The sequence below is a fragment of the Megasphaera massiliensis genome, assembly GCF_036305205.1.
Taxonomy (GTDB): Bacteria; Bacillota; Negativicutes; order Veillonellales; family Megasphaeraceae; genus Megasphaera; species Megasphaera massiliensis.
On the sequence record NZ_JAXIXE010000002.1, the window covers coordinates 1 to 57,671 of the forward strand.

Here is a 57,671-nt window from a genome sequence, read left to right on the forward strand (position 1 = left end):
CCCTGACAGCTTATTCAGTATACTCCCGTGTAAAGGAATTGTCAAGGATATATATAGAAATATTCTATACAAAAAAGGCCGCCCTCAAAGGCGGCCTTTCAGTAATCCTGTTTCGACTATTCTTTAAACAGTTTTGTCTGTTCTTGTTCGTCGTCTTCATCCGTTCCCTCGATAGCAATCGTATCGAGAGCTGCAACCTTGTCGTCGCCTTCCAGTTTCTGGATTTTGACGCCCGACGTATTACGTCCCTTCTTAATACCAATGCTTTCGATATCGGTCCGGATAACGATGCCGTTGGACGTAATGAGCATCAGTTCTTGACCTTCGTGAACGACTTCGACGCCGACGATGTCGCCGGTTTTCGGGGTAATCTTGAAGTTCTTGATGCCCTTTCCGCCGCGAAGCTGAACTTTATAGGCATCGACGTTATTGCGCTTGCCGAAGCCTTCTTCACTAACCGTCAGAACTTGGCAGTCTTCCGCCAAGACATCGGCACCGATGACCATATCCCCTTCAGCCAAGGTAATACCGCGGACACCGCGGGTATTGCGGCCCATGGGACGGACATCGTTTTCATTAAAGCAGATGGCCATACCCAGTTTCGTTGCCAAAATAATGGTCTGGTCGCCATTGGTCAGGCGAACCTTCGCCAAATGATCCCCTTCCATGAGGGAGATGGCGATGAGGCCGTTGCGACGGACATTCTTAAATTCGTGAAGGACGGTTTTCTTGACCAAGCCTTTTTCCGTTACCATAAAGAGGTTCATCGACGGATCAACCTGATCGAGGTCGATGAGGGCGTTGACCTTTTCTCCGTTGGACAGGGGCAGGATGTTGATGGCAGCCATCCCCTTAGAATTACGGCTGTTGGCTTCCGGAATTTCATAGGACTTCAAGCGATAGACACGGCCGAAGTTGGTAAAGAACAAGACCGTATTCCACGCCGACGTGTAGAGCAGGTGGTTAACTGCATCTTCATCTTTCGTCCCCATGCCCTTGATGCCGCGGCCGCCTTTATTCTGCGTATGGTATACATTGGCGTTGATACGCTTCATGTATCCCCGACGCGTCAGGGTCAGAACCATGCGTTCATTAGGAATCATGTCTTCGATGGAAAAATCAGAGGCATCGGCAACGATTTCCGTACGCCGTTTATCCCCAAATTTCTTCTTGGCATCGAGGAGTTCCGTTTTTACGATTTCCATGACTTTATGTTCATCGGCTAAAACGCTGCGGAGGTAAGCAATGCGTTCTTCCAGTTCCTTATATTCTTCTTCGATTTTTTCGCGTTCGAGACCGGTCAGGCGGCGCAGACGCATATCGAGGATAGCAACTGCCTGTTTTTCACTAAGGCCGAACTTGGACATGAGGGACGTCTTGGCCACTTCATCCGTTGCCGATTCACGAATGGTCTTAATGACTTCATCGATATGGTCGAGGGCGATGAGCAGACCTTCTAAGATGTGAGCGCGGGCCAAAGCCTTATCGAGTTCAAACCGGCAGCGGCGCGTGATGACATTCTTCTGATGATCCAAATAGTAGGTCAAGATCTGTTTCAGCGTCAAGACCCGCGGATGACCGTCGACGAGAGCCAGCATGATGACGCCGAACGTTTCCTGGAGTTGAGTGTGTTTATACAGCTTGTTCAGGACAATATCCGGGTTAACATCGGCGCGGAGCTCGATGACGATGCGCATCCCTTTGCGGTCCGATTCATCGCGAAGAGCCGTAATTCCGTCGATTTCCTTATTGCGGGACAAGTCGGCAATGGATTCAATGACCCGGGCCTTATTGACCTGGTACGGAATTTCTGTAACGACGATACGATTCTTCCCCTTATTCATCGGTTCGATGGAAGCGCAGGAACGCATCTTGATACTGCCGCGGCCCGTCGAATAAGCTTTGACGATGCCGTCACGACCCATGATTTTAGCCCCGGTCGGAAAATCAGGGCCTTTGACCTTGGTCATGATTTCTTCCAGACTGGAATCCGGGTTGTCGATAAGCTGAACACAACCATCGACGACTTCACTTAAATTATGGGGCGGAATGTTGGTCGCCATGCCGACGGCAATCCCAGCCGAGCCGTTTACTAAGAGGTTCGGGATTTTTGACGGCAAGACCGTCGGTTCCTGCATAGAGCCGTCGTAGTTGGGCATGAAATCGACCGTTTCCTTGTCGATATCTTCCAGCATTTCTCCCGTAATCTTTGCCATACGGACTTCAGTATAACGCATGGCTGCCGCCGAGTCACCGTCGACAGAACCGAAGTTGCCGTGACCATCGACGAGGGGGTACCGTGTCGAAAAATCCTGGGCCAAGCGGACGGTCGCATCATAGACGGAGATGTCCCCGTGGGGGTGATACTTACCTAAAACTTCACCGACAATACGGGCCGATTTCTTATACGGTTTGTTCGGCGTCATGCCCGCTTCATGCATGGCGTAGAGAATTCGCCGGTGAACCGGCTTCAACCCATCGCGTACATCCGGCAAGGCACGAGTGATGATGACACTCATGGCATAGTCGATGTACGACGTCTGCATTTCACTTTCCAGACAAACCGGCACAATCTTATCTACTTGTTGTTCGTCCACAAATTTCACCTCATATACAAACTGAAAATAACTGCCGGCCAAAAGAGGTCCTGCAGTCCGAATCTGTTTTGCTATACTGCCCTTCAAAATGGGCGCATACCATTATATTATAGCAAAGTTTTATTGTTTTTAATAGTCCGGCGCTAAGATTCAGCATTACAAAAGGCCGCCCAAATGGACGGCCTGTAAATTTAAAGGTTTTATTTTTTATTGCTGTAGCGCCAAATTTTCATTTTTTCGGCTTCTTTGATGAGGTCTTCCCGGAAGTCAGGATGAGCAATGCTGATCAGGCGTTCTGCCCGTTCCCACGTCGAAGCCCCCATGAGGTTGACCATGCCGTATTCGGTAACGACAAAGTTGATCTGGGACCGCGGGTCGGTAACGGTCGTTCCCGGAGCGAGGGTCGGCAGGATACGCGATTCATCGCGGCCGGTCTTCTTATTGTGGAAGGTCGAGCGAAGGGCGATGATGCTCTTGCCGCCCGGCGAACGATAAGCGCCGTCCGTAAAGTCAAGCTGTCCGCCGCTGCCGCTGATCTGCTGCGTTCCCGACGATTCGGAAGAAACCTGGCCGAAGAGGTCGACTTCGATACAGTTATTGATAGAGATGAAGTTATCCATCTGGGCGATAACGAAAGGATCGTTGATGACGTCTACCGGGTAAGCTGCCAAGTACGGGTTATCATCCATCCAGTCATAGAGGTCCTGCGTGCCGAGGGCAAAGGACCAGCTTACCTTATTGGGGCAAAAAGCCTTGCGGCGGTTAGTCAGCTGACCGTTCTTATACATCAGATAGAAGGCGTCGACAAGCATTTCCGTGTGAACACCCAAATCCTTCAAGTCCGATTCAGACAAGAGGGCGCCGATCGTATTCGGCAGGCTGCCGATGCCCAGCTGCAGGGTCGCACCGTTAGGAACCTGTTCAACGATCATTTTGGCAATGGTAGCATCGATATCGTCCCCCGTGGCAAAGGGAATCGTTGCCAACGGATGATTGCCGTATTCGACGATGCCGTCGATGTCGCTGATGTGGATGCATTCACCGCGGCCGCCGAGGACGCGAGGCATAGCTTCATTGACTTCGACGATGACTTTCTTAGCCTTCTGGGTAATCGCTTCCGTTGCCGATACAGCCAGGCCGAAGTTGAAGAACCCGTGTTTATCCATAGGGCCGACCGTGATGAGGGCCACGTCGACGTCAAGGAGGTCACGGTACATGGACGGTTTATTGCGATAGCACATGGGGATGAAGTTCATCTGGCCGAGTGCGCATTTTTTCCGGTCATAGCCGCCCATATGCCAGTTCATGGCCGTAAAGGCTTTGCGGTCCGGATCCTGTTCAATGATTTGACGGGGAGCGACGGAAAGACACATGCGGACTTTTACGTCCTGCAGTTCGTCCCGCCGGGCTGCCAAGGCCTGGTCGAGGAGAACCGGCTGGGTCGTACCCATACCGTAATCTACCCAGTCGCCCGATTTTACGACTTTAACCGCCTCTTCAGGGGTCATCAATTTTTGTTTGTACATGTCTGTCCATTGAGACATAGAAATCACCCTTTCCATAGTATCTATACGAATTGCATAGTACGACGTTTTACGTTTACTTATAGTCATATTATACGCCGCACAGCCAGTCGTTACAAGCGTTACAGTAAAGTATCACATGCTAATTACGCATAGTTGTCCCGGATACTGCCATGGAGACAGAATTTGTACACACAAAAAAATAGGTTCACAATATGCGAGCCTATTTTTAGCAGTAAAAAGTGATTTCTTCAAAATGTTCTATCCACCTTTTTACGATTAACTTGTGATTTGCTTCAATACTTCTTAATAAAAAGTTCAAAGCCGATTTCGGAATCCTAGAATTATTATTACACAATAGTGCCCCACCTTTACTCGTAATCCAAATTTTTGTCGCATTTTTGGCAGGAGTTCCCTCTGCAATATGAACATGTATAGGTTCCATAGGGTAGTTTTCATTCGACCAAAAATAAATCACATAGGGACCGATTCTAAATAAAGGTTATGAATACCGCCTTCAGCGGCTAATTGCATAAGTGAACGTACTTCCGCCTAAAAGGCGGGAGCTTCCTGATTCTACGAGAACAGCGCTGCAGCTCCGAAGAACTACGCGTCTTACACACTCTCCACAGGCGTAGATTCCCGTGCGACCCACGGTATATATCTGAAGCTCAAGCTAGCACTATACATTTTGCTTCTTCGCGAATGTTTATGGCAGCATTCTTATCACGATGATGATGTATCCCACATTCCGAACACGTCCACTCGCGAACCGATAAGTCTTTTGTATCCGTATTTTGATACCCACAGCGATGACAAATCTGGCTGCTGGGATACCATTTATCGATTTTAACCAGATGTTTTCCCTGCCAGGCAAGCTTATAGGAAAGCATCTGCACAAAAAGACTCCATCCATTATCGGCTACGGATTTGCCGAAGCTGAATTTACGGCCTTTCTTATGTTTGGCCATCGCCTTGAGGGAGATATCTTCGATCCCAATAGCATCATAGCGGCCGACAAGAAAGCGGGATTTCTTGTGCAGAAAATCGCGGCGCTGATTCGCTACTTTCTCATGCAGTACAGCGATTCGTTTTCTTTGTTTCTCGCGATTTTTACTGTCCTTAGCCCTTCGACTCAGGATTCTTTGCGCTTTAGCCAATTTTTTCTCGGCTTTGCGCAGAAAATCAGGATAAGCAGCATCCGGTTCGTCCGAAGCCACGTAAAGACCCTTCATAGCAAAATCCAGTCCCAGAAAACGCTTTGGTATTATGGGGAGCACTTGATTTTCGTACTCGACCAATATACTGATATAGTATTTTCCAGCGGGTGTTTTGCGAATAGTAACGGTCTTTATGATACTGTTTGGTATGAGTGGACGATGCTGGCGAAGTTTCACCCAGCCGACTTTTGGCAGTTTGATCTTGCCATCTTCGATACGTACGGACCCCTTCTGGTTATTCGTAGAATATGCGAAGCAGCCGCTCTTTCGGGACTTGAAACGCGGCTTGCCAAAATGCTTCGGATTGTTCCAGAAATTATTGTAGGCCCGATTGAGGTTCAACTGAGCATTGGCTAATGCCAGACTGTCCACTTCCTTGAGCCAGGGATATTCTGCCTTATACTGTGCCGGCGTATTGTTCAGCTTTTTGCCGGTCTTCTGGTAACAGTCTAGGCAGTCATCGAGCATCTTATTGTAGATGAACCGGACACAGCCGAACGTCTTGGCAAACAGGCTTTTTTGTTCGATTGTCGGATACAGACGATAGCGGTAGGCCAGATTCATACGATTCACCGTCCTTGATGTTCGATGTACTTTCGGATGATTTCTATGGGAGCACCGCCAGGGGGCAAAAGGAAAAAACTACGCGACCAGAACATCTCTTTCCAGAGCTTTTGACGGACCTCCGAAAAATCCTTTTTGATGAGTCTGGAGCTGGCACGCTTATAGGCGTTGATGAACTTTGACAGTTCCGTATTCGGATGGCCACGAAATAGGATATGTACATGATCTTGGTCATGATTCCATTCTTCCAAGGTGATATGATAAGAAGCACCGATTCTCACAAAAATATCCTTTGAAAACTGACTCAGGGATTCGGAAAACACCTTGCGTCGATATTTCACGAATAAGACCAAATGGTAATGAAGCAAGAATACTGAATGATTATTATTGTCTAATTCCATGATATATCACCACCTTATGCCTTATACGACTGATGACATCATAGAATGACACTGCAGCCAATCTGTCTGGCTCCATTACTTGCGTAAATTCGCCAGACCCGCGTTAATCCCCTACCTTAAGAGGTAGGGGATTAACGCGGAGAGATTAAATGCGAATTATCGTGAACGAAAGCATCCCATTCCTTGATATCAGACTCTGAATATCCTTGAATATCCTGCCATTTATAGTTGGGCAGGATGCAAGTTGCATGATTAAAACCTCCATTACACGGTGTTTCAATATACACTTTTACGGTTCCGTCTCCCTGGATTGACGAATGCGTAATCTCCGTATCGTCCGCCAAAGTCATGTAAGGGTACATCATAAGCGTTCCTCCCTGATATTAATGTTTATTTTTATTATATCACACCCGGCCTCATTAGAATCAACTTACGAACATACCATCTCCTACATGATGATATGTTCAAGTGCAGGGACAGTCACAAGTCACTGCGCCTATAGCGATTGAGTAGAAAAAAGGCACTGCCCGAAAGAAATTCTCCCGGCAGTGCCCCCTTTTACCATATAGCAAGATAGGCTTCCGTTCTATTCGGCCTGTCTCTTTTCAATGATTTCATCCATGATTTTTTTCGGTACTTCTTCATAGGCATAGAATTCCATATTGAAGGTACCCTTGCCCTGGGTCATGGAGCGAAGAACCGTTACGTAATCCCGCATTTCAGCCAAGGGAACCTGTGCCTTTACGACGATGATGCCCTTGCGGTTACGATGGTGTTCCATACCGAGGATTCGGCCGCGGCGGCTGCTGAAGTCGCCCATGACATCGCCCATATAGTCTTCAGGGATGACGACGTCGACGTTGTAAATCGGTTCCAAGAGAATCGGTTTAGCTTCCGGTACGGCCTTCTTTAACGCCTGGCCGGCAGCGACCTTAAAGGCCATTTCTGAAGAGTCGACCGGGTGATAGGAACCATCCGTCAGAGTGACTTTGACATTGATCATCGGGAAGCCGGCAATAAGTCCCTTTTCCAAGGTTTCACGAACACCTTTTTCAACGGCCGGAATGTACTGTCTCGGGACGGCGCCGCCAAAAATCTTATCGACGAATTCAAAGGGTTCACCCGTCGTGAGCGGTTCGATATCGAGGAATACGTGACCGAACTGACCGTGACCGCCACTCTGTTTCTTATGTTTGCCTTCGGCCGTCGCCTTTTCCTTAATCGTTTCCCGATAAGGAATGTACAGTTCTTCCTGTTTCGCTTTCACACCGTATTTCCGTTCAATCTTGATGAGGATGTGATCGAGGTGGACGTCGCCCATGCAGCGAACGATGAGCTGTTTTCCTTCTACGCTCTTGTCGATGGTGCATGTCGGATCTTCTTCACTGATCCGCAAGAGGGCGTTCATCAATTTTTCTTCTTCGCCTTTCTTTTCCGGAACCAGGGCTACCGTATGGAGCGGGTTGGGGAAACGAATGGGATCATAGGTCACTTGGAAATCAGGAGATGCAAAGGTATCGCCGGTACGGGCATGAGCCAGTTTCGGCAGGACAACGATATCGCCGGCAACAGCAACGGGAACGGGAATCGGTTCCTTACCGACCAAGGTCAGTACCTTGCCCATCTTTTCGTCTTCGCCCTGGGTTACGTTATAGAGCCGGTCGCCTTCTTTGAGTTCGCCCGAGAAAATGCGGACATAGCTGAGCTTTCCAGCAAAGGGATCGACGACGGTTTTAAATACGAAAGCCGTAAAGGGTTTATTGGGATATACCATGACCGGTTCTTCCGTCTTCTTATCGGTCCCCATCATGACCTTCTGCGAAGCATCGGGCATGTAGGTAATGATACGGCGCAGGAGTTCAGCCGTACCGATATGGTGGATAGCACTGCCGCACATCAGCGGGCAGACGCGGCCCGTAAGCATCCCTTGATAGAGTCCCTTGCGGAGTTCCTCGATGGTCAGTTCATCGCCGTTGAGGTATTTTTCCAACAGTTCATCGTCGCCTTCCGCAGCGGCTTCCATGCACATTTCACGCACTTCACGAGCCTTGGCCATGTATTCCGGCGGAACTTTAATTTCCGTGCATTGTCCGTTATTCCATTCCCAGGCGACCATTTTGCAAACGTCGATAATTCCGCGGAAATCTTTACCTTCACCGATCGGAATCTGAAGAGGCATGATGGATTTACCGAATACGGAGCGCAGTTTTTCCAAGCAGCCAAAAAAGTCAGCGTGTTCTACATCCATCTTATTGACATAGACCATGCGCGGCAGTTTCAATTCGAGACCGTAGTCCCAAGCCCGTTCGGTATCCATTTCGACGCCCGATTCTGCCGATACGACCAACAGAATGCCGTCACTGGCTCTAAGGGCAGCGCGAACTTCACCGCAAAATTCAGAGTACCCCGGCGTATCGAGGAAATTCAGTTTATAGCCTTCCCATTCGCAAGGTGCAATACTGAGCTGAATCGTTACGTTACGCTTAATTTCTTCCGGTTCATAATCCATAATATGCTTGTTGTCTTTACCGACGCCGACGGCATCGACGGCGCCGCAGGCCAGCAGTAACGATTCAACAACCGCCGTTTTGCCGGCGCCATCGTGCGAAAGTACAGCAACGTTGCGAATTTTATCACTTGTGTATTCTTTCATAAAACAATCGCCTCCTATGGAATCAGTTACTATTATATATTCGCTGTCAGGCAGGCAGATTCCTTTTTTCTCTTGCATTTTTTTAAAAATTATTATGCAATTTTTAAAAACATAAAAAAATTGGACCCGGAATAGAATCCGAGCCCAATCTTAGGGAAGAGAAAGAGTATGATTATTTTACGTCAGTGTTGTTAATGCTTTCGACCAAAGCGTCAGCTAAGTGTTCCAGTTCTACCGCTTTGTCGTCATGCATGGCCGAAGCGAGGGACAGGCGTTCATTGAGGATGGTCATGTTGGAAAGGTTATTGTCAATGAATTCCTGCATCAAATCGCCGGATTTTACAGCCCAAGAGCCGTTTTCGATCAAGGCAATCGTCCGATTCTGTACGTGAAGAGCCTTCATGTGTTCGAGGAAGTCCAGCATGACCGGATAGATGCCCAGGTTATACGTTACCGAAGCCAGTACCAAGTGAGAGAGCTTAAAGGACTGGGAAATCAATTCCGAAACGTGAGTTGAAGAAACGTCGCAGATCCGGATATTGGTAACGCCCTTTTCGCAAAGTCTCGAAGCCAAGTTCTGAGCAGCAGCTTCCGTGTTGCCGTACATCGAAGAGTAGGCAATGAGGACGCCTTTTTCTTCCGGTGTATACGTGCTCCAGCGCTGATATTTGTCGAGCAGATAGCCGAAGTCTTTTCTCCAGACCGGACCATGGAGCGGGCAAATGACTTTGATTTTATCCAAGACCGTCGCAGCTTTGCCCAAGAGGTGCTGTACGTGAGGGCCGTATTTGCCGACGATGTTGGTGTAATAACGGCGGGCTTCATCGAGCCAATCGCGGTCGAAGTTGACTTCATCGGCGAACAGTTTGCCGTCAAGAGCGATGAAGGAACCGAAGGCGTCTGCCGAGAAGAGGATGCCGTCGGTGAGGTCGAGGGTGACCATAGCTTCCGGCCAGTGAACCATCGGAGCTTCTACATAGGTTACGGTATGTTTACCGAAGGTCGTCGTGTCGCCTTCCTTGACTTCGATCAATTCCTGGTTATCGATTTTAAAGCCGAACTGACGCATGAGCATGAAGGATTTTTCCGTGCTGATGATTTTAACATTCGGATAACGGAGGACGATTTCTTCCATGCTGGCGCAGTGGTCCGGTTCCATATGGTTAATGACCATGTAATCGAGGTCGCGGCCGTTGAGAACGTGTTCTACGTTTTCTAAGAACTGACGGCAGACAGCCCAGTCAACCGTGTCAAACAATACCGTCTTTTCGTCGAGCAAGAGGTAAGCATTATAAGAAACGCCCAAGGGAATGGGGTGAATATTTTCAAACAAATGTAATCTATGGTCATTAGCACCGACCCAAGAAACATCTTTTGTTACTTTGCGTACGCAATACATAATTTATCGACTCCTTTCGCCGCACTATTCTTGAATAAAATGACTCTTTTCTTCAGCGCATTCCGGGCAAACCCAATCATCAGGCAGGTCCTTGAACAAGGTTCCCGGTGCAATATCAGCTTCTTCATCACCTAATTCAGGAATATAGACATAGCCGCAGCCGTTGCAGACATATTTCGGGCCAATCGGTTCCGGTTTAGGAACGACCGGGCGTTTCATCTTAACCATCGGCGGAGCCGGCTTTTTATCTTCCAGGCCGAGTTCCTGTGCTAAGAGCGGCAGGATTTCCTGAACGTCGCCGACGATACCGTAGTCGCAGTTTTTAAAGATCGGAGCGTTGCCGTTTTTATTGATAGCTACAATTGTAGATGCATCTTTGATGCCTTTCAAATGCTGTTTCGCACCGGAAATACCGCAGGCAATGTATAAGTTGCCCGTGAACTTCTGGCCGGACATGCCGACATAGCGATTGAGCGGTACATAGCGGAGGGTTTCAGCAACCGGACGGGACGAGCCGATAGCAGCCCCGGCAGCCTTTGCCAAATCTTCGATAAGCTTCATGTTTTCTTTTTTCCCAATGCCCTTGCCAGCTGAGACAACACGTTCTGCCTCAACAATAGGCGTATCTGCTGCAATACCGACGGAGAAGTCATATCCGTCATGTCTGAGGGCGTCTGCGAGGGCTTTGACTTTGTCTTTTGCGCTTCCGTCGCGAAACAACTGGTTTTTACGGATCCCCGTAACCGGAGCTGCTTTCTTCGGAGCCGAGCTGCGGCCGGCACCACCATCTGCTTTGCCGATTTTGCCCAACAAGTGAGCAGCAATGACGACGCGCTGAATTTCATTGGTACCTTCATAGATCGTCGTGATCTTAGCATCGCGGTAAGCACGTTCGACGTCCATGCCTTTCAAGAAGCCGGAGCCGCCGAAGATCTGAAGGGCTTCGTTGGTGATTTCGATGGCCGAATCCGAAGCGTACATCTTAGCCATAGCCGCTTCCATGCTGTACGGTTCGTGTTTTTCTTTTAATTCAGCTGCCGAATAAATCAGGTAACGGGAAGCGCGCAGCTTCGTTGCCATATCTGCCAATTTAAAGGAAATGCCCTGGTGAATGCCGATAGGCTGACCGAACTGGATACGTTCTTTGGCATAGTCAAGTGCACTTTCATAAGCGCCCTGAGCGATACCCAGTGCCTGAGCACCGATACCGATACGGCCGCCGTCGAGAGTTGCCATAGCGATCTTGAAGCCCTGGCCTTCTTTGCCGAGCAGGTTTTCTTTCGGAACTTTGACGTCATTGAAAATCAATTCTGCCGTCGAAGACGAGCGAATACCTAATTTATCGTAATGGTCGCCGAAGCTGAAGCCTTCCCAGCCTTTTTCTACGATGAAGGCCGAAATGCCTTTGGTGCCGATATCCGGAGTCGTAACAGCGAAGACGACATAAATATCAGCTTTCGGAGCATTGGTGATGAAGATCTTACCGCCGTTGAGCAGGTAGTAGTCCCCTTTATCGACAGCCGTCGTTTCCGTACCGCCGGCATCGGAACCTGCATTTTCTTCAGTCAAACCGAAGGCGCCCAGTTTTTCCCCTTTTGCTAAAGGAACCAAGTATTTTTTCTTCTGTTCTTCATTCCCGAAGGCTGCGATCGGATACGTGCCCAACGAGGTGTGAGCCGACAGGATAACGCCGACACCGCCGTCAACGCGGGAGAATTCTTCAACAGCAATGGCATAGCTGGTGACATCGAGGCCTGCACCGCCGTATTCCTTCGGATACGGGAGACCCATCCAGCCATGTTTGCCCATAGCCTTTACGATTTCATCCGGAAATTCATTGTTCTGGTCCAGCGAAAAGGCGATCGGTTTTACTTCCGCTTCCGCAAATTTGCGGATCTCTTTTCGTAAGGCTTCATGTTCGGCAGTTGTTTGAAACAGCATATCATACTCCTCCTTTATGGATACAACTTGATTAACTATTCTTTCCTATGATTTCCCACAGGCTTTTTGCACGCAGCTTTTGATTGATTTCTTCTTGAACGACGCACAAGTTCAAGTGGATTTTGCAAATCCCGTGAGTCCTGCGCCATTCACAATCATACGAACCCTGCATGCATGCCGTTACATGGGCATCACCCTCCATAATCGTAATCAGGTCATAGAGGCTGACGTTCTTTAAATCTTCGACTAAGTGGCAACCACCTCCCGGTCCTCTGGAAAGCTTAACAAGCCCAGCTTGCGATAGTTTTTTTAGGATCTTGTAAGTAAATGCCTGCGGAACCTGTTCATCTTCGGCCAGCGAACGCACACTATGCTGTTTTTCGTCCGTCAAGGCACGCAACATCCGCAACGCATAATCCGTTTGCCGATTCATAAACATAAAAAGCACTCCGTATTCGTAATTAGTATTTGTAATTCTTGCCTCTATCATATTTTTTTGGACAAAAAAAGTCAAGAGTTATGGGTATGCTAAAAAATTAAGATGTAGCCTACATCTATGAGTATTCTTAAAAGATTGAAACTTTATCACTGATAACCATTATTATTATTTCTTAGTGACACTATAGCCATCCCCTTTCCCCTAAAAGGTAAAAAAATAATTCTTTCTAAAAAAGAAAAGAATTATGCAAAAAAAGAGATCTCCTGTGACTGCTAGTCATAGGAGACCTTTACGTTATATTTTATGCCGTTTTTGCAAGTACTAAGGATACCATGATTTCGACACCGATGGGCAGGCATTTTTCATCGACGGCAAAATGTGTATTGTGCAGGGGATAGACCGTCTGCCCCTGGGGCGTCGCACCGAGCCAGAAAAAGCCCCCGTCAAAGTGCTGCAGGTATCCTGAAAAATCTTCAGCCGTCATAGCCGGTTCCTGAACATCCGCCAATCCTTCGTCTCCCAGACACTGACGGACGACGCCGGCAATAAAATCGGCCTGAGCCGGCGTATTGCGGACAGCTGCATAGCCCCGTTCGTAATAAAGGGTGCTTTCCGTCCCGTACATGGCGTCCATGCCCTTCAGTGTATCCTGAAGATACGTTTCGACAGCATCTTGTGCTTCTTCATGATAGGTCCGGCAAGTCCCTTCAATTTCCACGGTGTCGGCAACGACGTTGTACCGCGTACCGCCGGTGATCTTACCGAAGGTCAAGACCGCCGGATACAATGGATTTACCCGACGGCTGACGATGGTCTGGGCCGCGGTCAGGAACTGAGCTGCCGCAACGATGGTATCTACCCCTTTATGAGGCATGGCGGCGTGACTGGTCTTGCCTTTCATGACGATGCGAATGTGATCCGATGCAGCCATCATCGGCCCCGGCAAGACGCCAATAGCACCGCTGGGCAAGGTCGGCCAGACGTGGAGGCCGTAGACGGCGTCGATGCCGTCGAGAGCCCCGGACGCAATCAACCCCTTAGCACCGCCGACAGGTGATTTTTCTTCAGACGGCTGGCAAATGAAGACGACCGTCCCCGAAAGGTCGTCCTTTATCCGGCTCAGCACTTCCGCTGCCCCGAGGAGAATGCTCATGTGGCCGTCGTGGCCGCAGGCATGCATCTTGCCGGGAGACTTCGACGCAAAGGGAAGTCCCGTTTCTTCCGTCATCGGCAAGGCGTCCATATCGGCCCGCAAAGCGATGACCGGGCCCGGCTTTCCCCCTTTTAAATAGCCCAAAACAGCCGTCGTACCGGCGACGTGTTCCTCGACCTCCACGCCGAAAGAGCGGAGTTTTTCCGCCATAAAGGCCGCCGTATTCACTTCTTCACCGGATAGCTCTGGATTTTCATGAATATGACGCCGCATGGCAATAATATCCGGCGTAACTTCGTTTATTATCTTCTTTATACCCCTCTTATCCATCATCATAAATCCCCCTATTTATGAATTATTATTTATAAAATATGGTTAATAATACCACCTTTTTTATAATAATACAATAGTTTCTTTTATTTTATTCAGTAAAGAATAGTATGCATCCGGGGATAAGCTTTCAATACCCGCGACAAAGTGGACTGATTTGGAGTATAATAGACCATAATATGTTTAAAGGAGGATCAATCATGAAAGCATTTGATACTGAAAACAGTGCCTGGTCCCGCTTTTCAGCCGAACAGCGCTACCAGATGGAAACGTACAGCAACCAATACCGTCAATTTCTCGACACAGCCCGGACGGAACGCCTGGCCAACAAGGAAATACTCCGCCAAGCCAGGGAAGCCGGCTTTAAGCCCCTCAGCGACTATACCAGCCTCAAGGCCGGCGATAAAGTCTATTGGGACCAAAAGGGAAAATCGGTCATCTTAGCCGTCATCGGCTCCTCGCCCATTGCAGAAGGCCTCAAGATTGTCGGCTCCCACATTGACTGCCCCCGCCTCGACGTCAAGGCGATTCCGGTCATTGAACAGGATAAAATCGTCTACTTAAAAACCCATTATTACGGCGGCGTCCTGAAGTACCAGTGGGTCTGCATGCCTCTCTCCCTCATCGGCGTCGTCTATAAGGCAGATGGAACGCGAATCGACGTCTCCATCGGTGAAGATCCTAACGATCCCGTCCTCTTCATCAATGACCTCCTGCCCCATCTCGGCAAGGATCAGGCCGCAAAAAAACTGAGCGAAGCCATCAGCGGTGAAATGCTCATGCCCCTCGTCGGCATTCACACGGAAGAAGAAAAGACGAAACCGGCCATCTTGACCCTCTTAAAAGAAAAATACGACATCGAAGAAGAAGACTTCACCAGTGCTGAACTGGAAATCATCCCGGCCGTCAAGAGCCGCGACGTCGGTCTCGACCGCTCGATGATCATGTCCCACGGTCACGACGACCGCGTCTGCTCCTATGCCAACCTGGCCGCTATCCTCGATGCCAAGGCCGGCGAAAAGACACAGGTCGCCCTCTTCGCCGATAAAGAAGAAATCGGCTCCGTCGGCAACACCGGCGTCCAGTCCTCGTACTTCCCGGACTTCATTGCCGAACTCCTGGCCCTTCAAAATCATCCGGAAGAAATCTGGCTGCGCCGGACGATGCGCAACAGTGAAGTCTTGTCGGCCGACGTCTCGGCCGCCTTCGATCCCGTCTTTGCCGACGCCTACGAAAAGCAAAACTCGGCCCAATTAGGCTACGGCATCTGCCTGTGCAAATACACCGGCGCCCGCGGCAAGGGCGGCAGCAACGATGCCAACGCCGAATTCATGGCTAAGATCCGCAGCATCTTCAACGAAAACGAAGTGCCCTGGCAGGTCGGCGAACTCGGCAAAGTCGACCAGGGCGGCGGCGGAACCATCGCCTACATCATGGCCGACTGGGGCTGCGACGTCGTCGACTGCGGCGTTGCCATGCACAGCATGCACGCTCCTTTAGAAATCGTGGCCAAGGCCGATGCCTACAGCGGCTACCTCGCCTATAAAGCCTTCTTTGAAAGTAAATAGGCGGCTAACGTAAGAAAAAAACGATATAAAACGAACGCTCCCTACCGTCAGCGATAAAAAATTTGACGGTAGGGAGCGTTTTTTTGGCCCTTCAGGCCCCTCTTTCGTTACGAACCTTATTGATTTTTACCCGGCAGCCGTTTATAAGCCTCATGGAGCCAGGCTAACAGATCTTGTTCGCGGCGAATGGCCCGCTCTAAAATCAAGGCATGGCCGAAGTGAGTCTCTTCCTTTCCTTTTTCGGCAAATAATGCCTTCCAGCGCGACTGCAAATAATCGAGTTTTTCTTCATGGCGCAAAATTTCTTCCTGAAACAACGCCACCAGCAGCGGATTCTCTGACGAATCCATAAAATAGACCTTCATGGCAAATTCGTCTCGCGTCGGCGGCAGCGAACTCAACGATTCCGCCAGCCATTCATTAAATAAGGCTTTCCCGGCCGCCGTAATGGTGTACTTTTTCTTAGTCAGCTTACTGCCGACAACCTCTTCATGACCGATGATGAAGCCGTCCTGTTCCATGCGACTGAGCTCCGGATAGATTTGGCTGTGATTGGAGTACCAAAAATCACCGATTTCGCCTTCAAAGGCTTTCTTTATATCATAGCCCGCCAGGGGCTCCTTTGACAGTAACCCTAAAATGACATATCTCAATGTATTCTTTTGAGCCACGACAGTTCACCTCTTTCAAATTTCGGATGAGTAAAAATAGTTAAACCAAACCTTGACTTTTCCTATTACTAAGTATATCATATGCAGTGTAAACAAACATGTAATTATTTACATGTTATAATTTAAGCATTTATCATACATTGCCCTATCCTTCACAGGGGTTCAAGATACAGGAGGTTATGACCATGGAATTCAAAGAATTAGACGATTTTTTAGGCACCCATTTTATTTACACCTACGATAACGGCTGGGAGTACGAATGGTATGCCAAAAACGACCACACCGTTGATTACCGCATTCACGGCGGCATGGTCGCCGGCCGTTGGGTAACGGACCAGCCGGCCGATATCGTGAAATTGACCGACGGCGTTTTTAAAGTTACCTGGACGGAACCGACCGGCACCGACGTCGCCCTCGATTTCATGCCCAATGAAAAGAAGATGCACGGCACCATTTTCTTCCCGAAATGGGTCGAAGAACATCCGGAAATTACGGTCTGCTACCAAAATGAACATCTCGATCTCATGCATGAATCCCGAGAAAAATACGCCACCTATCCGAAACTGTTAGTCCCGGAATTCGCCACCATTACCTACATTGGCAAGGCCGGCCAAAACAACGAAGACGTCATTGCCGAAGCGCCTTACAAAGGCATGACCGACGATATCCGTGCCGGCCGCTATTTCGACAGCGACTATAAGCGCATCAAAAAATAATATCCGGAATGCAACAGAGACTGTGCATAGAATGTGGATGAAAAGCCTCATTCCGGCACAGCCTCTTTTTTTATGTTGTTATGTTGTTATGTCGTTTGACGAAGACGATGGATGGTTTGATAAATTCCGTACATGTAAAGGGCCACCGCCACCCAGGCAAAGCAGAAGGTCAACAGGAGCGGTTCGGTAATGACTTCGCCGGACAAGACGCCGATAATCAAGGTAATGCTCGGTGAAAAATACATTAAGATGCCGCCCGTCGTCATGGGAATGCCTTTGACACCGGCCGAAAAGAGCATCATCGGAACGGCCGTAACGACGCCTGTCGCCGGCAGGAGCAGCCATTGCCAACCGCTGAATGTGCCTGCCGCACCGATACCATTGGCTTCACTAAAGAGAATAAATGCCAAGGCCAGGGGGACCATGGAAAAGGATTCGATAAAGACCGATACCTGGCTGTCGAGGACGACCTTTTTCTTAATCATACTGTACGTCGCCCAGGTCAGGCAAATGATAAAGGACAGCCAAGGCACGACGCCATAGATAAAAAAGGCCAGGGCCAATCCAAGACCGGCCACAAAGATGGACAGCTTCTGGATAGGCCGCAGTTTTTCCCGGAAAATCAGGCCTCCAAAAAAGACGACGACGATAGGATTGATAAAATAGGCCAGACTTGCTTGCAGAATAAAGCCCCGCGTCGTCGCGTAAATATAAGAACCCCAGTTAAGGGTGATAAAGATACAGGCCCCGGCAATATAAGGCCACTGCCAACGCTCCTTGGCAACGCCTTTCAGGCCCGGCAGGAGATGTTTTTGGAGAATCAAGAAAAAGCAGAATACCGAAGCCCAAATGATTCGCGATGCCAGCGTATACAGCGGCGGCAACTGACGCAAAAGCAGCCAAAAGGCCGGAAGCACGCCCCAAATGACCTGACTCAGAATAAAGTAAACATAATAGATTTTCGTTCCCTTCATGGCACACCTTCTTCCTGACAAAATGATTACACCATCATCTTGCGCTACGAGTCCCCGTTTGTCAACCGTTTTTCCGTCAATAAAATTTCCAGTCTGCGTCATTTGATGTAGAGCCACCTGACCGGAATGATCTATAATGCTAAAAAGACAGGGTCTCACCGGAACAAAGGGCCATGAGTCGTTCGGCATCGATGACAGCAATCTGCTTGCGGCTGGTCGTGATGATGCCGGCCCGGCGAAGTTTGGTCAGGTTCCGGGTGACGTTGATCAGGCTGACGCCGAGGATGTCGGCCAAGTCCTCTTGGGTCAGATTATACAGGTTCTGCCCCTGTTCATCCGCTTCTCGCAAGAGGAGCAGATAGAGGAGGTTGCACAGTTTTACAAGGGAGCTGTTAAACTCTTGGTGAGCGCCGTCGTAAATAAATAGGTTGACATAGGCACTGTACCATTCGATGATATGGTGCCGCAAGACCTCGCTCTCGCCAAACATAGTCTCAAACTGAGCCATCGTAAACTCCAGTGCCTCCACAGGCGTCAATGCTTGGCTTAAAAGAGATTCCTCAATCTTATAATTCCGGTAGTGAAAACCGGGAAATACCGTCCCGCCGGCATGGAAAGAAAGAATTTTCCGATAGCCCATTTCATGCTCCAAGTAGTTTTGGACAACACCCGTTTTTAAATAATGGATGCGCCCATAAGGCTCGCCGGGCTTCCAAAGATAGTCGCCCTTTTCGAAGGCGACCTCCTTATGAGGGCAAGACAGAAAATAGTCTTCTAAATCGCGGAAATCCTCGGCAAAAATATATTTCGGCGTAATAGCCATGTCCTCACCTCGTTTGTCAATCGATTACCCTTATTTTATCAGAAAAGGAGACCTATCATGAAGCACAAAGTAAAAGTTACTATCCTCGACAAAAAACTATATCCCGAACTCCAGCAGCAGTACTGTGCCGATCCCAATTCCGGTGCCTGTCCCTGCTACCACGTCGGCGACGAGTACATCTTCGAACGAAATGAAGAAAACGACTCCTTCTGGCGCATGGGCCTCGATACCTTAGTGACCTCTCACGGTAATCCGGACACGACGGCCGGCGGCCCGAAGATTCCCCATTGCTCCGAAGCCTGGGATGCCATCTCCCGCTATATCTACGCCGGCCTACAAGGCGGATCGATCATGAAGGGCTGGATGAAGGAAGAAAACACGATGATTGCCTGCTGCAGCGACGGCACCAGACCGGTCCTCTTCAAGATTGAACGGATTGACGAAGAATAAACGATCTACATGGCGTCGCAAAAAAAAGGCGCTTGAACCAATTTCATTATACTCAAAAAATAACGCCCTCTGACTCGAAAAATCGGGTCAGAGGGCGTTACTACTGTCTTAAAAGAAATTCTTTATGCCTCAAACTGTTCAATCAGTAGTTTTATCATTTTATCGGCATCTGAAACGGCACCCACATCGGAATAACGGAACATTTTTGCCTGAGGATCTTTATTTACAGAAACAATGAATTTCGCTTTATTGATTCCGCATACGTGATGGGTAGCACCGGAGACGCCAAAACCAATATATAAATCAGGCTTAACGCTGATACCGCTGGCGCCAATCATTCCACTTTCATCCTGCAGGAAACCATTATCCAAGAAGCTGCGCGTATATCCGATGGAAGCATTCAAGACTTTCGCTAAGCGTTGCAAATCTTGCCAAGCTTCTTCAGTCATGACGCCGCGGCCTGCGCAGACGACAATTTTAGCATCTTCCAGAGAATCGCCATTTTCTGCATTGGGTTCAAAGCTGACAAAAGTTTCCGTCGAGTTAATTTTACTCAGAATATCGGTATCAAGGGAAATAAGTTCAACATGTTCTTTGGCTGAAAGAGATTTATTGTCTAAAATCCCCGGGCGTACCGATGCCATTTGCGGTTTATGCGTAGGGGTAAGAATTTCACTTACGACTTTACCGCCAAAAGCAGGAACGCTCGTGCCCAACGTGCCATCGGCACCAATCGAAATATCGACGCCGTGAGCAGCAAGCCCTGTCTTCAGCTTGGCTGCAACGGTAGGGGCAATTTCGGCACCGCGTCCGGTCGCCCCAAAAAGGAAAATATCCGGTGCATATGTTTCTGCCGCCTTGACAATCACTTCACTGTAGTTCTGACAATTATAATCTTTCAGCCGTTCATCATCTGCCACATAAATTTTATCCGCACCGGACTGCTTCAAAAGATCGATAACCGGGTTCAGGGAGTCCCCTGCAACAAGAGCGCAAATCTCTGCATGTTCTACTCCACGGGTTTCTTCTGCCGCCTTTGACAACAGTTCATAATAGACAGATGCCGGCCGATTATCCTTTACTTCGGCATAAATCCAGATTTTTACTTTCTCCATTTTACTTCCTCCGTCTTAATCCATATGCTGTCGAATTTGTTTTGCCAGTTCCTGAGCCGCTTCAGCCGCACTTCCGCCCAAGATTTTACCCGCTCTGGATAATTCAATCGTTTTCAGTTCCCCAGACTGCGTCGGAGACCCTGCCAATCCGATAAACCACTGGTCAAGATCAATATCATCAGCAGAATAAACGGTAATTTCTTTTTTCACAGCTCGTGAAATCCCGGCTGCCGTCGTATACCGCACCTTATTTACCGAACTTGTCACGGCAACAACACAAGGCATGGTTAAGTCATAGGTACCGATACCATCTTCAAATTGACGTTTTACCCGGACTGTATGGTCATCTAAAACGTGGAGGCCAATGACATTCATGGCATGAGCAATCCCCAGCCAGGTTCCGATCTGTGTGGGGACATGGCCTGTGGCCCCGTCCGGAGTATCATTCCCGCACAAGACGAGATCGTATTGTCCGGAAGTTTTCAGAAGCTGGGCCAGCGTATAAGAAGTAGCCAGTGTATCGGCGCCGCCAACGCGTCGGTCGCTCAATAAATAGGCATGATCCGCTCCGAGAGCCAGGCATTCCCGCAGCTGTTCCGTCGCCGAAGGCGGGGCCATCGTAAAGACATCAACAGACCCACCGCGTTCGTTTTTCAACACCAACGCAGCTTCCAAGGCATGTAAATCAGCCTCATTCGTAACCGCTGGAATCCCTGCACGATTTAAGGTTTTCCGGACGGGATCCAAGGTAATCTGGTCATAATAAGCCGGATCCGGAACCGCTTTAATGCAAACTGCAATTTTCATCTTATTCTTAAATCCTCCTTATAACTGACTACTAATCAGGCCGGTCAATGTTTTCGTACTGCCGCAGACCATAGAGTACATTTTGGCATCACGGTAGAAACGTTCGATCCCCGTTTCTTTTACCAAGCCAAGGCCGCCGTAAAGACTCATGCATTCACTGCAAACATGTTCCATCAACTGTTCACCGTCATGCTTCAATGCAATCATGGAAAGATACATGTCTGTGCCGTTATTCATACCCACCAAAGCTCCATACAGAGAATTGCGATACGTATCAATAGCCTGCCATAATTTCCCGATATCAAATCGAATCGTTTCATGAGTATCCCAAAGAGCTTTTCCTCCCGACATACGCTGTTTCAGATAACCGACAGTCTGTTCAAAAACAGTTTCCATACCGCCCAGCATAGCAGCTGCATAACCACAATAACCTAAGAACATGTGGTAATTAAAAAGTTCCGTTCCTAATCCCAAATCATTTTCTTTCGGCACGCGAACGTCATTCAAATAAATCTGACCGGTGCGGGATCCGTTGAAGCCGACCTTGTTTTCAATATGACCGGGAACAAATCCCACAGCTTCTTTAGGCACCATAATATACCGGATATTTTCAGCAGATGGAGCTTCATCAACAGGACCGCAGGCAACGATGGCCAGATCCATGCTATCCGCGTTTGTAGCAAAGATTTTTCCACCATTAATAACCCATTCGTCACCATCCAGCTGAGCCTTCGTTTCAAAACTTGACAAATCATTGATACCGCCGGGTTCAGTTACCCAGCCACCCAGAAGGTATTCTCCCCGTAAGGCCGGCTTTAGAAATTTTTCAATCTGTTGTTCATTAGCTATTTCTGCCATAAAACCGGCAAAGACCTCGCCTTGGAGCAAAGAGATGAAGGCCATGTTGCCACTGACCTTGCCTAATTCTTCGATGACAATTCCATAATTGACCCAGTCAACGCCGCTTCCCCCTTTTTCTTCGGGAATCGTATAACCGAGGAAACCAAGTTTCGTCAAAGCCAAGACTAGTTCTTTAGGACTTTTGTCTTCATCTTCCATTGCGGAGATAAAAGGCCGTACTTCTTTTTCCGCAAAAGTTTTCACGGCTTTTTCAATCAATCTCCGTTCCTCATTCATGTACCATTTCGACCACATAACAGTCCTCCTAAAAACATCAAAATAATTAGTTCGGAATGTGTTCCGTTTATGTTCCAATTATATGGCCTTATGAGTTCATTGTCAATCTTTTTTTCCTGATAGTTATACGATCCATAACAAAAACGCCATCAGCGGGCCTTGTTTCTGCCCTTTGACGGCTAAAATTTCTTTTGCTATAATCGAACCGATACAAAAAGGATGTTTGAAGCATTCCCTGTTAGATTCCGGATAAAATAAAAGAAAGCGGGAAGTGTTGTAATGTCAGAAAAAAGAACAGAAAAATTAACCAAAACGAATAAAATCAAGAATACCAAGGAACTCGTTTTTGATATCGTCGTAAAAGATATTAAAGATTACGGCTACGATGAAGTAACGGTCCGTACGATCTGCGAGAAAGCAGAAATTTCTACGGGTATGTTTTATCGCCTCTTTGGTTCAAAAGAAGGTGTCTTAAATTACTATTATGAAAGAATGAAAATGCGATTTGATCAAGAGGTTCGGCCGAAATTAGAAGGACTTCCTGTAAAAGAGCAACTGCTTCGCTATCATGTATGGCTGTGCCAATTTACAGCTGACCTGGGGGCCGATTTCACAAAACATTTTATATCGCCCACAAATGATATTATGAATACTGAAATTTTTGCAAATCAGGTCCGTAAAATCACCGAATACTATTTAGAAAATGCAATTGCTGACGGATTTCAACTCTCCCCGGGACGAACTCCTTATATGGTGTCCAAAGATTTATGCGTCATTGCCAAGGGCTGTATGTTTGACTGGTCTGCTCAAGACGGTGATTACGACTTGCCTGATTTTATGTCAAAAATTTTAAATCGGACGTTAGAAACCCTTCTATAAAAAATCATTAAGATTCCACGAAAAAAAGGCTCACACCGAGGTGTGAGCCTTTTGGGCTTAGTTAAAATTCATTACATGGTAACTTTACTGGTCTGTGTCCAGATACCCATTTTTTCAGCCTGTTTAATCAGATCTTCACGGAAATCCGGATGAGCGACGTTAATCAGTGCTTCTGCACGTTCCCACGTCGATTTGCCTTTTAAGAGGGCCGTGCCGTATTCGGTAACGATGTAGTGGACAGCCGAGCGCGGCGTCGTGATGACCGTGCCCTGGGGCAGGGTCGGTTTAATCAGGGATTCGACGTGACCGTCTTTAAATTTACGCGTCGAATGGACGCAGATGAAGCTCTTGCCGCCTTCCGATGCGAAAGCGCCCTGTGCAAAGTCGAGCTGGCCGCCGGTACCGCTGATCTGCTGGTAGCCTGCCGTTTCAGCGTTGACCTGGCCATAGAGGTCAAGGTCGATGCAGCCGTTGATGGAGATAAATTTATCGATGCTGGCAACGACGCCGATGTTGTTGATGTAGCTTACCGGTGCGTTGAATACGATCTGGTTGTCATCGATGAAATCATAGAGGCGCTGTGTACCGCCGGCGAAAGCGTACATGATTTTACCCTTATCACGGTTCTTCTTGCCCGTAATCTTACCGGCTTCATAAAGGTCTACATAGGAGTCGACAAGCATTTCCGTATGACCGCTCAAATCTTTGACGTCCGATTCAGCCAGCTTCTTGCCGACAGCCGACGGAATGCCGCCGATGCCGAGCTGCAGCGTGCTGCCGTCTTCGATGAGGGGAATGATGTGGTCCGCGATCTTATCATCGAGTTCCGTTCCCGGACGATTCGGGATCTGCGGCATCTGGTGGTTCGAGCCTTCGACGACATAGTCGACGTCGCAGAGGTTCAGTTCCGTTTCATAGCCCAAAGCTTTCGGCATGTTCTGGTTGACTTCGAGGATAATCGTCTTAGCTGCGCGAATGAGGCCGCGAAGGTCAGCAGCCTGAGGCCCGATGTTGAAGTTCCCCCATTTATCCATGGGATGGACCTGGATGATCAATTTATCGATATGCTGCCAGTACTTCGGCAATTCGTTAAACAAGATCGGCAGGAACCAGCAGCGACCGTCTTTGCACATCTTACGTTCAAAGCCGTTCATATGGCCCGTAGCGAAGCGGATTTGATCGTTAGAGTCACTGTTTAAATATGCCGCATAAGGTTCATCTTTGACGATGGTCGAAGCGACGATTTCGACGCCGTGCAATTCTTTTGCCCGTTTACCGATTTCAATGTCGATATCATACGGAGCCGAGCAGCCGAGACCATAAGAAACGCGTTCGCCATCTCGTACGAGGGCCGCTGCCTGTTCAGCAGTAATCAGTTTCTTCTTATACTCTTCTGGAACTTGTGAAAGCTTGTACATTATAAAGTCTCCTCCTTCATGACTTTGCAATAGTAGTATGAGATAACCTTATATATAGTATAAAGCTTTCGGGCTTTAACTGCAATCATATTTTGTGAAAAATATTACAAGAGGCAGTCTTTTTATGCAATAGCCAAAAGAGTTCCTTGCGGAAAACGAAAAAGCATAGCTCATGAGGGGCTATGCTTTCCGGTCGGATTCTGTATCGTTCTTTTTTTCAGTCTTTTCTTCATCAACGGATTTGTCATCACTCGTTTCAGCCGAGTTGACGGCATCTTTAAATTCCCTCAGACTCTTTCCCAAAGCGCTGCCGATGGTCGGCAGTTTCCCCGGTCCGAAGACGATGAGGGCAATGACTAAAATGAGCAGTAATTCCGGAGCTCCTAAGCCAAACATATTCTTCCTCCTACGATAAATGCATGAATCCTAAAATAAATTTCCCTATTCATTCATGAGGTAACCGGCAAATTCACCGTCCGTCTGCAGCAAATAATTCATGCCGCCAATGACGCGCCCGACGGGAATCAAGGTAGACACGGTATCTTCCGGCTGGCAGAAGATGACCAACTCCTGCGTCGTCGTATCAAAGGCAATATCGCCGATTTTAGGCGTCATGTCCGTTTTATCCGCATCGGACAAGACGACAGGCGGCATATCAGGCAGGACGATTCGTCCGTCTTTTCGCTGCAGCGGTACGACCAGCGGCTGCCGTTCGGCCAATTCCAAGGCCGCCGGCGTATCGTATAACCCCAGGACGGCATGACCGCCTTCAAAAGAAAGCCGCGTCTTAGCCGCATAAGGCCCGGCATCACCAAAAATAAAAGAACTATTATGGGAAGCCCCTTGAAGACTTGCCTGCAGGCAGTTCATATACCCCGTTAAAAAGAATAAAAAAACACCGACCGCCAATCCGAGTACAGCCAAACTCATTCGTTTTCTCGTCAGTCTCATCACACTCACTACCCTTCTAAAAAACTGTATGGCCATACAAAGACCATGTAACACTGTATCTGTGCGGCTGCCAAATCTACTGTTTCAAAACAGTCTTGCCGTCGCTCCTTTAACGTATCTCGAGGATACACCTTGGAGTCAACACGAAGTCAAGTTTTTTTTATTTACTTTTTGCTAATATTATTATATTATAGTACTATTGTTTTTTCCATATTTTATGAAAGGATTTATCAAAATGTACCAAACAGAAGCCAAGGGCACGATTTTTCTCCTAATCACAGCCCTCATCTGGGGATCGGCCTTTGTCGCCCAAAGCATCGGCATGGACTATATCGGTCCCTTCACCTTCAGCGCCGCCCGTAACGTCATCGCCATCATCGTCCTCATGCCGGTCATCCTCTTATTTACCGATAAAAGAGATGACGGGACGTATCCGCCCATATGGCAGCAGCTCAAGCCCGATGCCATTACCCTCACCGGCGGCGCCTGGTGCGGCCTCACCTTAGGCATCGCCGATACCCTGCAGCAGGTCGGCATCACCATGACGACGGCCGGAAAAGCCGGATTCATTACCGCCATCTACATCGTCCTGGTCCCCCTCATGGGATTTTTCATCGGCCGCAAGGTTCCGCGAATCATCGTCTTCTGCGTCATCCTGGCCATGACCGGATTCTATTTTCTCTGCATCAACGGCGATTTTGAAATTGCCTTCGGTGACCTCCTGGTCTTCTTCTGCGCCATCTTCTTCGCCCTTCACATCTTGGTCATCGATCATTTTCTCTTAAAAAAAGCCCACAGCATCAAAATGTCCTGGGTCCAGTTCGCTATTGCCTTCCTCTTTTCAGCAACCTTGACCATCCTCTTTGAAAGTCCGACGGCCTCGATGCTCTGGGATGCCAAATGGCCGATTTTATACGCCGGCGGTCTTTCAAGCGGCGTCGCCTACACCCTTCAAATCGTCGGCCAAAAATACACCGAGCCGACGACGGCAACCCTTATCTTGAGTTTAGAAGCCGTCTTTGCCGTCCTGGCCGGCTGGCTCATCTTAGGCGAAGTCATGACCGGAAAAGAAATTGTCGGCTGCGTCCTCGTCTTTGTAGCCGTCATCTTGGCCCAAATTCCATTGCCCGCTCGTTTATTCGGCAAGTAACCACTATAAATCCTTCAAAATACGGCAAGACCGTCAGACTGTCCGCCATCCCTCGACAGCCCGGCGGTCTTATTTATGCGCCTATAAAAAACGTTTTTGAGGCATAAAAAAACTGCCCATGTCTCAGACACAGGCAGTACGTATTCTACGAACAGCTTACTCAGGGAACCTCATCGTGATGGACGTAACGACCAGAACGCCATTAGCATCACGACCATACGTGATTTTAATCAAGGCCCCATTCTGCGCCATATAGCTAGTATATCCGTTTCCGGACCGCCCTCCGCTATACAATGCATCCACCGTAGACTTAGGAACGCCAACCGTAATCCCCATGGGCGTTGCAATCCCATTATTAGCACTGGTCATCAGTTCTGCGACGGTATTGTCATAGAGCCTCTCGAGGATAAAAAATCCCTTGCCGTAGCGGTATGACTTAGCATCTTGGTTGAGGCGGTCCTTGCCCCAAGCAGTCTCTGTCGGGTCACCATAAACACTGCGGACATAACTGATGGGACTTCCTAAGGTAATGCCGCCCAAGGAGGCTTCACTGGCAGGAACCGGACCAAAGGTATAGGCTAAGCAGGTACTCACCACCATCATGGAAAGAGCAAAAACCATGACTGCAACTTTTTTAAACATAATACCAACTCCCTCCGTATTCTCGTTCGTTTTATCAATCTACGTTTATCTTATCATACCGATTCTCTTGGTATCAATATTTTCACAGAAACAACAGGCCGGTAATTCGGATCGACGTTCCATTTCCCGTCGCTTACATCCCATCCATTCCGCAAAAAACTGCCCGTATCGTCTGACACGAGCAGTTTCAAGAAAAAAAAGCTTACGCCGGATAACGTATGTACATGGACTTAACGACCATAACACCCTTGGCATCTGCTTCATATTTGATTTCAATGCGTTTCCCCTGGTCCGTCAGGTAAAGATAAGCGCCGTTCCAAAGACGCCCTTCACCATATAATGTATCGACAGTGGACTTGGGAACGCCGACGGTAACTCCCATGGGCGTCGAAATCCCGTTATTGGCATTGGTCAAAATCTCCTCGACCGTATAGTTATAGAGATTTTCAAGGATAAAAAATCCCTTGCCGTAGCGATACAAGATTGCATTTTCATTCAATACCGTCTTCGCCCGTCTCTGTTCCGTCGGTTCCCCATAAATACTGCGGACATAAGTCATCTTATTGCCCAAGGTAATTCCGCCCAGAGAAGCTTCACTGTCAGGAACGTTGCCGACCATAGCGGCGAAACAACTGCCGACGGCCAGCATAGAAAGGGTAAAGATCATAAGGGCTATTTTCTTAAACATAATACAAAATCCTCCTCTATCATCCTTTGTTTGATTTATTACGCCGAATAGCGAATATAGATGGATTTAACGACGGCGACATCATTGGCGTCGTCTACGTATTTGATTTGAATGACTTTGCCTTCCTGCGTCAGATAGCGATAGGATCCCTGGACAAAGCTGCCTTCACCATACAGCTTATCGACGGTCGACTTGGGAATGCCGACGGTAATCCCCAGGGGAGTGGCAATGCCGTTGTTGGCCGTCACATAGAGTTCTTCTACACTGCTGTTCTTGGGATATTCGATGACGTAAAAGCTGTTGCCGTAGATGTTGCTGAAAGCATCTTGCCGGATATAGTCCTTAGTCGGGACTCGATCCGTCGGAGCGCCGTAAATACTGCGCACATAGCTCATGGGGCTTCCTAAGGTGATGCCGCCGAGCGACGCCTCGCTGTCCGGAACGGGACCTGTCATAACGGCCAGGCAGGTATTCGCCAGCAGGGTAGTAAGGGAAAATGCCAGAACTGCCACTTTTTTGAACATGATAGAAAATTCCTCCTCTATTATCGGTTTGCTTCTCAATATAACTGAATCGTATCATAAAAAAATAATTCTATCAATATGTTTACAGCGCCTGCCGTTTAATTATAAACACAATTCTCCGACCGGGTTTTATCGCCCCCATGCGACGCAAAAAAACTGCCCATGGTAACGACATAGGCAGTCCTGATTGAGCCTGTTACGACTGGTACTGTATATTAATGGATTTAACCACCGTGACCCCATTGGTGTCGTTTCCGTAAACGATCATAATGGCTATGGCATTCCGGGTATAATAATAGTACTTGCCCTGCGAATACGTACTACTGCCATACAGTCTGTCGACGGTCGATTTGGGAACGCCCACGGCAACGCCCATAGGCGTCGCAATGCCGTTGTGGGCGTTTACATAAAGTTCCTCTACGGCTGCCTTATCAGCATATTCAATGACGTAAAACCCCTTTCCATAGCGGTTGGCAACAGCCTTGGTATTAAATCGGTTCTTGGTCATATAACGCTCCGCAGGAGATCCGTAAATGCTGCGAACGTAACTCATGGGACTTCTCAAGGTAATCCCGCCAAGGGAGGCTTCACTGGCCGGAAGGGGACCTGCCTTATCGGCCATACAAAGGCCGCCCAAAAGGACAGAAAAAGCAACGATCAGTACTGCCATTTTTTTGAACATAAGCTGAATACCTCCTCTCTCATCGATGATTCAGTCATGTTTTACTATACCTGCATAGTAGCATAAAAGATTATTTTTATCAACATTATAACAAATTTAAGGCAGTACGCAGATAAAAAGAGTCCCTCATCACACTGCATGACGAGGGACTCTTCGCTTATAGAAATGCCCTTGCAAGGCAAGCTACACTACTTTATCGTTTGTTGCTTCTCCGCCAGATACGCTGTTCTTCGGCGGCTTGAATCAATTCTTCCCGAACTTCCGGATGGGCGATGTCAATCAAGGCTTCGGCCCGCTGCCACGTGGCCAGGCCCGACAGGTTGGCAACGCCGTACTCCGTTACGATGTACGGGGCCTGGGTCCGGGGCGTCGTGATGATGTCGCCGCCCGTAAATTTCGGCAGGATGTTGGAATGGCGTTTGCCCTTGCGGTCGACGCGGCTGGACTGCATGGCCAGGAAGGCCTTGCCGTGTTCGGCAGCATAAGCACCGGTGACGAAGTCGAGCTGTCCGCCCGTACCGCTGATGTGCCGTGTGCCGGCCGATTCGGAACAGACCTGTCCGTAGAGGTCGACGGCAATGCAGCTGTTGATAGAGATGAAATCGTCGAGCTGGCGAATCGTTTCCGGGTTGTTGACGTAGTACATCGGTGCTGACAGGATGTCCTGGTTGTGATCCAGGAAGTCGTACAGCTCCTGCGAGCCCATGCAGATGGAGAATACACCTTTTCCCCGCTGGAAGGGTTTCTTATCATTGGTGATCTTCCCGGCCTTATAGAGGTTGAGATAGCCGTCACTCATGAGTTCCGTATGCATCCCGAGATCCTTTAAGTCCGATTCGGCAATGAGGATGCCTAAGGCATTGGGCATGCCGCCGATACCGAGCTGGAGGGTAATGCCGTCATGGAGATAGGGGAAGATTTTGCCGGCAATTTCCTTGTCGATCTCTGCCGGTTCGCGGTTCGGGGCAAGCCCTACGGGTTCATCGCTTTCGATGACGGCGTCGACGTTCGAGATATGGATGTGGTCGTTGCCCATGCCGAAGACGGTCGGCATCTTAGGATTGACTTCGACGATGATGTGTTCCGCTGCATCGAGCATTTCCTGCTGACAGCCGTTGGTGAGGCCAAAGGAGAAATTGCCCTGCTTATCCATAGGCGATACGGTAATCATGGCCACGTTGACCGGCGCAAAGCCCCGGCGGTAGTAGGAGCCGCAGTCGCGGAAGAGCATCGGCTCGTGATAAGCCCGGCCGGCATCGAGATACTGCCGGTCGACACCGGAGCAGTGCCACAGGTTGTACGTAAAGGTCTTGTTCTCCGGATCGGCTTCCAAAATAGCGACGGGATGGCAGGAAATGGCGTTGCGCACCTTGATATCCTGTAATTCGTCACGGCGCCGGGCCAATGCCTTGTCGAGGGCCGTCGGATACGCACAGCTCATGCTGTAATCGACCCAGTCACCGTCTTTTACCAGCTTGACGGCCTGGTCGGCACTGCAGCATTTCGCTTTGTACTCGTCGTATACGTTCATAGTCTGTTACCTCTTTTCTTGGTATTGAGCGATGAGCTGCCGGAATGCCGGGAAGGAGCGCTTAATCATGTCAGCTTCGACACAGTAGGAAATCCGTACATAGCCCGGGCAGCCAAAGCTGTCTGCCGGTACGATGAGGAGGTTCAAAGCTTTAGCCTTGTCGGAGAAAGCCTTGGCATCAGCCTCGGGCGACTTGACGAATAAATAAAACGCGCCGCTGGGATACACACAGTCATAGCCCATTTCTTTAAGTCCATTATATAACAATTTACGGTTTTCATCATAGACGTTCATATCCGACGTCTGGCCCATGCATTTCAAAATGACATCCTGGAAGAGATGGGGTGCGCAGACGAAACCCATGGACCGGCCGGCACCGCAGACAGCCGTATAGACTTCAGCCGCTTTTTCAGCACTGGGCGGCACGAGGATGTAGCCGATACGTTCGCCGGGAAGGCTCAGGGATTTACTGTAGGAATAGCAGACGATGGTATTCTTATAGATATGAGGGACGTATAAAATGGGAAGTCCGTCATAGATGATTTCACGGTACGGTTCATCGGCGATGAGGTAGATGGCATGGCCGATGTCTGCCGATTTCTTAGTCAGCAGGGCGCTGAGTCTTTCAAAGGTTTCTTTCGAATAAACGACGCCTGACGGGTTGTTCGGAGAATTGACGATAATGGCCCGTGTATGCGGCGTAATCGCCTTTTCAAGTTCATCCATGGGAATCTGGAAGTGTTCCGTATCAGGCGGAACGACGACGGCTTTCGCCCCGGCGTTAGCGATGAATACCGAGTATTCCGGGAAGAAGGGCGCGATGACGATGACTTCATCGTCCGGGCCTTCGACGAGGGCCTTTAAGGTAACCGTCAAGGATGCGGCTGCGCCGCAGGTCATGTAGAAATGGGACGCTTCGACGCCGGCCTGATAAGTCTGATTCATGTAGTCGGCCAGTCCCTGGCGGACGCTGAGATCACCGGAAGCCGCCGTATAACCGTGAATCGCTGCCGATTCGCGGGTGGCGAGGATATCTTCGATTGCTTCTTTAATACAGGACGGGGCCGGAACGGTAGGATTGCCGATACTGAAGTCAAACACTTTATCTTTACCGACGATTTTACTCTGTTCCTGACCATAAGCAAAGAGTTCGCGGATAACCGAACTTTGGGAACCTAAACGGTACATTTCTTGGGAAGCCATAAGAGTCACTCCTTTATACAATAAAAGTCTACCATAACGAAATGAGCGGGGAAATGAGGAGAATGAACCCCATAAACACGATGGGAATCAACCGCCATGTACGGTATTTCTTAAAGATATCGAGTTTCATGACGAGGTAGGTCGGCAGGAAACAGGCGATAATGCCGATAAGGCCGCCTAAAATCGGTGTAAATTTCAAGATTGGAACATTGAGGACGATGACGCCCCAGCAAAGGATGATACAGCACAGGCTGGTAGCATAGGTAATCACCTTTTTCGGGATGGAATCGGCATTCATGAACCGGTTCAACAGATTCAAAACGATCCCCGTACAGGCATCGCGGAAGCTGAGGAACATGGCAAAGAAAGCCGTAACCACTGCGAAGATGTTCAAAATCAGATTCAAGACCTTAATCAAGGCGCCGTCCATATTCTGCGCAGCCAGGGCCAAGGCGGAAATATTGGCCGTATAGGCGACGACAGCTTGGTCATGATCGATAGCCAGATTGAAAGAAATGGTGTAGAAAACGACCAATCCGACCAAGAATAAGTACGCCCTGTTATAAACCCTCATAGCTCGATAATGGGCGACGACCTTATTATCCGTTTTGGAGCGGAAATAGATGACGACCGGCCCGAGGGCTACGAAGAATTCGATCGACATGGCGATGAAGGGCAGCATGATGATAAAGTTTTTAATGACGTACCAGGCATCGGGCGGAATCAGGATATTGGCCAGATCCCAGTGGGAAATCATGATGAGGCCGAGAGCCGCGATGACCATGGCTTTGGTAAAGACCATGCCCGACGAGATCTTCATGAGCAGTTTTTCCCCTTGGGACGCGATGAGGACCAAGAAGGAAATGAGGGCCACGCCATAAAACATATTATCGACCAGTGGCGATTCCGTAACGCCGAAAGTCATTAAGAAGGACGAACTGTCATTCGTCAACGCTGTAGAATACAAGAAGAGGAGAATCGTCGTAAAGACGAAATATAGAGCACCCAGGAAGAAACCCCAATTTTTCCCCAAATAACCGGAGATAATACCTGCAAAATCCTCACATTTAGGAGCTTCTGCCAAAACGTTCAAATACAATTTCTGATGAGCATAGGCAATCGGATAACCGACGATAGCGACGAGAGCAAAGATAAGCAAACCGGATAACCCGACTTGGATGGGCAGAAAAACGATTCCCGCCCCTAAAGACATACCGACACACAGGATGACCCAACCGAGGTCAATGCCGCTGAATTTCGTTTCTGCTTTCCATTCGTCGACGGTGATGCCCGCCGCCTGTGCGTACATTTCATAGGATTTGCCGAATAAACGTGAACGAAGAGATGGTGCTTCTGGTACTTTTGTCGTAGGTTGCATGGTGTTTCTTCCTCCTTGGGTGCCAAAAATGCCAGGCACTTCATTTCATGCCTGGCATTTTACTCTAGCACACACTCTATTATACAGCGGCCATACCGGCATCGAAAGCCTTTAAATTAATATCGACAAAAGCAGGTTTTACTACCTTGGCAATAATCGCCTTCCAATCGATATTATGCAGTCCCAAGGATCCGATGAGAGACCCTAAGAGGACGACGTTGGCACTTTTTGGATTCCCGAGGTCCGTCGCAATTTTCGTTGCGTCGACAATGGTAATCGGTACGCGTTTTTGTAATTCTTCTAAGATTCCTTCCGGATACGAACAGGCGCCGGACAAAATCGGCAACGACGGAATCTGCATCTTATTGACGACCATCTTGCCGTCTTTTTTGAGGAACTTGGCATAGCGAGCCGCTTCCATTTCTTCGAAAGAAATGAGGATATCTGCCGAGCCTTCGCCGATGATCGGCGAATAAACTTTTTTACCGAAGCGGACCTGCGTGCTGACGCTGCCGCCGCGCTGGCTCATGCCGTGGACTTCGGACATTTTTACATCGTAACCGTTTTCAATGAGGCCGATGGTTAAAATCTTACTGGCTAATATAGTACCCTGACCGCCGACACCGACGAAGAGTACGCTCTTTACGTCTGACATATTATTTATCCCCCTTCTTGTAAATGGCATGAACCGGGCAGACCTGCATGCAGACCGTACAGCCGACGCAGTCCGTTTCAGAAATACCGGATTTCTTCGCTTCATTGTCGAAGCGCAGAGCCGGGCAGCCTGTCGACAAGCACTTCTTACAGCCGATGCAGACTTCCGTATCGACGGCGCACGGTGTCATATCGAGGTCGAATTCTTCTTTATCTTCTTTGGAGAACTTCTTGAGGACGCAGGGCCACTTGGTGATGATGACCGACGGTTCATCTTCGATTGCATACGCCCAGTCGAGGGTTTCTTTCATGACTTTGAGGTCCAGCGGATTGACGGTGCGGACATTCTTAATACCCAAGGCTTTGACGACCGTTTCGATATCGATGAGGGTAGCCGGTTCGCCTTTGATATTGTAGCCCGTGCCCGGATTTTCCTGATGGCCCGTCATGCCGGTGATGCGGTTATCCAAGATGACGCAGATCGTGTTGGAGCCGTTGTAGGCAACTTCGGTCAGGGAGTTGATGCCCGTGTGGAAGAAGGTCGAGTCGCCCATACAGCCGACGACGCGTTTCTTCTGATCACTCAGTTCAAAGCCGTGGCTGAATCCGTGGCCGACGGAGAAGGCACTGCCCATGCAGACCGCCAAGTCTTTGGCATTAAGGGGAGCCGCGCCGCCTAAGGCGTAACAGCCGATATCGCCGATCATGACCGTATCTTTCCGTTTGCCCAGTTCGTAGAAGAAGCCGCGGTGCGGACAGCCTGCGCAGAGAGCCGGAGGACGGGGAACGAACAAGGTATCGGGAACGTCGAAGCCTTCTGCCTTTTCTTTCAAAATGCCTTCGGCAACGATATTCGGGTTGAGTTCGTCGATCTTGGGGATGACATCCTTGCCATGACAGGCGATGCCGGCCTGGCGGATCTGTTCTTCCATGAAGGGATCGAGTTCTTCGACGACGTACAGTTCATCGACGGAATCGGCAAAAGCTTTGATTTTCTTCATCGGCAAGGGGTAGGTAAAGCCGAGTTTCAAGTAAGAAGCCTTGTCGCCTAAAGCGTCTTTGGCATACATATAGGCCGAGCCGGCAGAGATGATGCCGATCTTCGTATCGTGCATTTCGACGACGTTAAAAGGACATTCTTCAGCGTATTCTTTCAATTTTTGTTCCCGTTCTTCGACGACGTAGCGGCGCTGTTTGGAAATGGCCGGGACGGCATCCATCTTTTCGCGCTGTTTCTTATAGGGAACGGCCGGAACCTCTACACGATCACTTTCTTCAACGAGGCTCTTCGAATGACAGACACGAGTCGTCATGCGAATCATCATGGGAACGCCGTACTTTTCGCTGACGCGGTACGCTTCTTTGGTCATGTCGATGCATTCCTGGGAGTCCGACGGTTCAAACATGGCGATTTTAGCGAATTTAGCATAGTTGCGGTTGTCCTGTTCATTCTGGGACGAATGCATTCCCGGATCGTCAGCCGATACGAAGGCAAAACCGCCGTTCATGCCTAAGTAGGAGAACGTAAACAGCGGGTCAGCTGCTACGTTGACACCGACCATCTTCATGGCTGCGAAAGAGCGGACACCAGACATAGAAGCGCCGATAGCCGCTTCCATAGCAACTTTTTCATTCGGTGCCCATTCAGAGTACATACCATCATAAGTCGAGACGTTTTCCAAGATTTCCGTACTCGGCGTACCGGGATAAGCCGAAGCAAAGGAAACGCCGGCTTCATATAAGCCTCTGGCGATGGCTTCGTCACCGGACAATAATTTTTTCATAATTCATACCTCCTCATTCGTTGAATCAGCTCATTTATCTGTTCGACAATATATATGAAATAATCATGCCAACTATGATATTATCGAATTTAAGCCATTTTTTCATATTGATAAGCTAATTGATATTCAAAATATGTAAAAAATTCGTTACATACTTTACATTCTCTTCATATTTTTTTATGATAGAAGGAGAACTTTTCGGTAATTTTTAATGAAATATAAAGGAGAAACTTATGGATAGAATTGCCTTCCTGATTTCCGACCTTTCCATGCAGCAGATGGTTCACACCATCTTAGACACATATAAGGAGAAATTAGAACAACACCACTTCATCATCGACGTCGAAATCATCGACTTTCCCAACCTCGTCGCCCAAGCCCATGCCTTAGTCGAAAAAGGAACCAAGGTCATCATCACCACCAGCGGCGCCCACCAGATACTGACCAAGGCCATCGACACCATTCCCATCCTCTGTCTGTACAGCTCGACCAACGACGCCCTCTATGCCCTGCGGGCCATTGCCCCGAATTACAAAAAAATCCACTTGCTGCTCAATGAAAACTTCATGTTCAACAAGGAAGCCTGTCCGCCGGAGCTGTCGGAGAAAATCGTATTTTACCCACGCTACAGCCTCGATAAGACGCACTTGGAACTCCTCGAACGGGTGCGGCAGATACCGGTCACGGCCGACACGGCCATCGTCGGCTGTCCCCTCCTGCCCCAAATCGCCAATCCCAGTCCGATGCCGATTTACCCCATCAAGCCCAGCGAATCGACGATGCTGTCGGTCCTGCTCTACGCCCAAGAACTGCTGTCATTCAAAGAAAAGGACAATCAACAGCTGTCCATGATGTCGTCCATCTTATCCCACGTCACGGACGGCATCATCCTCTATTCCACAGGCGGCACCATTTCCCATCTCAACAAAAGGGCTGCCGACTTTCTGGGCGTGTCGGCGACGACGAAAAATATCCGCGATATCTTCCCGGACTGGGTCGAAGGGAACAAACCGTCCTTCCACGAAACGATCATCCGCCGTCCGCCCTATACCCTCATCGCCAACTCCGACTTCTTCCTCATGGACAGCAGCTCCCACTATATCATGACCCTCCGCGACGTCACAGAGCTGCAGCGCCTGGAAAAAAATATCCGCTATAAGCTGACCAAGACCGGCATGACCGCCAGACATCACTTCGACGACATCAAGACCGTCGACGGCAACATGAAAAAAGTCATTCAGCGGGCCGCCACCATGGCAGAGTACAACGCCCCCATCCTGATTCAAGGCGAAAGCGGTACAGGGAAAGAACTCTTCGCTCAGAGCATCCACAACGCCAGCGACCGCCGCAACGGGCCTTTCGTGGCCATCAACTGCGCCGCCTTGACGACAGACCTCCTCGAAAGCGAACTCTTCGGCTACGTCAGCGGCTCCTTCACGGGCGCCCGCAAAGAAGGCAAGGCCGGCCTCTTTGAAATGGCCCACAAGGGAACGATTTTCCTCGACGAAATCAACAGTATGGCCCCCAGCATCCAATCGAAACTGCTGCGCGTCTTGGAGACGAAACAGGTCATGCGCCTCGGCTCAGACTACGTCATCCCCCTCGACATCCGCATCATCTCAGCCGGCAACGCCGACCTCATCGCCTCGGTCGAAGCCGGCGAATTCCGCCGCGACTTATACTTCCGCATCAACACCCTGCGCCTCAATCTGCCGCCTTTAAACGATCGGCCTGACGACATCCTCTACTTATTCACCCATTTCGTCGAAACCTTAAGCCATCAAAAATGCCAACTCAGCCCGGCCTTAAAAAAAGTCCTCGTCCAGCACAACTGGTGGGGCAACATCCGCGAGCTCCACAGCGTCGCCCTGCGCTACTTCATCTTCGGCGACACCCTCGACAAGTCCTATGATGCCCTCTTCGACATTGCCGACCAAAATAAAAAAGACGCCCTCCTCGACACGGCGTCTTTGACCCTCAACATGAAGCATTTAGAGGTGACCATCCAGCAAATCCTCATCGAAGAGCTTCAAGAAAAAGGCTATAGCCAAAAGGATATAGCCAAATTGCTCAACGTATCGCGGCAGACCATCTTCAATAAGATGCGGCCGTAAGGGGCCTCATCGACATCGGCGCCGGATATTGCTGTTGGGAATATTTAATTTTTGCCGGAACTTCGTAATCGTCCGCCGGGCTATGGCAATATGGATGGCCGAAAAATAGTCGGCTATATCCTGATCCGAATAGGGATGCTCCTTGTCCTCGTTTGCGATAAGCGCCTGAATTTTCTTCATAATGGCCTTATCAGAAACAAAGTCCTCTTCCTCGCGCTGACGGCTGTAAGCCGTAGCTAAAAAAGACTGCAGCCCGTATACCTTACCGCCAAACAGGGCGTACCGGTTGCGGCAGACGCGGCTTACCGTCGCCGTACTGAGGCCCGTTTCCTCGGCAATGTCCTTTTGGCGCAGCGGCTCCAAGGGCTGACCGTGGAGAAAATAGCCTTCCTGACGAGTCAAGAGACAGTTCATGACCTGTTCAATGGACAGGCGGCGATAGGCCAAAGCCGACGCCAGATCGTTAAAAGCCCTCCGGGCTTTGCGGATATAAGCCAGTGTCTTCTTATCTTTCTGGGCTCCATACTCGGCGTATAAATCATCGCGAAAATAGACGTCGGGAAGCTCTTCCAGCCAGCGGAAAGCTAATGTCCCGCCCTCTTCAAGATAAATCTCGACGTCGGGGCGGATGTAAACTTCATCCTGCTCGATCTGACCGGCCGGCTGAAGGGACAAGGTCTTCAAAAAATCCCGAATGTCGCGCAAATCCTTATCCGATAAATCCAACCCCTGCTGGATTTTCGACCACTTCCCCCGCAGGAAATCATCATAGTGCAGGGTCAAGAGTTCTTCTGTCTTGGGCGGCCCGTCACTGCGGCGCCGCGTCTGGATAAGCAGGGCTTCACAAATATTCCGGGCTCCGATGCCCGGCGGATCAAAGGTCTGGACCAGTGCCAGGCCTTTTTCCATGTCCTCTTCCGAAAGGCCGTAGCCGTCACCTAAGGAGGATAAATCACCTTGGAAAAAGCCTTTCTCATCGAGAGAACCGATGACCAGTCCCGCCGCCAAGAGAATCGGCCGCGGCACGGACACGACGCGGAGCTGAGCCATGAGCTGCGATTCGAGGGATGCACTGCGGCTTTTAATATTGTCGATGGGCTTTTCAGTTTTATCCCCGGCTCCGCGGACGTCGTGATAGCGGATGTCCAGGAGAGGATTATCCGTTACCTGTTCCTGGAGAAAGTCCATCAACTCCTGACCGTGGAGAGCCAAAAGCTGAATCGTCAGGCGCTGGACTTGCATCAATTTAGTTTTTTGTTCAAGTTTAAGCGATAAGTTTGCCATAAATCCACCTCACAACCCGCCTTTCACGGGCTGCTTTTTTCGTCTTGCTCGCCTAATGTGCCGACAGCAGTTCCTGTAAATCGGGGAAGACACTCAGACTCCGCCGCAGGATGCCTTTCATATAGGCAATGGCAATGCCATAGTTGGTAATGGGAACGGCCTGATCGACAGCCGTTTTCATGCGGTACCCGACTTCCCGCCCGTTGAGCATGCAGCCGCCGCAGTGAATGACCATGGCATAGGGCGATAAATCTTCAGGAAAATCGCGGCCGCTAGCCGTTTCAATCGAGATATCTTTACCCGTATACTCCTTCAACCAGCGAGGAATCTTTACCGTACCGATGTCGTCGCATTGGCGATGGTGTGTACAGCCTTCGGCAATGAGGACCGTATCTCCGTCTTTCAGCTTATCGACGGCGGTGACACCGCGGACAGCCGATTCCAAGAGGCCCTTATGGCGAGCCATTAAAATCGAAAAGGACGTCAGGCGGATATCGTCCGGCGTATCAGCCGAGACCCGTCCAAAGACCTGACTGTCCGTAATGACCAACGACGGCTTCTTCGTAAAGCAGGACAAGGTATGGGGCAGTTCATCTTCCTTGACGACGATGGCCGCACTGTTACTGTCGAGGATTTCCCGAATCGTCTGCTGCTGCGGCAGGATGAGGCGTCCCTTAGGCGCTGCCGAATCGATGGGCACGACGAGAACAACCATGTCGCCGCTATGAATGAGGTCGCTGACGATGGGAGCCTCGGCGTCAGCCGGCTTCAACCGGGCCAGTTTTTCCTTCAATTCGTAAATGCCGTCGCCGGTCAAGGCGCTGACATGAATTGCATGATCATCGGCCTCAGCCACATGCTTCACCAGGTCGGCCTTATTATAGACGATAAGATAAGGCAGGCCCTTGCTCCGAATGAGGGCCAATACCTCTTCATCAGCCGGAGCCAAGCCTTCCGTCCCATCGACGATGACGACGGCAATATCGGTCTTATTGAGGACCTGTTTCGTCCGGCGCACCCGTTCTTCACCGAGGGCACCGACGTCGTCGATGCCCGGCGTGTCGATGATGACCACCGGCCCCAAGGGCAGGAGCTCCATGGCCTTGTAAACGGGGTCCGTTGTCGTCCCCTTGGTATCCGATACGATAGACAGGTTCTGGCCGGTAACGGCGTTTACGACACTTGATTTCCCGGCATTGCGGCGGCCGAAAAATCCGATATGGACGCGTTCGCCTGACGGCGTGTCATTCATTCCCATGGCCTTACTTCCTTTCTATACTTCCAGCAGCCGCTGAGCCAAATCGCGGTAGATTCGGCTTACGGGCAGCTCCGGATCGCCTTCGACGACGGTCATTCCCTTGTTTTCATAAAACTGGATTTCCTTGCTGCGGGGAATGTCGGCCACGATAGGCAGACCGTGTTCATCGGCAAAAGCCTTGACCGTTTCATATTCATCATCGACGTTGCGGCGATTGAGGATCAGCCCTTTTACTTGGGCATAACCGCGGCTCTTAAAGTTTTCTACGGCTTTAAAGATATTGGCCGCCGCATAGAGGGCCATCTTTTCCCCCGACGTGACGATGAAGATTTCATCGGCATAGCCGTCGCGGATCGGTGCCGAAAAGCCGCCGCAGACGACGTCGCCCAAGACGTCATACATGACGACGTCCGGCGAAAGTTTTTCAAAGACTTCCAATTCGTCGATAAGGTCAAAGGTAGCAATGATACCCCTTCCGGCACAGCCAAGGCCCGGCGTCGGTCCGCCCGTTTCGATGCAGAAGACGCCGCCGTAGCCTTCCCGTCCGATATGATCGAAGTCCGGACCTTCCGTATATTGGCGATAGTAATCCATGACCGGCATGACCGGTTCGCCATGGAGCAGATTCAAGGTCGAGTCGGCTTTCGGGTCGCAGCCGATTTGGACGACTTTTTTTCCAATCGACGCCAAGGCCGCCGACACGTTCGCCGTCGTCGTCGATTTCCCAATGCCGCCCTTTCCATAAATGGCAAATTTCCGCATAGTCAGTCTCCTTCTTATTTCAGTTTATCTTTCATCCACGCCGTAAACGACGAGCCGACAAAAATAGGCATATCGTCGTGATAATGACGGCCGGAATAGGCTTCGTGAGGCATGGAAATAAATTTATCAGGCTCATCCGGCAGTAACCGAGCATAAATCGGATCGGCAATGACCCGCCGCGCCTTGCGGCATTCCTGGCGGATTACGGCTTCGACGCTGGCCACTTCCATGTCCTTCAAGAGCCACTGCGGGGCATCCGACAAGGGGCAGAGCAGGCGAACTTTTTCAACGCCCAGTTCCTTTTCAAGGAAGGCCTTCATCGACTGGAGGTAGACCGGTTCCCCGATGACCAGCACGTCACAAGGCGTATCGTCGTAAGCTTGTTCCGTCTTCCAGGCATTGAGGTCGGCCAAGGCGTACTGAGCCTTGACGTATTCTTCGTCTCCCGTAAGGCCGGTCACATAAGAAGAATCGCCTTTCCGCAGGGCTTCGAGCCAATCGGCCGTCCCCTTTTCGCCCATGGGAATGCCGACGACGTAGGGAATCCCGTACGTATCGCGAAGGTACTGGGCCAGGTAAAAGGCCGTCGACGAAACGACGGCGTTGACGTCGGCCTCAGCAGCCGTGGCCAGGCCGTCGAGGGTGTCGCCCATGGACCACGAGCTCTGGATGGTAAATCCGGCGTCAGTCACGATCTGTTTCAGCGTCGTAGCATTGCCGACGACGGAAAAATCGAGGGGCGTCAAGCCCAAGAGGTTGACCCGTTTGGCCGGAAGCTCGGGCTTTTTCGAAGCCGGTTTGACAAACTGCTTGGCCAGCCAAACATAGGCTCCGCCGGCACCGGGCAGATAACTGTGGATGCCGTCCGTGCGAAAGCCTAAGGTCGGAAGGCCGGTCCGATCGGCTACCAGTCGCTGAATGGCCTTAAAGTCGGTACCGATAGCGTTTGGCATGGGGCTGCCGCCGATGGCGATGAAATAAGGTTGTGCCGCTTCGGCAGCTTCGGCAATGTCGTCGATGAGCCGCTGGTCATTTCCTTGAATGGTATCGATTTCATTGAGGCCGGAAATATAGACCATGCTCTGCGTATCGTAGGACCGCGGTTCATCGTGCGTATCGTACGTCGAGTTGCAGCCCGATGCATCATGCATGACGATGAGGCCCCCTAATTCATAGAGCGACGACGCGATGCCGAACATGTCGACGGCATACGTCGATAAGACTCGCTGTGCTTGTTTCAACCGTGACACCCCCAGGCTTTTATCTGTATGATTTCCCGCATCTTGGGATTTTCTGCGGCATTGGCTTCACCGATCCAGTCGAGGATTTTCGACAGGCCGACGTAGCCGTAAAGGCCGCTGTTTTCGATGAGGTTGACGAAATACTTCGTATCGGTAAAATAGGCCGCCATCTGACCGATAGCCAAGACCTTGCCGTACTTTTGACTGTCGTTGCGCGGCAGAAGGCCCCGCTTAAAGTGCATGGCCGACCGCAGTTCGAGGTCGGGATATTCCTTCTGCAAGAACTCAAAGGCCTCCTTTTCCCCCGGTAAAATCTTATCGAGGTAGACAGCATAAACATGGAAGCCGTGGGTCAAGAGGAACTTGGCCAGCCCCAAGGGCCGCGGCGTCGCCGTATAGTCGATAGCAATGGGCGTCGAGCCCACTTCTTCGAGGAGGGCCTTAGCCTTGGCTTCGATTTCCTGTTCATAAGCGTCGCAGTCGGGCATGGCAAGGCCGAAGGCGTCGGCTGCGGTCTGCAAATTCTGCCGCAGGACGGCGTAGTCATAAGAATACGTCAGATAGAGGGCTTCTTGTTTCAAGCGCCGCTTCATGTCCTTGGCCGCCGGCTCGGAGTTTTCCAGAAAATAAATGTTAGCTTCCGATTCGCCCATGGCCTTATACTGCTCGTACGTCTTGCAGTCGGCAAAATCGTGGATGTCGTAACCGCCGTCGCGAAGCATCTTCGATAATTCATTATCCTCATCGACGGGATAATAATTGACGACGTAATTGACGGCCTTCTTTCGCGGCAAGGGCTGCACGGCCCGCATGAGCTGACGGCGACCGAGGACGTCCGGCGAATAGCGGCGCTGCAGGGTCGGTATCATATAACCGTCGATGAAGTCGATATTGGGGTAGCGCTCGCGAAGGGTCCCGTAAACGACGTTGAGGTCGATGTGCAGGAAATGCTGCATGCAGCTCGTAAAGCCTTCGACGCACTTCGGCCGCTCCGGCAGTTCGTCGATGATATGGGCAATGCCGTCGATCATCATTTCTTCTAAGTTGCCTTTAATCAAATTTTCATTGGTCAGGGTAACCATGGAGAAGCGGCCGGCCCCTTCAGGCACTTCATCGGCCGACAAGACGACGCCGTGGAGGCAGCAGGCACAGCAGACGTAGATTTCATGGCAGCCGGGAATGAGCATCGGCGAATGAGCAATCGTCCAATGGCCTCGGGCCGGCGAAGCGTACTGCAGGCCGATATAGAAGGGCTTGGGGAAGGACGCCTTGCCAATGGCAATATTTGCCCCATCGGGCGTTACATGGTTATACCGCCGCGCCTGGGGCGGATTCGCTTCATTTTCGTATATCATTCCCGTACCTCCATCTTAACAAATGCGGGGCAGCAATTCACCGCCCGGCGGCGGCAGCAGCGTTTCGGCACCGATTTCTGTGCGCATGACGACGCGGCCCGGCTGGTCGGCCGTAACTTCACCGATAATGGCTGCATTTTGCGAATATTTTCCCTTACGCAGGACGGCGACGAGATCGTCGGCCACATCCCGCGGGGCGAAGATGACCAAACGGCCTTCGCAGGCCAGATACAACGGTTCCAGGCCCAACATGCCGCAGACGCCGCGTACAGCCGGATCGACAGGAATGGCCTGGCTGTCCAAATGAATGCCGACCTTACTTTGGGCGGCGATTTCATAGAGGACGGTGCCGACGCCGCCGCGGGTTGCATCGCGGATAACGTGGATATCCTTGGTCGTGTTGAGCATGCTTTCGACCGTTCCCCATAAAGGTGCGCAGTCACTGGTCACATCGGCATCGATGCCGAACTGGTTCCGTTCGAGGAGAATCGTGCAGCCGTGGCGGCCGACGTCGCCGCTGACGATGATGGCGTCGCCCGGTTTGGCCAAGGTGCCTGAAGTTTGGACACCGTCCATGATCTGACCGATACCGGTCGTCGTGATGAAGAGGTGGTCGACCTGGCCCTTACCGGCAACCTTAGTGTCCCCGGCAACGATGCGGACGCCGGCTTCAGCAGCCGTTTCAGCCATAGCCTTGGCGTAGGCTTCGACTTTTTCCATGGGAAAGCCTTCTTCAATGACGAAGGCACACGATAAGTAAAGAGGTTTCGCCCCCATGCAGGACAAGTCGTTGACCGTCCCGCAGATACTGAGTTTACCGATGTTGCCGCCGGGAAATTCAGGCGGCGACACGATGAAGCCGTCCGTCGTAAAAGCCAGATTCGTTCCGCCAATAGGCAAAACAGCGGCATCGTCCCCGGTAAACTGGGGATTTGAAAAATGAGCTTTAAAGACGCGGTCAATGAGTTCCGCCGTCTGCTTGCCGCCGGCACCGTGTGCTAAGGTAATAAGGTCACTCATGGGCATTTCCTCCATATAAATAATAGGCCGAGCAGGCACCTTCGTGAGACACCATGCAGGCGCCGACCGGGTGTTCCGGCGTACATAATTTTCCAAATAAGGGGCATTCCGGCGGCTTGCACTGGCCCTTCAGGATGTCGCCGCAGCGGCAGCCCGGATTGGCTTTGCCGTCCATCTTTGGAATGCCGTACTTCTTGCGGGCGTCGCAGGCAGAAAATTTCTCCCGCAGCTGCAAGCCCGACTGGGGGATGACGCCTAAGCCGCGCCATTCCGAATCGCAGGGTTCCATATATTCAGCCATCAAGGCCTGGGCCGAGCGGCTCCCCTCTTCTGTAACGACGCGGGGATAGCAGTTTTTAAAGAAAGGCTTCCCCTGCGGGAACTTGGCCAAGATGACGGCAAAGGCCGTGAGCAGTTCTTTGGCCGTAAAACCGGCGACGACACCGGACATCCCTTCCTTCACCATGGCTTCGCCTGCCTTAGTGCCCACGACGGCATCGACGTGACCGGGATAGAGGAAGGCATCGGCACTGCCCTTCATGGCTTCATAGGCCATGGGCATGGTCTTATTGGCCGTCAGCAGGGAGAAATTGGTCAAGCCGTCAGCCATAGCCTGCTTAACGGCCAGGCACGACGGAGGTGTCGTTGTTTCAAAGCCGACAGCTAAGAACACGACTTCTTCGTCACGATGAGCCTTGGCGTATTCATAGGCATCAATGGGCGAGTAAACAATTTCAACGTGAGCGCCTTTACTGCGGGCGTCGGCCAAGCTCATCGAGGTGCCGGGAACGCGGACTAAGTCACCAAAGGTGCAGACCGTAACCCCTTTTTCGAGAGCCAGCCACAGGGCCTGATCGATATAGCCGACGGGCGTAACGCAGACCGGGCAGCCCGGTCCGGAAATGACGTCGACCTGCTTCGGCAAAATCTGCCGGATGCCGAGGCGGAAGATTTCGTGGGTATGCGTCCCGCAGACTTCCATAATGCGGATTTTCGGCCCGTCGTAATTCTGAATGATATCCAGGGCCGTCCGCTTCTTCCCTTCTGCCATCAATCCAAGTCCTCCAGAATGTCATCGGTTTCGTCGGCATCGTTGTCGGTAATCTTGGCAATGGCCATGCCGGCGTGGACCATGACGTAATCGCCGGGATCCAATTCATCGATCAAAGCGGCCGATACTTCCCGTTTCGCTCCGGACGCATCGACGAGCGCCATTCCATTTTGAATTTTCATAACACGTGCGGGTAAACCTACACACATGATAACCCCTCCTTCATCTATCTAAACATTTTCATGGTACATCGCATATATCGCCTGTCCCAAGGCAATGCCGCCGTCATTGGGCGGCACCAGGCTGTGCCGTAAGACCGTAAAGCCGCGCTGCTGCAGGGCCTCATCACAAAGGCGCAAAAGCAGTCGATTTTGGAAAACACCGCCGCTTAGGGCAACCGTCTCAAGGCCCGTCTGACTGCGAACTTTTGCGCAGATGCCGACAGCCATACCGGCCAATCGGCAGTGAAATTCATAGGCCAATTTATCGGGATCGTCGCCGGAAAGGCGTTGTTCGACGAGGTTTTTGACCAGCGCCGACGTCGGCAGCAGCCATCGTCCGTCGCCTTCAACGGGCTCAATAGGTACGACTTCCATCGCCCCGTGAGCCTTTTCCCAGCGTTCAGCAGCAAACTGCAGCGTCATGGCCGCCTGGCCTTCAAAGGTCGACGACCGGCACAGGCCTAAGATGGCGCTGACGCCGTCAAAGAGGCGGCCGGCACTGGTCGAGATGACGCTGTTGATCTGCTGATCGGCCAGGAAAAACTGAGCCGCCAATTCGTTAGACTCACAAAGTTTTAAAGTCTCGACGATAGACGCCACACGCTGACGATCCTTCCACAGTCCGTCGATCAGACTGACGGCAATGCGCCAGCCCTCTTTAGCCGATATGTCACCACCGCGCTGCCAAAAAGGCTCGATGGAAGCGGCCCGTTCAAACTCTTGAAGGCTGCTGATAAGGATTTCACCGCCCCAAATCGTCCCGTCGCTGCCGTAACCCGTCCCGTCAAAGGAAACGCCGATGACGGGCTGTTCACAGTCGTTTTCGGCCATGCAGGACAGGATGTGGGCGTAGTGATGTTGGACAGTCACGACGGGAAGGCCCAACTCACGGGCCACGGCCGCCGTATTGTAGGCCGGATGGAGATCGCAGGCCACAACCGACGGCGACGCTTCCAATAAAGACGCCATGCGCTGAACCGAATCGCGCAGGGCCTGAACGGTCCTTATATCGCTCATGTCGCCGATATAGGGCGACGGGTAGAATAAATTATTGCGGCCGATGCAGAAGCAATTCTTCAGCTCGCCGCCAATGGCCAGGACGTCTTTGCCCTGCCCGTTCCCATAAAAGAAGGGCAACGGCGCATAGCCCCGCGAACGGCGTATCATATAGGGCTTGCCGTCGTACCAGTCCATGACCGAATCGTCAGCCCGCAGGCGGATTCGTCGGTTGTGGGACAAGACGAGATCGGCAAGGCCGGAAAGTTCCTGCCGCGCTTCTTCATCGTTATGGCAGATGGGCGCCCCCGACTCATTGGCACTGGTCATGACCAAGCTGTCGGAAACCTCCAAGCCGTCGTCATAGGTAAACAGCAAGAGATGAAGCGGCGTATAGGGCAGCATGACGCCAATGGACGGATTGCCCGGCGCAACGGACGGCGCCAATGTCAGACCGTCTCTTTTAGCCAATAAGATAATCGGTTTCTGATGGCCGTCGAGAACATCTTCTGCCCCATCGGAAATGAGGCATTCCCGGCGAACGGCGTCGACGTCCTTCATCATGACGGCAAAGGGCTTCACCGGTCGTCCTTTACGCTGGCGCAGGGTGCTGACGGCCTCTTCATTGCGAGCGTCGCAGCAGAGGTGAAAACCGCCGATGCCCTTGATAGCGACAATTTTCCCGTCGACGATGGCCTTTCGGATTGCCGTAATGGCATCCCGGCCCCGTTCTTTACGGTCGAGAAGGTAAACTTCGGGCCCGCAGTCGTTGCAGCAGACGGGCTGGGCATCGTAACGCCGCGTCTCAGCGTGGGTGTATTCGTACTCGCACTGAGGGCACATGGGAAATTCCCCCATACTCGTCCGCTCCCTGTCATAGGGCATGGAGTCGAGAATCGTCAGCCGCGGCCCGCAGGCCGTGCAGTTGATAAAGGGATGGAGATAGCGGCGGTCGTTCTTGTCAAAGAGCTCCTTCTGGCAAGCCTTGCAGATGGCAATGTCCGGCGACACGAAAATATCACCTTTTTCCCTGGCGCTCTCGATGATAGAAAAATCATCATAGGCCGGAACCTCGACAGCCGTCGTGACGACCTTCAAGATCGACGAGCGCTCGGGCGCCTTCTTTTCCAGGTCTTCATGAAAAGCGGCCAGCTGCGCATCATCACCTTGAGCAATGATTTCCACATAAGAGCCCTTATTGCAGACCGAACCGAAAATCCCATTGGCATCGGCAATGCGGCTGACAAAAGGCCGAAAGCCGACGCCTTGGACGATGCCGAAGACACAGATCCGTTCGCTCCTCATCTTATCCCCTCCCGGATACGGCAAAATGCGGAAAATCTACGTATTGGCCGTGGAAGTTCGGCAAGGCCCGGCGATAGTACAAGTCGCCGAGGATGAGGTCAAAATTGTCATTGTCGGCAAGGTCGCGCAAATCGTCTTCTTCCTTCAAGACGACGTGATTTTCATACCGCGCCTCGGGCTTATCCATAAACCACGACGCCGTCGTCACCCGAGCGGCTCCGGCTTCTTCGGCCATGGCAGCCATGGAAGAGGCGGCGGCCTGCTGATGGATGACCAAAACATTCTTTCCGGCAAATAAATTATCGTCGAAGTCGACGACGGCATCGAGGCCGAAGTAATGGAGCTCATACGGCGTGCCGAAGGTTTCTTTCAGATACTGAGCCGCCTTAAGGCCTGCCGGCGATACGACCATATTGAGGGTCGCCTTGCCGGCGTTCTTATAGTCATCGATTTCATCGAACAATAAAATCTGCTTCCAGCCTTCTTCAGCCAGACTCTGACTGATCCATTCGATGTCGCCGGGATGCATGAGCTCTAAGGGGACGGCGCCGAGGATACCGACCGTATCGGCTTCCGGTTTCAAATTCTTATCGGCAAAGGCCGGAAACAAAGCTTCATAAGCATGTTCAATGCCCTTATCGTAATAATCCATGCCCGTCGTGTCGATGGTGATGACCGGCAGATCGATTTTCTTTTCTGCCATCCGCTTCAACGCCTTATAGTCCGTCCCGATGACGGCCGGCACCGGCGTGCCAACGATGGCCGCAAAGGAGGCATCGATCGTTTCGGCAGCATCGCAGAGTTTTTCAACGAGTCGATCGTCCCGGCCGAGGATGGCATCCATGTCGCGCAGACCGGCACTGAATACGGCACTCTTTCGGCCGCTGAACCAGCGCGGTTCGTCAAAGCCACAGATGTTGCCGGCACAGCCGCCGGCGTCACAGATGACGACGATACCGTTTAACCCGTAGAGAACAGCTGCCGCTCCGGACTGATCCGGCGCAAAGGGCGATATATATTTCCATAAACCTCTCATCGTTTCTTCCTTTCCAAGAGGACTTCTTCCAAACGGTTCAGCAGGGAAACGACCCCGGCATAGCCGAAGGGTTGAATATCCTCGTCCCAATGAAGGTGGGCAGCCTGTTCGTGATAGTATGCAGCATCCTTGCCGATGGTCACATCGATGGACACATCATCACCTTCGTAATAGAGCATGGATGGCGATAAGTTGGAATATACCTTCGTTTCCGGACTCAGTTCAGCCAAGTGGCGGAGGTAGACGAAATCGTCGGGTCCGAGGTTGGCATAGATTTCGCGGACGACGAAACCGTATCGCGTCAGAGCCAGGGCCATTTCATAGGCGTTGCCGTTCTGCATCTCGCCGATGGCAACGGTCGTACCGCTGTAATTTTCCTGCATCCGATGGACGACGGCCCGTGCCTTTTCCAGCCAAGGCTCATCATCAATGGTTACGTCCAGGGCTTTAGCCAGGGCCTGATACTGCTTGTGAATCTGGCTGACCTGATAGAGACGAGTCAATTCGATGCTGGGAATGCCCAGGCGCTGCTCCAAGTCCTGAGCGGCCAGCCGCGATTCAGGATTGAGGACAAAGTTTACATTGGCCTGAGCCATAGCCTTATAGGCGGCAAAGTCGGCACAGCGGGAAATTTCATTGATTTGGTTAAACCCGATGGCCTTTAAGATATCGTAAAATTCGCAGTCGTCCTGTAAGGGCGAAAAATAGCCCAAGAGGTTGACCGTCCGTCGCTGACGGGGTTCCTTTTCCAAGAGAGAATAAATGGCCCGCCGGACATCGACCATAGGCGGCTTGCGCCCTTCCCGGGTCAATGCGTACATATAACAGGGCACGACGGGCAGTCCCGCAGCCTGTTCGGCCTTGCGGCAAACCCGCTCCATATCGGTTCCCAGCAGGGCGTCGACACAGGTCATGCAGACCATGACGACTGACGGCTTTTCCGGCAGGCTGTCGACGACTTCACAGACGGCCTGGGGCATTTTCTTCAAGTGACGACCGGTTACGATGTCCGTTTCATCCATGATGTAGAAGAAAAATCGGTCGCTGTAGCCGCCCATTTCACTGAGAATCGTCGTATTGCGTCCGCAGCAGCCGGGGCCGATGAGAATCATGACCGAGCCGGGAATGGAAAGTCCCGCCCGCTTTACACCGAAGCCTTGGGCACCGGGCGAGTTAAAGGCCAGCGCTGCCGGCGAATTATAGATGAGGTGCGTCGACGTGATCAGCTCCGCCGGAATATCATTCCGACCGCGAGCGACCAAGTCCTGCACCGTAATGGCAAAAGGTTTTCTTTCTGTCATAATCAATCCTTGTCTTCTAATAATTTTCGAGCCAAATCGAGGAAGGTCTTGCTGATGGGAAGGTCCGGATTGCCTTCGATAACGGTCTGACCCAATTCTTCATAACGGTTGATATCGTCGCTTCGGGGAATATCACCGACGATGGTGAGACCCGCCTTTTCGGCAAAGGCACGAACCTTGGCATCTTCATCGGGAATATTGCGCCGATTGAAAATGATGCCTTCCACCTTGGCGTAGCTGCGGTCGGCAAAATTGGTGACTGCCGTATTGATGTTGTTAGCCGCATAGAGGGCCATCTTTTCACCGGACGTGACGATGAGGACCTTTTCCGCATAGCCTTCGCGAATGGGGGCGGCAAAACCGCCGCAGACGACGTCGCCCAAGACGTCATACAAGACGACGTCAGGCTTATACTCTTCAAAGAGGCCTAAATCTTCGAGGAGGGAAAAAGTTGCGATGATGCCCCGACCGGCACAGCCCAGGCCCGGCGTCGGTCCGCCCGTTTCAATACAGAGGATGCCGCCGTAGCCGATGCGGGAAATGTCTTCAATCGACTCGGGATCTTCGTCGTGCTCCCTGAGATAATTCATGACCGGCAGCAAGGGTTCGCCGCCGAGGAGATTGAACGTCGAATCGGCCTTGGGGTCACAGCCGATCTGAATGACCCGCTTCCCCAAATAGGCAAAGGCAGCAGCCAAGTTACTGGTCATGGTCGACTTGCCGATACCGCCCTTACCGTAAATTGCAATTTTCAGCATACGTCCCTCCTACTGCGGCAGAGGCGGATAAATCGTCTTGGTGCTGACTTCCGGAATCATGCCGATCTTGCCCGACATGGCGCTGATGACGTCTTGGGGCGCATCGACGATGATGCTGATAACGTTGATGTCTTTATCCTTGTAGGGGACGCCCATGCGGCCGATGACGTACTGACCGTATTCATGCAAAATTTCATTCAATTTCGTTGATTCATTGCGGTTGCCGACAATAATACCGATTAAAGCGACTCGCGTTTCCATAAGGTCTCCTCCTTAATAAACAAAAAAGGTTCTGTGTGAAAGCACAGAACCTTAGGATAATCACTATGTGCTTTCGCCTCGCCTGCGCAGACAGTCCTTTGCAGAAGAGCACGGAGGCTCATCGATGAAGTTTTCCGTCAGACATGCCTTACGGATCACTTGTTTACCCCATTATTATAACAGATTTAGTCTAGTATTGCTATTGAAACTCTCGGCAAGTTTAGGCTTCTTTGTCCTCTAGAAACGCACGATAATTTTTATAGAAATCAGCCTTGGTCAAATCCTTTTCCCAGAAAGCTACAACGACCGTCGCCATGCAGTTGCCGCAGACGTTGCAGATCGTACGGATCATGTCCAAGATACGGTCGATGCCGAGCAAAATGGCGACGCCTTCCGTCGGAAGGTTGAAGGCCGCAGCCGTGGCAGCGACAACGATGATACCGGCACCGGGAACGCCGGCAATCCCCTTCGTCGACAGCATGAGGGTGACCATGACCAAGAGCTGCTGTTCAATGGGCATCTGAATGCCGTAGAGCTGGGCGATAAACAAGATACCCGCCGAACTGTACAGCGTCGAGCCGTCGAGGTTGAAGGAATAGCCCGTCGGCATGACAAAGGTAACAATCGGCTTAGGAACACCCAGGGCTTCCAAACGCTTCATAGCACCGGGAAGGGCGGCTTCACTGCTGGCCGTCGAAAAGGCTAAGAAGAGGATGTCTTTCAAAGCGTGGATGACGCAGAAAAAATTGATTCGCGTAAAAGCACTGGCGATGAGGGCCACAATACAGATAAATAAGGTCGTCGCACCGGCAACGGCCACGATGAGTTCGCCCAAAGGAATGAGCATGGCAATGCCGTAACTCCCGACAGTGTAGGCAATCATGGCAAAGACGCCGAGGGGCGCAAAGTGCATAACATAGGCCGTTACCTTGAACATAGCTTCGGCCACGCTCTGACAAAAATCGACGATCAGCTCACCCTTTTCACCGATATGAGCGACGGCGACGCCAAAGAAGCAGGCGAAGAAAATGATTTGCAGCATATCCTGACGAGCCATGGCATCGATGATATTACTGGGCACGATATGAACGGCATAGTCGACGAGGTCGACGCTGTGCTGACTGGCCGCTGCCGCATGAGACGCATTAGCTGCCGAAGCCGACAAGGTAACGCCCACACCGGGCTCTGCTAAATTCATGACCAACAGGCCGATGGCCAGGGCAATGGTCGTCGCAAACTCAAACCAAATGATGGCCTTGCCCCCAAGGCGTCCGAGCTTCTTAAAATCGCCCGTGCCGGCAATCCCCATGACGAGGGTACTGAAAATAAGGGGGACGACGATCATCTTAATCATCCGTAAAAAAGCGTCGCCAACAGGCTTCAGCTTGTCTCCAAAATCAGGAAACAAATATCCGACCAAGGCCCCAATGGCCAACCCAATCAAAATCTGTGTACTCAAACCAATTTTTCGTTTCAAACCGCTATTCTCCTTCTTTCTTACAATATTTTGTTCTAAATAATTAAAAGTATATCCCCATCGACCGAGTTGTGCAAGTTATTATATATACCGTTTATATTATTAAAATATAACTTCTTGACATAGAGAATGGAGACATCTATAGTAAAGAGAGAATAGGAGTTGATACCATGATTTGCCCAACCTGCGGAACAGAACTTCGTGACGGCGTCCTCATGTGCCCCATCTGCGGCACGAAGCAGGAAGTACCGGCACCGGTCCCGCCAAAAAACATACAAAATAACCCGAAGATCTTTACTAAGACTCGGGTTATCAGTGTCATTATCGTCCTTGCACTCATCATCATCGGATTGTGCAAAGTATTCTTATTTAACTAATTTATATGCGGAAAAGTACGGCGTCATCGTCAATGAAAACTCCGTTGTTTTCCATGTCTCCGGAAAAACGGTCCATTCCGATGGCAGCCTGAACCCCCATTAGGGTATTGCGGAAATGAAGGGTCCCTTGACTGTATCGTTCGCCGTCAGCCCCGTTAAACGTATCGAGGTCAGCGCGTTCCAACAGCATTTGCCGAACATCATCCGATAAATCGCCCCATCTCATCCCCAACAAGGTTCGAAACAACATAGCCAATCAATCCTTTCGTATAAACTTATAAGCATATCCCGTGAACAAGGGCAAAGTGTGTTCTCACAAAACACCTTTGTCCTTATTTCTCTTTGTATTCATTATATAATTTCACAATAAGAAAAGTCAATCCGTTAAGTGAAATTTCAACGTGATTCATGCATACAAATTTAGTATAGCAAAAGGCCCTGCTTCCCAAAAGAAGCAGGGCCTTTCACAAAGAGGGAGGAAATACTATTTGTTGATTAAGGAGTTGACGAGTTTCTTCAATTCTTCAATCTGATCTTGCTGTTCCGATACGACAGTTTTCAGATCGTCAATTTCCTGAGCCATAACCGTCTTGGACGGATAAGCCTTCGTTTCCCCTTCACCAATTCTCCAAGTTACGCCGGCATTAATCATGTTTTCACCGCCGCCGTAAGACGTACCGATGCTGAACATCGTGTCGAAGTTCGGACGATAGAAAGCACCGAGGGCGATAGCATTGGCGCCGCGGTAATTACCGACACCGGCCGTGACTTCCCATTTCGCATCCGGGCTGAATTCCAGCGGATGGAGGGCTGCCAAGGCGGCTGCACCGGCACCGACGCGGTTTACACGATTATCCAACTTGTTGACACGGTTGTTGATCTGATTCATACCCGTGCCAAGGTTGTTGATTGCGCGGTCGAACTGACCTTTGTTGATGGCATCAGTCGGTTCGGAACCTTCACCGATGTTCTTAATGACATTGCCACCCATGTTGACGTTGTTGTTATTGATGGTGATGTTCTTCGACGAATCTTCGTTTACAATCGTCAGACCGTCATTGTTGATCGTCGTGTTGCCCGTCGTGATAGAGCCGGTATTGATGGTGTCACCTTCGATGATGGTCTGGTTGTCGCCAGTACCGATAGTGATCTTATTGTTCACTTCGATGCTGTTCAGACCTTTAATATCTTTAGCCAACTTAATGTCAAAGCCAGTCTTATCACTGTTATTTACAACGCCGATGTTGCCGTCAGACAATTCACCAGTAGCACCACCTTTGAGTTTCATCGGATCCGTACTCTTACGCGTTACTTGTTCAGTAGAATCACTTTCAAATACACGGCTGGAAGATTTAACGGCTGTATCGATGCTGCTAATTTGGTCGGCAATATCTTTCAACTGACCTTCGGTTGCGGCACGGTTTTCAACGATACCTGTATTAGCCGGATCCCATTTAGTGTTATCCAAACCAGTGAGATATTTACCACTCTGCGAATCTTTATTGCCGTCAGACTTCGTACCTTCAACATTCGTCTGATTACCTAATACAACACCACTACCAATTGTTACTTGACCGTTAGTGCCATCAACGACAACCTTATTAGTACCATCGCCGGCTGTTACCATAGCCGCATCACCGTTGATATTAACTTGTTTAGCTGCATCAGTTTCGGAACCTAATGTAATATTGTTATTTAAGTTTACCTTATTGTCTTCACCGACAGTGATGTTCTTACCACTCGTTACCTTATTGGCTTCGATGTTGCTGTTAATCTTTTCGTAAACGGAGTTCAACTGATCTTCCGTAGCTGCACGACCGCTTACATAACCGTTTGCCGTCGGGTTCCAGGTCTTATTGGTCAAGCCCGTGACGTAGTTGCCTTCTTCAGCATTGCCCTTCGAGTTGTTTACAGATTGGTTGGCGATGTAGATGCCTTCGCCATTTGCAGTCGTACCACCAATGCGAACGCTGTCGAGGTCCTGCAAGTCTTTAGCCAAGCGGACTTTTAATCCACTGTTGCTAGCCACAACACCGATATTATCTACCGTGGTAAGTTGATTTGCATCGGTGATGCCGCCCGTAATCGACAAGGTTTCATTCAGCTTCTTAGCAATCGTTACATTTTCCGTATCTCCCGTGAAGTTCAGGCCATCATCCATAGTAGCAATTTCATGGTCTGTACCGTCTTCATCTTTATAAACGATACGCGTGATTCCGTCTGTGCCATCGAGACCATTTTTCCCGTCTTTAACCGTAATATTGGCACTCGTGTTCTTGCCATCGGTCCCGTCTTTACCCGGTTCACCAATGATGGTGATGCTGCCCGGCGTACCCGGAGTCCCCGGTTCACCATCAGCTCCAGCTTTACCCGGAGTACCGGCTACCAGATCCTTGCTCATCTTCAAATCGTAAATTTTCTGGCCGTCAACATCTTTTACAGCCATGGTAAGGTTACTGGATCCGATATAGGAACCTAAAGTACCGTTTTCTCCTGCCTTCGGGGCTTCACCATTTAAGGTAACTTCCGTGTGTTTCGCACCTTTAAGAGCACTATTCAACTGACTTACATTGACCGCATCCGTATCGGCTGTGCCGGCTGCCACGTTGGTAATCTTCTGATTGCCATTGTCGAGGCCTGTGCCGGACAACTTAACGCCGTTATTGAAGGAGATGCTGCCGTCAGCCATGGTGAGGTCTTTCGCCAACTTAACGGTTAACCCGCCTTTTTCCTCAGCGACGACACCAATGTTATTATCGCTCAACTTGGTCATGTCAGCACCGCCGGTAATCGACAAGGTTTCATTCAGCTTCTTGGCAACCGTGACACCTGCCGTATCGCCCGTGAATTTCAGGCCATCATCCATAGTGGCAATTTCATGGTCTTTACCATCTTCATCTTTATAAACGATACGCGTGATTCCGTCTGTGCCATCGAGGCCGTTCTTCCCGTCTTTGACCGTAATATTGGCACTTGCATTCTTACCATCAGCCCCGGCCGAACCCGGTTCACCAATGATGGTGATGCTGCCGGCTTCGCCGTTCTTACCATCTGCACCAGGCTTAGTGCCGGCTACCAGATCCTTACTCATCTTCAAATCATAAATCTTCTGACCGTCAACTTCTTGTACAGCCATGGTAAGGTTGCTGTCGCCGATGTATTCGCCTAAAGCACTATCTTTGCCTGCCGTCGGTTCCTCTCCGTTTAAGGTAATAGCCGTATGCTTTCCGCTTACACTGCTAATCTCATCTACAATGCTGCTTAAATCCACTTCATAGTTTTTAGAGGCATCATTCTGCGTGAAGGTAATCTTCTTGCTGTCTTTATCAAAGGTTCCTTTGGTGGTGTAGGTGTCGGTAAGACCGCTGACTTCTACCGTACCTTTCGTACCATTAGCATCTGTGTTCAGTGTGATGGTGCCTTTACCGTCAGCTCCATAAGTTGCAGAACCGCCGGTTACCTTGGTATCAGTTGCACTTACTGTATAGGTGGTACCGTCAGCATTTGTTGCAGAATCAAGTGTCACATTCGTGCCTGCTTTTACAGTCACTTTATTCGCATTCAATTGAGATACGTTGACCGCATCGGTAGCATTGACACCGTTTGCTACATTGGTAATCGTCTTGCTGCCAGCATCGATACCCTTCGTTGTTACGGACGGGCCATTGGTAATCGTCAGACCAGTCGTGCCGAGGGTTACGGCATCACCGACTGCAACACTATTCAAGCCGGTAAGGTCTTTAGCCAAACGAACTTTCAATGCATTGTCGCCGTCTTTTACAACGCCGATGTTATCATCGTCTGTGAATTCTTCAGCACCACCGGTAATGTTGAGTACCTGGTTATTGGTTCTGGAAATTTCAGCCGTTGTGTCATCACCAGTGAACTT

General features: G+C 50.4%; 52 protein-coding genes (1 of these 52 running past the window's edge). 7 read left to right on the top strand and 45 right to left on the bottom strand.

Annotation, left to right across the window (positions count from 1 at the left end; genetic code table 11):
* Positions 1–116: 116 nt before the first annotated feature.
* The 11 genes from gyrA to UCI88_RS00215 all read right to left on the bottom strand — a co-directional run bounded on the left by gyrA (position 117) and on the right by UCI88_RS00215 (position 14,226).
* Positions 117–2,597, bottom strand: coding sequence for a DNA gyrase subunit A (gene gyrA / locus UCI88_RS00170; RefSeq protein ID WP_065360361.1), 2,481 nt, complete (start codon positions 2,595–2,597; stop codon positions 117–119).
* A gap of 200 nt (positions 2,598–2,797) precedes the next feature.
* A complete protein-coding gene (locus tag UCI88_RS00175; RefSeq protein WP_044502835.1) occupies positions 2,798–4,141 on the bottom strand; it encodes an acetyl-CoA hydrolase/transferase family protein in 1,344 nt (447 codons plus the stop codon).
* A gap of 208 nt (positions 4,142–4,349) precedes the next feature.
* The gene (locus UCI88_RS11405; protein WP_368042863.1) at positions 4,350–4,598 is read right to left on the bottom strand and encodes a DUF4160 domain-containing protein; all 249 of its coding nucleotides are present in this window, start codon (positions 4,596–4,598) and stop codon (positions 4,350–4,352) included.
* A gap of 193 nt (positions 4,599–4,791) precedes the next feature.
* A complete protein-coding gene (locus UCI88_RS00180; protein WP_256180215.1) occupies positions 4,792–5,904 on the bottom strand; it encodes a transposase in 1,113 nt (370 codons plus the stop codon).
* A 5-nt stretch (positions 5,905–5,909) separates the two neighbouring features.
* The gene (gene tnpA, locus UCI88_RS00185; RefSeq protein ID WP_044502836.1) at positions 5,910–6,305 is read right to left on the bottom strand and encodes an IS200/IS605 family transposase; all 396 of its coding nucleotides are present in this window, start codon (positions 6,303–6,305) and stop codon (positions 5,910–5,912) included.
* Between the two features lie 131 nt (positions 6,306–6,436).
* A complete protein-coding gene (locus tag UCI88_RS00190; protein ID WP_044502837.1) occupies positions 6,437–6,670 on the bottom strand; it encodes a hypothetical protein in 234 nt (77 codons plus the stop codon).
* Positions 6,671–6,891: 221 nt separating this feature from the next.
* A complete protein-coding gene (gene fusA, locus UCI88_RS00195; protein WP_256180216.1) occupies positions 6,892–8,958 on the bottom strand; it encodes an elongation factor G in 2,067 nt (688 codons plus the stop codon).
* 172 nt (positions 8,959–9,130) lie between these two features.
* Complete coding sequence (locus UCI88_RS00200; protein ID WP_044502839.1) at positions 9,131–10,357, bottom strand: FprA family A-type flavoprotein; 1,227 nt, start codon at positions 10,355–10,357, stop codon at positions 9,131–9,133.
* A 24-nt stretch (positions 10,358–10,381) separates the two neighbouring features.
* Complete coding sequence (locus tag UCI88_RS11465) at positions 10,382–12,298, bottom strand: acyl-CoA dehydrogenase family protein (protein ID WP_081651665.1); 1,917 nt, start codon at positions 12,296–12,298, stop codon at positions 10,382–10,384.
* Positions 12,299–12,329: 31 nt separating this feature from the next.
* Complete coding sequence (locus UCI88_RS00210) at positions 12,330–12,737, bottom strand: RrF2 family transcriptional regulator (protein WP_044502840.1); 408 nt, start codon at positions 12,735–12,737, stop codon at positions 12,330–12,332.
* A 301-nt stretch (positions 12,738–13,038) separates the two neighbouring features.
* Positions 13,039–14,226 (bottom strand): M20 metallopeptidase family protein, encoded by a 1,188-nt coding sequence (locus UCI88_RS00215; protein WP_256180217.1) that lies wholly within the window; start codon positions 14,224–14,226, stop codon positions 13,039–13,041.
* A 194-nt stretch (positions 14,227–14,420) separates the two neighbouring features.
* Here UCI88_RS00215 and UCI88_RS00220 point away from each other — a divergent pair, with 194 nt between their 5' ends.
* Positions 14,421–15,788, top strand: coding sequence for an aminopeptidase (locus UCI88_RS00220; RefSeq protein ID WP_044502842.1), 1,368 nt, complete (start codon positions 14,421–14,423; stop codon positions 15,786–15,788).
* 116 nt (positions 15,789–15,904) lie between these two features.
* On the opposite strand, the gene UCI88_RS00225 is transcribed toward UCI88_RS00220, so the two are convergent.
* Positions 15,905–16,459 (bottom strand): PadR family transcriptional regulator, encoded by a 555-nt coding sequence (locus UCI88_RS00225; RefSeq protein ID WP_044502843.1) that lies wholly within the window; start codon positions 16,457–16,459, stop codon positions 15,905–15,907.
* Positions 16,460–16,644: 185 nt separating this feature from the next.
* Between UCI88_RS00225 and UCI88_RS00230 the strand changes: the two genes are divergently transcribed.
* Positions 16,645–17,175 carry a phenolic acid decarboxylase gene (locus tag UCI88_RS00230; RefSeq protein WP_230197978.1) on the top strand — a complete coding sequence of 177 codons (531 nt, stop codon included), beginning with the start codon at positions 16,645–16,647 and terminating at the stop codon, positions 17,173–17,175.
* A gap of 86 nt (positions 17,176–17,261) precedes the next feature.
* On the opposite strand, the gene rarD is transcribed toward UCI88_RS00230, so the two are convergent.
* On the bottom strand, positions 17,262–18,149 hold the full coding sequence (gene rarD / locus UCI88_RS00235) for an EamA family transporter RarD (protein WP_044502845.1): 888 nt from the start codon (positions 18,147–18,149) through the stop codon (positions 17,262–17,264).
* A gap of 139 nt (positions 18,150–18,288) precedes the next feature.
* Positions 18,289–18,972 carry a Crp/Fnr family transcriptional regulator gene (locus tag UCI88_RS00240; RefSeq protein WP_256180218.1) on the bottom strand — a complete coding sequence of 228 codons (684 nt, stop codon included), beginning with the start codon at positions 18,970–18,972 and terminating at the stop codon, positions 18,289–18,291.
* Positions 18,973–19,029: 57 nt separating this feature from the next.
* Here UCI88_RS00240 and UCI88_RS00245 point away from each other — a divergent pair, with 57 nt between their 5' ends.
* Complete coding sequence (locus tag UCI88_RS00245; RefSeq protein ID WP_044502847.1) at positions 19,030–19,422, top strand: TIGR04076 family protein; 393 nt, start codon at positions 19,030–19,032, stop codon at positions 19,420–19,422.
* Positions 19,423–19,544: 122 nt separating this feature from the next.
* Here the strand turns inward: UCI88_RS00245 and UCI88_RS00250 are convergent, their stop codons facing one another.
* The 3 genes from UCI88_RS00250 to UCI88_RS00260 are packed head-to-tail and all read right to left on the bottom strand — an operon-like array spanning position 19,545 to position 22,499.
* Entirely contained in the window at positions 19,545–20,537 is a 993-nt protein-coding gene (locus UCI88_RS00250; protein ID WP_044502848.1) for an electron transfer flavoprotein subunit alpha/FixB family protein, read from the bottom strand.
* Between the two features lie 15 nt (positions 20,538–20,552).
* A complete protein-coding gene (locus UCI88_RS00255; RefSeq protein ID WP_044502849.1) occupies positions 20,553–21,344 on the bottom strand; it encodes an electron transfer flavoprotein subunit beta/FixA family protein in 792 nt (263 codons plus the stop codon).
* An 18-nt stretch (positions 21,345–21,362) separates the two neighbouring features.
* A complete protein-coding gene (locus tag UCI88_RS00260) occupies positions 21,363–22,499 on the bottom strand; it encodes an acyl-CoA dehydrogenase family protein (protein WP_330023860.1) in 1,137 nt (378 codons plus the stop codon).
* A gap of 261 nt (positions 22,500–22,760) precedes the next feature.
* Between UCI88_RS00260 and UCI88_RS00265 the strand changes: the two genes are divergently transcribed.
* Complete coding sequence (locus tag UCI88_RS00265) at positions 22,761–23,360, top strand: TetR/AcrR family transcriptional regulator (protein ID WP_256180219.1); 600 nt, start codon at positions 22,761–22,763, stop codon at positions 23,358–23,360.
* 71 nt (positions 23,361–23,431) lie between these two features.
* Here the strand turns inward: UCI88_RS00265 and UCI88_RS00270 are convergent, their stop codons facing one another.
* From UCI88_RS00270 to UCI88_RS00280, 3 genes are all read right to left on the bottom strand, one after another.
* On the bottom strand, positions 23,432–24,778 hold the full coding sequence (locus tag UCI88_RS00270) for an acetyl-CoA hydrolase/transferase family protein (RefSeq protein ID WP_065360345.1): 1,347 nt from the start codon (positions 24,776–24,778) through the stop codon (positions 23,432–23,434).
* A 180-nt stretch (positions 24,779–24,958) separates the two neighbouring features.
* Positions 24,959–25,174, bottom strand: coding sequence for a twin-arginine translocase TatA/TatE family subunit (tatA, locus tag UCI88_RS00275; protein WP_044502852.1), 216 nt, complete (start codon positions 25,172–25,174; stop codon positions 24,959–24,961).
* A 45-nt stretch (positions 25,175–25,219) separates the two neighbouring features.
* Positions 25,220–25,708, bottom strand: coding sequence for a cyclophilin-like fold protein (locus tag UCI88_RS00280; RefSeq protein ID WP_256180220.1), 489 nt, complete (start codon positions 25,706–25,708; stop codon positions 25,220–25,222).
* A 256-nt stretch (positions 25,709–25,964) separates the two neighbouring features.
* Between UCI88_RS00280 and UCI88_RS00285 the strand changes: the two genes are divergently transcribed.
* Positions 25,965–26,879 carry a DMT family transporter gene (locus tag UCI88_RS00285; RefSeq protein ID WP_044502854.1) on the top strand — a complete coding sequence of 305 codons (915 nt, stop codon included), beginning with the start codon at positions 25,965–25,967 and terminating at the stop codon, positions 26,877–26,879.
* Positions 26,880–27,035: 156 nt separating this feature from the next.
* Here UCI88_RS00285 and UCI88_RS00290 read toward each other — a convergent pair whose 3' ends face one another.
* The 9 genes from UCI88_RS00290 to iorA all read right to left on the bottom strand — a co-directional run bounded on the left by UCI88_RS00290 (position 27,036) and on the right by iorA (position 35,965).
* Positions 27,036–27,521 (bottom strand): hypothetical protein, encoded by a 486-nt coding sequence (locus tag UCI88_RS00290; RefSeq protein WP_256180221.1) that lies wholly within the window; start codon positions 27,519–27,521, stop codon positions 27,036–27,038.
* A 202-nt stretch (positions 27,522–27,723) separates the two neighbouring features.
* Entirely contained in the window at positions 27,724–28,209 is a 486-nt protein-coding gene (locus tag UCI88_RS00295; RefSeq protein ID WP_256180222.1) for a hypothetical protein, read from the bottom strand.
* Between the two features lie 38 nt (positions 28,210–28,247).
* Positions 28,248–28,733 carry a chitin-binding domain-containing protein gene (locus tag UCI88_RS00300; RefSeq protein ID WP_330023862.1) on the bottom strand — a complete coding sequence of 162 codons (486 nt, stop codon included), beginning with the start codon at positions 28,731–28,733 and terminating at the stop codon, positions 28,248–28,250.
* A gap of 196 nt (positions 28,734–28,929) precedes the next feature.
* A complete protein-coding gene (locus tag UCI88_RS00305) occupies positions 28,930–29,415 on the bottom strand; it encodes a hypothetical protein (RefSeq protein WP_256180224.1) in 486 nt (161 codons plus the stop codon).
* A 193-nt stretch (positions 29,416–29,608) separates the two neighbouring features.
* Positions 29,609–30,946 carry an acetyl-CoA hydrolase/transferase family protein gene (locus UCI88_RS00310; protein ID WP_044505194.1) on the bottom strand — a complete coding sequence of 446 codons (1,338 nt, stop codon included), beginning with the start codon at positions 30,944–30,946 and terminating at the stop codon, positions 29,609–29,611.
* 6 nt (positions 30,947–30,952) lie between these two features.
* Entirely contained in the window at positions 30,953–32,149 is a 1,197-nt protein-coding gene (locus UCI88_RS00315) for a pyridoxal phosphate-dependent aminotransferase (protein ID WP_256180225.1), read from the bottom strand.
* A 28-nt stretch (positions 32,150–32,177) separates the two neighbouring features.
* Positions 32,178–33,527 (bottom strand): SLC5/6 family protein, encoded by a 1,350-nt coding sequence (locus tag UCI88_RS00320; protein WP_407944381.1) that lies wholly within the window; start codon positions 33,525–33,527, stop codon positions 32,178–32,180.
* Between the two features lie 79 nt (positions 33,528–33,606).
* On the bottom strand, positions 33,607–34,182 hold the full coding sequence (locus UCI88_RS00325; protein WP_044505196.1) for an indolepyruvate oxidoreductase subunit beta: 576 nt from the start codon (positions 34,180–34,182) through the stop codon (positions 33,607–33,609).
* Position 34,183: 1 nt separating this feature from the next.
* Positions 34,184–35,965, bottom strand: coding sequence for an indolepyruvate ferredoxin oxidoreductase subunit alpha (iorA, locus tag UCI88_RS00330; protein WP_225068537.1), 1,782 nt, complete (start codon positions 35,963–35,965; stop codon positions 34,184–34,186).
* A 233-nt stretch (positions 35,966–36,198) separates the two neighbouring features.
* Here iorA and UCI88_RS00335 point away from each other — a divergent pair, with 233 nt between their 5' ends.
* The gene (locus tag UCI88_RS00335) at positions 36,199–38,079 is read left to right on the top strand and encodes a sigma-54 interaction domain-containing protein (protein ID WP_044505198.1); all 1,881 of its coding nucleotides are present in this window, start codon (positions 36,199–36,201) and stop codon (positions 38,077–38,079) included.
* 6 nt (positions 38,080–38,085) lie between these two features.
* Here the strand turns inward: UCI88_RS00335 and rpoN are convergent, their stop codons facing one another.
* The 14 genes from rpoN to UCI88_RS00405 all read right to left on the bottom strand — a co-directional run bounded on the left by rpoN (position 38,086) and on the right by UCI88_RS00405 (position 53,405).
* Entirely contained in the window at positions 38,086–39,363 is a 1,278-nt protein-coding gene (rpoN, locus tag UCI88_RS00340; RefSeq protein WP_256180228.1) for an RNA polymerase factor sigma-54, read from the bottom strand.
* A gap of 52 nt (positions 39,364–39,415) precedes the next feature.
* Positions 39,416–40,621, bottom strand: coding sequence for a [FeFe] hydrogenase H-cluster maturation GTPase HydF (gene hydF, locus UCI88_RS00345; protein WP_256180229.1), 1,206 nt, complete (start codon positions 40,619–40,621; stop codon positions 39,416–39,418).
* A gap of 15 nt (positions 40,622–40,636) precedes the next feature.
* The gene (locus tag UCI88_RS00350) at positions 40,637–41,383 is read right to left on the bottom strand and encodes a nucleotide-binding protein (protein WP_044505200.1); all 747 of its coding nucleotides are present in this window, start codon (positions 41,381–41,383) and stop codon (positions 40,637–40,639) included.
* 14 nt (positions 41,384–41,397) lie between these two features.
* On the bottom strand, positions 41,398–42,624 hold the full coding sequence (locus UCI88_RS00355; protein WP_256180230.1) for a nitrogenase component 1: 1,227 nt from the start codon (positions 42,622–42,624) through the stop codon (positions 41,398–41,400).
* Positions 42,621–43,979, bottom strand: a complete 1,359-nt coding sequence (locus UCI88_RS00360) for a nitrogenase component 1 (protein WP_256180231.1) — start codon at positions 43,977–43,979, stop codon at positions 42,621–42,623. The genes UCI88_RS00355 and UCI88_RS00360 overlap by 4 nt, the downstream gene beginning before the upstream one ends.
* A gap of 15 nt (positions 43,980–43,994) precedes the next feature.
* Positions 43,995–44,999, bottom strand: coding sequence for a hydrogenase expression/formation protein HypE (hypE, locus tag UCI88_RS00365; RefSeq protein WP_225068544.1), 1,005 nt, complete (start codon positions 44,997–44,999; stop codon positions 43,995–43,997).
* On the bottom strand, positions 44,992–46,050 hold the full coding sequence (hypD, locus tag UCI88_RS00370; protein ID WP_256180232.1) for a hydrogenase formation protein HypD: 1,059 nt from the start codon (positions 46,048–46,050) through the stop codon (positions 44,992–44,994). The genes hypE and hypD overlap by 8 nt, the downstream gene beginning before the upstream one ends.
* Positions 46,050–46,259: a HypC/HybG/HupF family hydrogenase formation chaperone gene (locus UCI88_RS00375; RefSeq protein ID WP_044505205.1), complete on the bottom strand. Its 210-nt coding sequence runs from the start codon at positions 46,257–46,259 to the stop codon at positions 46,050–46,052. Before UCI88_RS00375 ends, hypD begins: the two co-directional genes overlap by 1 nt.
* A 21-nt stretch (positions 46,260–46,280) precedes the next feature.
* Positions 46,281–48,572: a carbamoyltransferase HypF gene (hypF, locus tag UCI88_RS00380; RefSeq protein ID WP_256180233.1), complete on the bottom strand. Its 2,292-nt coding sequence runs from the start codon at positions 48,570–48,572 to the stop codon at positions 46,281–46,283.
* Position 48,573: 1 nt separating this feature from the next.
* Positions 48,574–49,608 (bottom strand): nitrogenase component 1, encoded by a 1,035-nt coding sequence (locus UCI88_RS00385; RefSeq protein WP_256180234.1) that lies wholly within the window; start codon positions 49,606–49,608, stop codon positions 48,574–48,576.
* Positions 49,605–50,909, bottom strand: coding sequence for a nitrogenase component 1 (locus UCI88_RS00390; RefSeq protein ID WP_256180235.1), 1,305 nt, complete (start codon positions 50,907–50,909; stop codon positions 49,605–49,607). Before UCI88_RS00390 ends, UCI88_RS00385 begins: the two co-directional genes overlap by 4 nt.
* Positions 50,910–50,911: 2 nt before the next feature.
* Positions 50,912–51,667 (bottom strand): nucleotide-binding protein, encoded by a 756-nt coding sequence (locus tag UCI88_RS00395; RefSeq protein WP_256180236.1) that lies wholly within the window; start codon positions 51,665–51,667, stop codon positions 50,912–50,914.
* A 9-nt stretch (positions 51,668–51,676) separates the two neighbouring features.
* Positions 51,677–51,928, bottom strand: a complete 252-nt coding sequence (locus UCI88_RS00400; protein WP_065360324.1) for a TM1266 family iron-only hydrogenase system putative regulator — start codon at positions 51,926–51,928, stop codon at positions 51,677–51,679.
* A gap of 220 nt (positions 51,929–52,148) precedes the next feature.
* Positions 52,149–53,405, bottom strand: a complete 1,257-nt coding sequence (locus UCI88_RS00405; protein WP_044505211.1) for a dicarboxylate/amino acid:cation symporter — start codon at positions 53,403–53,405, stop codon at positions 52,149–52,151.
* A 170-nt stretch (positions 53,406–53,575) separates the two neighbouring features.
* Between UCI88_RS00405 and UCI88_RS00410 the strand changes: the two genes are divergently transcribed.
* On the top strand, positions 53,576–53,782 hold the full coding sequence (locus UCI88_RS00410; protein ID WP_044505212.1) for a zinc ribbon domain-containing protein: 207 nt from the start codon (positions 53,576–53,578) through the stop codon (positions 53,780–53,782).
* A gap of 1 nt (position 53,783) precedes the next feature.
* Here the strand turns inward: UCI88_RS00410 and UCI88_RS00415 are convergent, their stop codons facing one another.
* Entirely contained in the window at positions 53,784–54,032 is a 249-nt protein-coding gene (locus UCI88_RS00415; RefSeq protein ID WP_044505213.1) for a hypothetical protein, read from the bottom strand.
* 234 nt (positions 54,033–54,266) lie between these two features.
* Positions 54,267–57,671, bottom strand: the 3' portion of a protein-coding gene (locus tag UCI88_RS00420; protein WP_302357174.1) for an ESPR-type extended signal peptide-containing protein. The gene runs 7,452 nt beyond the window's last position; only the last 3,405 of its 10,857 coding nucleotides appear in the window; its start codon lies beyond the right edge, outside the window; its stop codon occupies positions 54,267–54,269.

Excerpts from the sequence above, each read along its gene's own strand:
- UCI88_RS00175 (WP_044502835.1), bottom strand. The coding sequence starts at position 4,141 with ATGTCTCAATGGACAGACATGTACAAACAAAAATTGATGACCCCTGAA.
- UCI88_RS00180 (WP_256180215.1), bottom strand. The coding sequence starts at position 5,904 with ATGAATCTGGCCTACCGCTATCGTCTGTATCCGACAATCGAACAAAAA.
- tnpA (WP_044502836.1), bottom strand. The coding sequence starts at position 6,305 with ATGGAATTAGACAATAATAATCATTCAGTATTCTTGCTTCATTACCAT.
- UCI88_RS00190 (WP_044502837.1), bottom strand. The coding sequence starts at position 6,670 with ATGATGTACCCTTACATGACTTTGGCGGACGATACGGAGATTACGCAT.
- fusA (WP_256180216.1), bottom strand. The coding sequence starts at position 8,958 with ATGAAAGAATACACAAGTGATAAAATTCGCAACGTTGCTGTACTTTCG.
- UCI88_RS00200 (WP_044502839.1), bottom strand. The coding sequence starts at position 10,357 with ATGTATTGCGTACGCAAAGTAACAAAAGATGTTTCTTGGGTCGGTGCT.
- UCI88_RS11465 (WP_081651665.1), bottom strand. The coding sequence starts at position 12,298 with ATGCTGTTTCAAACAACTGCCGAACATGAAGCCTTACGAAAAGAGATC.
- UCI88_RS00210 (WP_044502840.1), bottom strand. The coding sequence starts at position 12,737 with ATGTTTATGAATCGGCAAACGGATTATGCGTTGCGGATGTTGCGTGCC.
- UCI88_RS00215 (WP_256180217.1), bottom strand. The coding sequence starts at position 14,226 with ATGATGATGGATAAGAGGGGTATAAAGAAGATAATAAACGAAGTTACG.
- UCI88_RS00220 (WP_044502842.1), top strand. The coding sequence starts at position 14,421 with ATGAAAGCATTTGATACTGAAAACAGTGCCTGGTCCCGCTTTTCAGCC.
- UCI88_RS00230 (WP_230197978.1), top strand. The coding sequence starts at position 16,645 with ATGGAATTCAAAGAATTAGACGATTTTTTAGGCACCCATTTTATTTAC.
- rarD (WP_044502845.1), bottom strand. The coding sequence starts at position 18,149 with ATGAAGGGAACGAAAATCTATTATGTTTACTTTATTCTGAGTCAGGTC.
- UCI88_RS00240 (WP_256180218.1), bottom strand. The coding sequence starts at position 18,972 with ATGGCTATTACGCCGAAATATATTTTTGCCGAGGATTTCCGCGATTTA.
- UCI88_RS00245 (WP_044502847.1), top strand. The coding sequence starts at position 19,030 with ATGAAGCACAAAGTAAAAGTTACTATCCTCGACAAAAAACTATATCCC.
- UCI88_RS00250 (WP_044502848.1), bottom strand. The coding sequence starts at position 20,537 with ATGGAGAAAGTAAAAATCTGGATTTATGCCGAAGTAAAGGATAATCGG.
- UCI88_RS00255 (WP_044502849.1), bottom strand. The coding sequence starts at position 21,344 with ATGAAAATTGCAGTTTGCATTAAAGCGGTTCCGGATCCGGCTTATTAT.
- UCI88_RS00260 (WP_330023860.1), bottom strand. The coding sequence starts at position 22,499 with ATGTGGTCGAAATGGTACATGAATGAGGAACGGAGATTGATTGAAAAA.
- UCI88_RS00265 (WP_256180219.1), top strand. The coding sequence starts at position 22,761 with ATGTCAGAAAAAAGAACAGAAAAATTAACCAAAACGAATAAAATCAAG.
- UCI88_RS00270 (WP_065360345.1), bottom strand. The coding sequence starts at position 24,778 with ATGTACAAGCTTTCACAAGTTCCAGAAGAGTATAAGAAGAAACTGATT.
- tatA (WP_044502852.1), bottom strand. The coding sequence starts at position 25,174 with ATGTTTGGCTTAGGAGCTCCGGAATTACTGCTCATTTTAGTCATTGCC.
- UCI88_RS00280 (WP_256180220.1), bottom strand. The coding sequence starts at position 25,708 with ATGAGTTTGGCTGTACTCGGATTGGCGGTCGGTGTTTTTTTATTCTTT.
- UCI88_RS00285 (WP_044502854.1), top strand. The coding sequence starts at position 25,965 with ATGTACCAAACAGAAGCCAAGGGCACGATTTTTCTCCTAATCACAGCC.
- UCI88_RS00290 (WP_256180221.1), bottom strand. The coding sequence starts at position 27,521 with ATGTTTAAAAAAGTTGCAGTCATGGTTTTTGCTCTTTCCATGATGGTG.
- UCI88_RS00295 (WP_256180222.1), bottom strand. The coding sequence starts at position 28,209 with ATGTTTAAGAAAATAGCCCTTATGATCTTTACCCTTTCTATGCTGGCC.
- UCI88_RS00300 (WP_330023862.1), bottom strand. The coding sequence starts at position 28,733 with ATGTTCAAAAAAGTGGCAGTTCTGGCATTTTCCCTTACTACCCTGCTG.
- UCI88_RS00305 (WP_256180224.1), bottom strand. The coding sequence starts at position 29,415 with ATGTTCAAAAAAATGGCAGTACTGATCGTTGCTTTTTCTGTCCTTTTG.
- UCI88_RS00310 (WP_044505194.1), bottom strand. The coding sequence starts at position 30,946 with ATGAACGTATACGACGAGTACAAAGCGAAATGCTGCAGTGCCGACCAG.
- UCI88_RS00315 (WP_256180225.1), bottom strand. The coding sequence starts at position 32,149 with ATGGCTTCCCAAGAAATGTACCGTTTAGGTTCCCAAAGTTCGGTTATC.
- UCI88_RS00320 (WP_407944381.1), bottom strand. The coding sequence starts at position 33,527 with ATGCAACCTACGACAAAAGTACCAGAAGCACCATCTCTTCGTTCACGT.
- UCI88_RS00325 (WP_044505196.1), bottom strand. The coding sequence starts at position 34,182 with ATGTCAGACGTAAAGAGCGTACTCTTCGTCGGTGTCGGCGGTCAGGGT.
- iorA (WP_225068537.1), bottom strand. The coding sequence starts at position 35,965 with ATGAAAAAATTATTGTCCGGTGACGAAGCCATCGCCAGAGGCTTATAT.
- UCI88_RS00335 (WP_044505198.1), top strand. The coding sequence starts at position 36,199 with ATGGATAGAATTGCCTTCCTGATTTCCGACCTTTCCATGCAGCAGATG.
- rpoN (WP_256180228.1), bottom strand. The coding sequence starts at position 39,363 with ATGGCAAACTTATCGCTTAAACTTGAACAAAAAACTAAATTGATGCAA.
- hydF (WP_256180229.1), bottom strand. The coding sequence starts at position 40,621 with ATGGGAATGAATGACACGCCGTCAGGCGAACGCGTCCATATCGGATTT.
- UCI88_RS00350 (WP_044505200.1), bottom strand. The coding sequence starts at position 41,383 with ATGCGGAAATTTGCCATTTATGGAAAGGGCGGCATTGGGAAATCGACG.
- UCI88_RS00360 (WP_256180231.1), bottom strand. The coding sequence starts at position 43,979 with ATGATATACGAAAATGAAGCGAATCCGCCCCAGGCGCGGCGGTATAAC.
- hypE (WP_225068544.1), bottom strand. The coding sequence starts at position 44,999 with ATGAGTGACCTTATTACCTTAGCACACGGTGCCGGCGGCAAGCAGACG.
- hypD (WP_256180232.1), bottom strand. The coding sequence starts at position 46,050 with ATGGCAGAAGGGAAGAAGCGGACGGCCCTGGATATCATTCAGAATTAC.
- UCI88_RS00375 (WP_044505205.1), bottom strand. The coding sequence starts at position 46,259 with ATGTGTGTAGGTTTACCCGCACGTGTTATGAAAATTCAAAATGGAATG.
- hypF (WP_256180233.1), bottom strand. The coding sequence starts at position 48,572 with ATGAGGAGCGAACGGATCTGTGTCTTCGGCATCGTCCAAGGCGTCGGC.
- UCI88_RS00385 (WP_256180234.1), bottom strand. The coding sequence starts at position 49,608 with ATGAGAGGTTTATGGAAATATATATCGCCCTTTGCGCCGGATCAGTCC.
- UCI88_RS00390 (WP_256180235.1), bottom strand. The coding sequence starts at position 50,909 with ATGACAGAAAGAAAACCTTTTGCCATTACGGTGCAGGACTTGGTCGCT.
- UCI88_RS00395 (WP_256180236.1), bottom strand. The coding sequence starts at position 51,667 with ATGCTGAAAATTGCAATTTACGGTAAGGGCGGTATCGGCAAGTCGACC.
- UCI88_RS00400 (WP_065360324.1), bottom strand. The coding sequence starts at position 51,928 with ATGGAAACGCGAGTCGCTTTAATCGGTATTATTGTCGGCAACCGCAAT.
- UCI88_RS00410 (WP_044505212.1), top strand. The coding sequence starts at position 53,576 with ATGATTTGCCCAACCTGCGGAACAGAACTTCGTGACGGCGTCCTCATG.
- UCI88_RS00415 (WP_044505213.1), bottom strand. The coding sequence starts at position 54,032 with ATGTTGTTTCGAACCTTGTTGGGGATGAGATGGGGCGATTTATCGGAT.